The organism is Exiguobacterium sp. s150, assembly GCF_018618435.1.
Lineage (GTDB): Bacteria > Bacillota > Bacilli > Exiguobacteriales > Exiguobacteriaceae > Exiguobacterium > Exiguobacterium alkaliphilum.
In genome coordinates, this window is the sequence record NZ_JACSMC010000001.1 from 1 (window position 1) to 56,507 (window position 56,507).

General features: G+C 53.0%; 61 protein-coding genes and 1 pseudogene (1 of these 62 running past the window's edge). 12 read left to right on the forward strand and 50 right to left on the reverse strand.

The features are described from left to right. Positions 1–184: 184 nt before the first annotated feature. Positions 185–871: a GNAT family N-acetyltransferase gene (locus KNP76_RS00005; protein ID WP_214841919.1), complete on the reverse strand. Its 687-nt coding sequence runs from the start codon at positions 869–871 to the stop codon at positions 185–187. Beyond that, positions 871–1,983: a mandelate racemase/muconate lactonizing enzyme family protein gene (locus KNP76_RS00010; RefSeq protein WP_214841922.1), complete on the reverse strand. Its 1,113-nt coding sequence runs from the start codon at positions 1,981–1,983 to the stop codon at positions 871–873. Before KNP76_RS00010 ends, KNP76_RS00005 begins: the two co-directional genes overlap by 1 nt. A 78-nt stretch (positions 1,984–2,061) precedes the next feature. Here KNP76_RS00010 and KNP76_RS00015 point away from each other — a divergent pair, with 78 nt between their 5' ends. Then, positions 2,062–3,246, forward strand: a complete 1,185-nt coding sequence (locus tag KNP76_RS00015) for a hypothetical protein (RefSeq protein ID WP_214841925.1) — start codon at positions 2,062–2,064, stop codon at positions 3,244–3,246. Between the two features lie 27 nt (positions 3,247–3,273). Here the strand turns inward: KNP76_RS00015 and nhaC are convergent, their stop codons facing one another. The 14 genes from nhaC to KNP76_RS00085 all read right to left on the reverse strand — a co-directional run bounded on the left by nhaC (position 3,274) and on the right by KNP76_RS00085 (position 19,754). Further along, entirely contained in the window at positions 3,274–4,674 is a 1,401-nt protein-coding gene (nhaC, locus tag KNP76_RS00020; RefSeq protein WP_371816127.1) for a Na+/H+ antiporter NhaC, read from the reverse strand. Between the two features lie 146 nt (positions 4,675–4,820). Continuing rightward, a complete protein-coding gene (locus KNP76_RS00025; protein ID WP_214841931.1) occupies positions 4,821–5,918 on the reverse strand; it encodes an amidohydrolase in 1,098 nt (365 codons plus the stop codon). Between the two features lie 21 nt (positions 5,919–5,939). Beyond that, on the reverse strand, positions 5,940–6,284 hold the full coding sequence (locus KNP76_RS00030; protein WP_081852651.1) for a DoxX family protein: 345 nt from the start codon (positions 6,282–6,284) through the stop codon (positions 5,940–5,942). A 56-nt stretch (positions 6,285–6,340) separates the two neighbouring features. Beyond that, on the reverse strand, positions 6,341–7,594 hold the full coding sequence (locus KNP76_RS00035; RefSeq protein ID WP_081852650.1) for a S1C family serine protease: 1,254 nt from the start codon (positions 7,592–7,594) through the stop codon (positions 6,341–6,343). A gap of 120 nt (positions 7,595–7,714) precedes the next feature. After that, positions 7,715–8,533, reverse strand: a complete 819-nt coding sequence (locus KNP76_RS00040) for a fumarylacetoacetate hydrolase family protein (protein ID WP_034815288.1) — start codon at positions 8,531–8,533, stop codon at positions 7,715–7,717. Positions 8,534–8,586: 53 nt separating this feature from the next. Then, positions 8,587–9,042, reverse strand: a complete 456-nt coding sequence (gene nrdG / locus KNP76_RS00045) for an anaerobic ribonucleoside-triphosphate reductase activating protein (RefSeq protein ID WP_211780952.1) — start codon at positions 9,040–9,042, stop codon at positions 8,587–8,589. Next, the gene (locus KNP76_RS00050) at positions 9,020–10,870 is read right to left on the reverse strand and encodes an anaerobic ribonucleoside triphosphate reductase (protein ID WP_081852649.1); all 1,851 of its coding nucleotides are present in this window, start codon (positions 10,868–10,870) and stop codon (positions 9,020–9,022) included. Before KNP76_RS00050 ends, nrdG begins: the two co-directional genes overlap by 23 nt. Positions 10,871–11,056: 186 nt before the next feature. Beyond that, positions 11,057–11,890: a formate/nitrite transporter family protein gene (locus tag KNP76_RS00055; RefSeq protein ID WP_034815488.1), complete on the reverse strand. Its 834-nt coding sequence runs from the start codon at positions 11,888–11,890 to the stop codon at positions 11,057–11,059. Between the two features lie 208 nt (positions 11,891–12,098). Further along, on the reverse strand, positions 12,099–12,767 hold the full coding sequence (locus KNP76_RS00060; RefSeq protein WP_214841934.1) for a 50S ribosomal protein L25/general stress protein Ctc: 669 nt from the start codon (positions 12,765–12,767) through the stop codon (positions 12,099–12,101). A 162-nt stretch (positions 12,768–12,929) separates the two neighbouring features. Beyond that, the gene (gene mutL, locus KNP76_RS00065; protein ID WP_214841937.1) at positions 12,930–14,735 is read right to left on the reverse strand and encodes a DNA mismatch repair endonuclease MutL; all 1,806 of its coding nucleotides are present in this window, start codon (positions 14,733–14,735) and stop codon (positions 12,930–12,932) included. A 4-nt stretch (positions 14,736–14,739) separates the two neighbouring features. After that, entirely contained in the window at positions 14,740–17,268 is a 2,529-nt protein-coding gene (mutS, locus tag KNP76_RS00070) for a DNA mismatch repair protein MutS (protein ID WP_034815280.1), read from the reverse strand. Between the two features lie 49 nt (positions 17,269–17,317). Further along, positions 17,318–17,746: a YlbF/YmcA family competence regulator gene (locus KNP76_RS00075; protein ID WP_034815278.1), complete on the reverse strand. Its 429-nt coding sequence runs from the start codon at positions 17,744–17,746 to the stop codon at positions 17,318–17,320. A gap of 107 nt (positions 17,747–17,853) precedes the next feature. Next, positions 17,854–18,276, reverse strand: coding sequence for a GNAT family N-acetyltransferase (locus KNP76_RS00080; protein WP_214841940.1), 423 nt, complete (start codon positions 18,274–18,276; stop codon positions 17,854–17,856). Between the two features lie 14 nt (positions 18,277–18,290). Beyond that, entirely contained in the window at positions 18,291–19,754 is a 1,464-nt protein-coding gene (locus KNP76_RS00085; RefSeq protein ID WP_214841943.1) for a phytoene desaturase family protein, read from the reverse strand. A gap of 140 nt (positions 19,755–19,894) precedes the next feature. On the opposite strand from KNP76_RS00085, the gene KNP76_RS00090 reads away from it, so the two are divergent. The 6 genes from KNP76_RS00090 to KNP76_RS00115 all read left to right on the forward strand — a co-directional run bounded on the left by KNP76_RS00090 (position 19,895) and on the right by KNP76_RS00115 (position 23,620). Further along, a complete protein-coding gene (locus KNP76_RS00090) occupies positions 19,895–20,395 on the forward strand; it encodes a hypothetical protein (RefSeq protein WP_214841946.1) in 501 nt (166 codons plus the stop codon). A 46-nt stretch (positions 20,396–20,441) separates the two neighbouring features. Then, positions 20,442–20,741: a P-loop NTPase family protein gene (locus KNP76_RS00095; RefSeq protein WP_214841949.1), complete on the forward strand. Its 300-nt coding sequence runs from the start codon at positions 20,442–20,444 to the stop codon at positions 20,739–20,741. Beyond that, positions 20,738–21,088, forward strand: coding sequence for a VOC family protein (locus KNP76_RS00100; protein WP_214841951.1), 351 nt, complete (start codon positions 20,738–20,740; stop codon positions 21,086–21,088). The genes KNP76_RS00095 and KNP76_RS00100 overlap by 4 nt, the downstream gene beginning before the upstream one ends. A 131-nt stretch (positions 21,089–21,219) precedes the next feature. Further along, a complete protein-coding gene (locus tag KNP76_RS00105) occupies positions 21,220–21,732 on the forward strand; it encodes a P-loop nucleotide/nucleoside kinase family protein (protein ID WP_371816121.1) in 513 nt (170 codons plus the stop codon). Between the two features lie 125 nt (positions 21,733–21,857). Continuing rightward, positions 21,858–22,619, forward strand: coding sequence for a transporter substrate-binding domain-containing protein (locus KNP76_RS00110; RefSeq protein ID WP_214841954.1), 762 nt, complete (start codon positions 21,858–21,860; stop codon positions 22,617–22,619). Then, positions 22,616–23,620, forward strand: a complete 1,005-nt coding sequence (locus tag KNP76_RS00115) for a pyridoxal phosphate-dependent aminotransferase (protein WP_214841957.1) — start codon at positions 22,616–22,618, stop codon at positions 23,618–23,620. The genes KNP76_RS00110 and KNP76_RS00115 overlap by 4 nt, the downstream gene beginning before the upstream one ends. A 61-nt stretch (positions 23,621–23,681) precedes the next feature. Here KNP76_RS00115 and KNP76_RS00120 read toward each other — a convergent pair whose 3' ends face one another. Then, the gene (locus KNP76_RS00120; RefSeq protein ID WP_251137266.1) at positions 23,682–24,251 is read right to left on the reverse strand and encodes a maltose acetyltransferase domain-containing protein; all 570 of its coding nucleotides are present in this window, start codon (positions 24,249–24,251) and stop codon (positions 23,682–23,684) included. A 72-nt stretch (positions 24,252–24,323) separates the two neighbouring features. On the opposite strand from KNP76_RS00120, the gene KNP76_RS00125 reads away from it, so the two are divergent. Further along, entirely contained in the window at positions 24,324–25,247 is a 924-nt protein-coding gene (locus KNP76_RS00125) for a DUF7916 family protein (RefSeq protein WP_034815259.1), read from the forward strand. Between the two features lie 39 nt (positions 25,248–25,286). On the opposite strand, the gene hisE is transcribed toward KNP76_RS00125, so the two are convergent. The 10 genes from hisE to KNP76_RS00175 are packed head-to-tail and all read right to left on the reverse strand — an operon-like array spanning position 25,287 to position 32,150. Beyond that, positions 25,287–25,595 (reverse strand): phosphoribosyl-ATP diphosphatase, encoded by a 309-nt coding sequence (gene hisE / locus KNP76_RS16000; RefSeq protein ID WP_029335255.1) that lies wholly within the window; start codon positions 25,593–25,595, stop codon positions 25,287–25,289. Beyond that, positions 25,592–25,924, reverse strand: coding sequence for a phosphoribosyl-AMP cyclohydrolase (gene hisI, locus KNP76_RS16005; RefSeq protein ID WP_214841966.1), 333 nt, complete (start codon positions 25,922–25,924; stop codon positions 25,592–25,594). Before hisI ends, hisE begins: the two co-directional genes overlap by 4 nt. Next, positions 25,873–26,640, reverse strand: coding sequence for an imidazole glycerol phosphate synthase subunit HisF (gene hisF / locus KNP76_RS00140; RefSeq protein ID WP_034804865.1), 768 nt, complete (start codon positions 26,638–26,640; stop codon positions 25,873–25,875). The genes hisI and hisF overlap by 52 nt, the downstream gene beginning before the upstream one ends. After that, the gene (locus KNP76_RS00145; protein ID WP_034815256.1) at positions 26,633–27,346 is read right to left on the reverse strand and encodes a 1-(5-phosphoribosyl)-5-[(5-phosphoribosylamino)methylideneamino]imidazole-4-carboxamide isomerase; all 714 of its coding nucleotides are present in this window, start codon (positions 27,344–27,346) and stop codon (positions 26,633–26,635) included. Before KNP76_RS00145 ends, hisF begins: the two co-directional genes overlap by 8 nt. Further along, positions 27,324–27,911: an imidazole glycerol phosphate synthase subunit HisH gene (gene hisH, locus KNP76_RS00150; protein WP_211779587.1), complete on the reverse strand. Its 588-nt coding sequence runs from the start codon at positions 27,909–27,911 to the stop codon at positions 27,324–27,326. The genes KNP76_RS00145 and hisH overlap by 23 nt, the downstream gene beginning before the upstream one ends. Then, positions 27,908–28,495, reverse strand: a complete 588-nt coding sequence (gene hisB, locus KNP76_RS00155) for an imidazoleglycerol-phosphate dehydratase HisB (RefSeq protein ID WP_034804875.1) — start codon at positions 28,493–28,495, stop codon at positions 27,908–27,910. The genes hisH and hisB overlap by 4 nt, the downstream gene beginning before the upstream one ends. Beyond that, positions 28,482–29,498 (reverse strand): pyridoxal phosphate-dependent aminotransferase, encoded by a 1,017-nt coding sequence (locus KNP76_RS00160; RefSeq protein WP_214841969.1) that lies wholly within the window; start codon positions 29,496–29,498, stop codon positions 28,482–28,484. Before KNP76_RS00160 ends, hisB begins: the two co-directional genes overlap by 14 nt. Next, positions 29,495–30,709, reverse strand: a complete 1,215-nt coding sequence (gene hisD / locus KNP76_RS00165) for a histidinol dehydrogenase (protein ID WP_034804882.1) — start codon at positions 30,707–30,709, stop codon at positions 29,495–29,497. The genes KNP76_RS00160 and hisD overlap by 4 nt, the downstream gene beginning before the upstream one ends. Beyond that, entirely contained in the window at positions 30,706–31,314 is a 609-nt protein-coding gene (gene hisG / locus KNP76_RS00170) for an ATP phosphoribosyltransferase (RefSeq protein WP_214841972.1), read from the reverse strand. The genes hisD and hisG overlap by 4 nt, the downstream gene beginning before the upstream one ends. Continuing rightward, positions 31,311–32,150 carry an ATP phosphoribosyltransferase regulatory subunit gene (locus KNP76_RS00175; RefSeq protein ID WP_251137267.1) on the reverse strand — a complete coding sequence of 280 codons (840 nt, stop codon included), beginning with the start codon at positions 32,148–32,150 and terminating at the stop codon, positions 31,311–31,313. Before KNP76_RS00175 ends, hisG begins: the two co-directional genes overlap by 4 nt. A 194-nt stretch (positions 32,151–32,344) precedes the next feature. Between KNP76_RS00175 and hisJ the strand changes: the two genes are divergently transcribed. Then, entirely contained in the window at positions 32,345–33,160 is an 816-nt protein-coding gene (gene hisJ, locus KNP76_RS00180) for a histidinol-phosphatase HisJ (RefSeq protein WP_214841974.1), read from the forward strand. Between the two features lie 154 nt (positions 33,161–33,314). On the opposite strand, the gene KNP76_RS00185 is transcribed toward hisJ, so the two are convergent. The 14 genes and pseudogenes from KNP76_RS00185 to KNP76_RS00245 all read right to left on the reverse strand — a co-directional run bounded on the left by KNP76_RS00185 (position 33,315) and on the right by KNP76_RS00245 (position 44,723). Continuing rightward, on the reverse strand, positions 33,315–33,671 hold the full coding sequence (locus KNP76_RS00185; RefSeq protein WP_214841976.1) for a hypothetical protein: 357 nt from the start codon (positions 33,669–33,671) through the stop codon (positions 33,315–33,317). 212 nt (positions 33,672–33,883) lie between these two features. Then, entirely contained in the window at positions 33,884–34,459 is a 576-nt protein-coding gene (locus tag KNP76_RS00190; protein ID WP_211779590.1) for a deoxycytidylate deaminase, read from the reverse strand. A 51-nt stretch (positions 34,460–34,510) separates the two neighbouring features. Next, positions 34,511–35,740, reverse strand: a complete 1,230-nt coding sequence (locus KNP76_RS00195) for a toxic anion resistance protein (protein ID WP_034815239.1) — start codon at positions 35,738–35,740, stop codon at positions 34,511–34,513. Further along, complete coding sequence (locus KNP76_RS00200) at positions 35,724–36,440, reverse strand: 5-bromo-4-chloroindolyl phosphate hydrolysis family protein (protein ID WP_214839128.1); 717 nt, start codon at positions 36,438–36,440, stop codon at positions 35,724–35,726. Before KNP76_RS00200 ends, KNP76_RS00195 begins: the two co-directional genes overlap by 17 nt. A gap of 144 nt (positions 36,441–36,584) precedes the next feature. Next, the gene (locus KNP76_RS00205; protein ID WP_214841979.1) at positions 36,585–37,937 is read right to left on the reverse strand and encodes a sodium-dependent transporter; all 1,353 of its coding nucleotides are present in this window, start codon (positions 37,935–37,937) and stop codon (positions 36,585–36,587) included. Positions 37,938–38,053: 116 nt separating this feature from the next. Beyond that, entirely contained in the window at positions 38,054–38,719 is a 666-nt protein-coding gene (locus tag KNP76_RS00210; RefSeq protein ID WP_251137268.1) for a diacylglycerol/lipid kinase family protein, read from the reverse strand. Further along, positions 38,709–38,921, reverse strand: a complete 213-nt coding sequence (locus tag KNP76_RS15755; protein ID WP_251137269.1) for a diacylglycerol kinase family protein — start codon at positions 38,919–38,921, stop codon at positions 38,709–38,711. Before KNP76_RS15755 ends, KNP76_RS00210 begins: the two co-directional genes overlap by 11 nt. Further along, positions 38,918–40,423 carry an ABC transporter permease/substrate-binding protein gene (locus KNP76_RS00215; protein WP_214841982.1) on the reverse strand — a complete coding sequence of 502 codons (1,506 nt, stop codon included), beginning with the start codon at positions 40,421–40,423 and terminating at the stop codon, positions 38,918–38,920. Before KNP76_RS00215 ends, KNP76_RS15755 begins: the two co-directional genes overlap by 4 nt. 13 nt (positions 40,424–40,436) lie before the next feature. Beyond that, a pseudogene (locus tag KNP76_RS00220) lies at positions 40,437–41,150 on the reverse strand (ABC transporter ATP-binding protein); the annotation flags it as partial. A gap of 116 nt (positions 41,151–41,266) precedes the next feature. Further along, positions 41,267–41,971 carry a 3D domain-containing protein gene (locus KNP76_RS00225; protein ID WP_156028769.1) on the reverse strand — a complete coding sequence of 235 codons (705 nt, stop codon included), beginning with the start codon at positions 41,969–41,971 and terminating at the stop codon, positions 41,267–41,269. A gap of 226 nt (positions 41,972–42,197) precedes the next feature. After that, the gene (locus KNP76_RS00230) at positions 42,198–42,656 is read right to left on the reverse strand and encodes a GDYXXLXY domain-containing protein (RefSeq protein WP_034804911.1); all 459 of its coding nucleotides are present in this window, start codon (positions 42,654–42,656) and stop codon (positions 42,198–42,200) included. Next, the gene (locus KNP76_RS00235) at positions 42,653–43,837 is read right to left on the reverse strand and encodes a DUF2157 domain-containing protein (protein WP_214841985.1); all 1,185 of its coding nucleotides are present in this window, start codon (positions 43,835–43,837) and stop codon (positions 42,653–42,655) included. Before KNP76_RS00235 ends, KNP76_RS00230 begins: the two co-directional genes overlap by 4 nt. A 17-nt stretch (positions 43,838–43,854) precedes the next feature. Then, positions 43,855–44,031 (reverse strand): YkvS family protein, encoded by a 177-nt coding sequence (locus KNP76_RS00240; protein WP_260577307.1) that lies wholly within the window; start codon positions 44,029–44,031, stop codon positions 43,855–43,857. 65 nt (positions 44,032–44,096) lie between these two features. Further along, a complete protein-coding gene (locus KNP76_RS00245) occupies positions 44,097–44,723 on the reverse strand; it encodes an NUDIX hydrolase (protein WP_214841988.1) in 627 nt (208 codons plus the stop codon). 97 nt (positions 44,724–44,820) lie between these two features. On the opposite strand from KNP76_RS00245, the gene KNP76_RS00250 reads away from it, so the two are divergent. Then, complete coding sequence (locus KNP76_RS00250; RefSeq protein ID WP_214841991.1) at positions 44,821–46,362, forward strand: FAD-dependent monooxygenase; 1,542 nt, start codon at positions 44,821–44,823, stop codon at positions 46,360–46,362. A gap of 18 nt (positions 46,363–46,380) precedes the next feature. On the opposite strand, the gene KNP76_RS00255 is transcribed toward KNP76_RS00250, so the two are convergent. After that, positions 46,381–46,644: a hypothetical protein gene (locus KNP76_RS00255; RefSeq protein WP_034804921.1), complete on the reverse strand. Its 264-nt coding sequence runs from the start codon at positions 46,642–46,644 to the stop codon at positions 46,381–46,383. Between the two features lie 127 nt (positions 46,645–46,771). Here KNP76_RS00255 and KNP76_RS00260 point away from each other — a divergent pair, with 127 nt between their 5' ends. Beyond that, on the forward strand, positions 46,772–47,047 hold the full coding sequence (locus KNP76_RS00260) for a hypothetical protein (protein WP_214841994.1): 276 nt from the start codon (positions 46,772–46,774) through the stop codon (positions 47,045–47,047). Between the two features lie 50 nt (positions 47,048–47,097). Here KNP76_RS00260 and KNP76_RS00265 read toward each other — a convergent pair whose 3' ends face one another. From KNP76_RS00265 to recU, 8 genes are all read right to left on the reverse strand, one after another. Further along, positions 47,098–47,673 carry an NERD domain-containing protein gene (locus KNP76_RS00265; protein ID WP_214841997.1) on the reverse strand — a complete coding sequence of 192 codons (576 nt, stop codon included), beginning with the start codon at positions 47,671–47,673 and terminating at the stop codon, positions 47,098–47,100. 18 nt (positions 47,674–47,691) lie between these two features. Next, positions 47,692–47,988 carry a cell division regulator GpsB gene (gpsB, locus tag KNP76_RS00270; RefSeq protein WP_235193373.1) on the reverse strand — a complete coding sequence of 99 codons (297 nt, stop codon included), beginning with the start codon at positions 47,986–47,988 and terminating at the stop codon, positions 47,692–47,694. Between the two features lie 5 nt (positions 47,989–47,993). Next, complete coding sequence (locus tag KNP76_RS00275) at positions 47,994–48,539, reverse strand: SLOG family protein (RefSeq protein ID WP_034815216.1); 546 nt, start codon at positions 48,537–48,539, stop codon at positions 47,994–47,996. After that, complete coding sequence (locus KNP76_RS00280; protein ID WP_034804930.1) at positions 48,536–49,693, reverse strand: ribonuclease H-like domain-containing protein; 1,158 nt, start codon at positions 49,691–49,693, stop codon at positions 48,536–48,538. The genes KNP76_RS00275 and KNP76_RS00280 overlap by 4 nt, the downstream gene beginning before the upstream one ends. Beyond that, the gene (locus KNP76_RS00285; RefSeq protein ID WP_214842000.1) at positions 49,690–51,939 is read right to left on the reverse strand and encodes a DEAD/DEAH box helicase; all 2,250 of its coding nucleotides are present in this window, start codon (positions 51,937–51,939) and stop codon (positions 49,690–49,692) included. The genes KNP76_RS00280 and KNP76_RS00285 overlap by 4 nt, the downstream gene beginning before the upstream one ends. A 17-nt stretch (positions 51,940–51,956) precedes the next feature. After that, entirely contained in the window at positions 51,957–52,490 is a 534-nt protein-coding gene (locus KNP76_RS00290; RefSeq protein WP_034815479.1) for a hypothetical protein, read from the reverse strand. Positions 52,491–52,597: 107 nt separating this feature from the next. Beyond that, entirely contained in the window at positions 52,598–55,228 is a 2,631-nt protein-coding gene (locus KNP76_RS00295) for a transglycosylase domain-containing protein (protein WP_214842003.1), read from the reverse strand. 21 nt (positions 55,229–55,249) lie between these two features. After that, positions 55,250–55,840, reverse strand: coding sequence for a Holliday junction resolvase RecU (recU, locus tag KNP76_RS00300; protein ID WP_034815212.1), 591 nt, complete (start codon positions 55,838–55,840; stop codon positions 55,250–55,252). Positions 55,841–56,160: 320 nt separating this feature from the next. Between recU and KNP76_RS00305 the strand changes: the two genes are divergently transcribed. After that, positions 56,161–56,507: the 5' portion of a DUF3800 domain-containing protein gene (locus KNP76_RS00305; RefSeq protein WP_034815209.1), read on the forward strand. It continues 505 nt past the right edge of the window; the window shows 347 of its 852 coding nt (coding positions 1–347); the start codon lies at positions 56,161–56,163; the stop codon falls past the right edge of the window.

The window sequence follows — 56,507 nt, forward strand, 5'->3', positions numbered from 1 at the left end:
GTTCATGGTATACTCTTTGTACATAGGGGCACCTCCAAAGTTATGGTTTGGTCACTTTAACTTTATCAGAGGTCGCCCCTATCTGTTTAGTCCGAAATGCGTGCACGAACCCATAAAAATGACAAGAGGCCACCTGGAGCGAACAAGTCGCTCCAGGTGGCCTCTTTGTTATAAATCTACTGAGTTATGTCCCAGCCTCTTGTTTTTCGTAGTCGATATACCATGTCCCATCTATTTCACGCATACCCGTCCCATACCAGCCGTCCTGTAACAGACGCACTTGTCGCGCCGTGTCAGCCATCTCGACGGATGTGACGAGTCCATCCCCATGCCAACCGGTGTGTAGCTCTCTCATGAAGATGTAGCGCCATTTCCCCCCATATTTCGGCTTCAGCGCGCCAATCCGAAGTCCAAGGGCGAACTTATCTTTCAAGCTCGGAATATTGAACGGGGCGACCGTCGCACAGACGAGGTCGAATCGGACGTCTTGGCTAAACGCCTCCATCAAGAGGTGGCCGAGATGTTGTTGCAGGCGATAACCCCGAAACGACGGATGGACGTTCGTCACTTCCTGATAGATGATGCGCTCGAGTGAGTGTTCTGGGTACCCGATGTCCCGGCCGAGATGCTCTGCATCGATTGGCGGGATGAGGAGCGCGCGAAACGCGATTAAATCTTCGTCCCGATATGCCCCGATGATGGTTCGGTCTGCCAATAGTTTTTGAAACTCGCCAGTCGTGAGCGCTTGATAGTGAGCGGACTCGGTCAATTCGTCAATGACTGCTCGTTGGACGGACTCGATGGCGGGCAAATCCTGTTCCGTCAAATGGCGAACGTGTAACGTGAGACCGTTCCAAACCCCAGACCACATCAGCCCGTCACCTCATACTGCGCCGTCGCCAACTGCTCGAGGACGGCCTCATCGACTTCGATCCCGAGTCCGGGCTGTTCGTTCAAGCGGATGAACGGCAAATCGTACTGCAAGTTCCCGACATCTTGTGCGAACCGGAGCGGGCCCGTCAATTCGACGGAACGTACGATTTTACTTGAGAAGGCGACATGGAAGCCCGCACTCGAGGCGATGGACGACTCGACCATCGACCCGATTTGACACTCGATTCCTGACATTTCCGCGATATGGACGAGCTTTTTCGCCGGATAGATCCCACCGCACTTCATCAGTTTGATGTTCACTTTGTGTGCCGCCTGCATGAGCGTCAACCGGCGCATCTCAGGCATGCCGCGCACTCCTTCATCAATCATGATCGGGACGACACTCTTCGCTTTCACTTCGGCCATCCCCTCGAAATCGTCGGCCCGAACCGGCTGTTCGATCCAGTCGAGCGCATACGGGATGAGCTGCTGCATCGACTGTAGCGTCTTCCCGGCATTCTCCCAGCCTTGGTTCACGTCGACGCGAATCGGGACGTCCGGTCCGACCGCGCGTCGGACCGCGGCGACGCGCGCGACGTCAGAGGCGACGTCGACCCCGACTTTCATCTTGATGGACGTGTAACCGGCATCGAGTTGCTGCTTCGCTTCCTCGGCCATCGCATCCGGGTCACCGATACTGAGGACATGCGTCACGGGGAAGGCGTCATGATAACGCCCACCGATCAAGTCGTATACCGGAAGACCAAGCTTCTTCCCGACGAGGTCGTGGCACGCGATGTCGAGTGCCGCTTTCGCGGCGGGCACGTCCCGGATGGACCGGTCCATCACATCGTGAATCCGTTCCATATGCATCGGGTTCTCCCCAATCAACTGTGGTCCGAGCAAGCGATGGATGATTGAAATCGTGCTCTCTAGCGACTCACCGGTAACATGCTCATCGGCGACCGCTTCGCCGTATCCGACACGACCGCAAGCACTCGTCAATTTGACGATGACGGACGGCATATCCTCATAGCGGTGATAGCTGACGACGAATGGGACTTTTAGTGGGAAACGGACGGCAAACACTTCAATCTTCTCAATTTTCATACATAAGCTCCTTTACTTCTGTCGTATCGTTAGTTATATTGTCGTTAAATAGTCGTTAAATTGCAAGGAGGAGTTTTCATGGCCATCCATCTCGCGCTCGTCGGGTCCGACACGTTCGTCTCGACCCTCATGCGCGCCGTCTCGTTCGATGACGTCCGGTTCAGTCCGTTCATCTATCACCATCCGAAAGAAGCGGCCACCATCGCACAACAGCTCGGATCGTTCGACGCCGTCTTCTTCTCCGGTTCGTTCCCGTATGCATACGCCCTTCCCTATTTGAAGGAAACACTCGCGCATCACGTCGTCCAAGACGAGACGGTGCTTTTGACGACACTTTTACATGCGAGCGTTACGCAGCACGTCCCGCTCGATCGCTTGACGATGGATGTGAACGATCCGGAACGATTGGCGTCAATCTTCGCCTCTTTACCGGACATGGCTCGACCGAACGTCATGAAAATCGATCCCGACGTCTCCTTTACGGACGTGTTCACGTTTCATGCGTCGAAGCAACCTCATGACGCCTCGCTTGCCGTGACGAGCATCGAGCGCGTCCATCACGAGTTGCTTGATGCCGGATATAACAGCCAGCTCATGATCGAACCGACACGTACGATTGTCGTTCACGTTGAAAAGCTGATCGAGCGGGTCCGGCACGCCCAGGCCGATGCGGCCCAATTCGCCGTTGTGCTCTATGCCTCGACGACGCCTGGGCTTCAAACCTACCTTGCCGCGTTGCCACATCACGGGCATGTCGAGGTCCATTCCGACACGACCTCACTCCTCACCACAAAAGGTGTGATTGAACGGGCGTTACAAATCGAGACACTCGCCCCTTCCGATGAGGAGACAAAAATCGGAATCGGGTATGGGCCTGACTATCAGACGGCCCATGATCACGCGACAATCGCCATCTCAGCCTCGACGCATCACCCGATCCGAATCATCGACGCGTCGAAAAAGTTGTCGTTCCCCGGAACAGACGAAACAATCGCGTACCGCGTGACAGAAGACCGGGCGTTCGACTTGATGAAACGACTCGGAATCAGTCCGGCGAACGTGAGTAAAATTATCGGCTTCGCCAAACAGACACATGAGTTTACCGCCAAAGAGATGACCGCTTACCTTCACGTGTCGCGCCGGACGACGGAACGGCTCATCAAAAAGCTGTTTGATGCCGGCTACGTCGAGGTGATTGGCGAAGAGATGAGTTATGCGCAAGGAAGGCCTCGTTCCGTTTATAAATTCAAGCTACCAACGTAAAGGACGCGTCAGACGACGCGTCCTTGTTTATTGCGCTTGTCGCTGATCATCCGGTGGGACAGTCTGTAACACATGGAGCTTCGCGATTGTGAAGCCAGTAAACGCATAGATGACCGAGATGACTGGGACGATGAAGTTCAACACAGCGTATGGCGCGTATTCGAACGCCCCGACGCCGAGCGTTCCGAGGATGAACACGCCACATGTGTTCCATGGGATAAAGACGGACGTGAGCGTCCCCCCGTCCTCGAGCGCACGCGACAAGTTCTTCGATTGAAGCCCCATCTTCTCATAAGCACCGGCGAACATGCGAGCCGGTACGACAATCGATATGTATTGCTCGGAACATGTGGCATTCGTCGCGAACCCTGCCAAAATCGTCGACGCAATCATCGAACCGGCCGTCTTCGCAAGCTTCACGATTTGATTCATAATCGACTGGAGCATACCCGAATATTCCAAGATTCCGCCGAACGTCATCGCGACAATCGTCATCGACACGGTATACATCATCGCGTCTAACCCGCCTCGACTGAACAAGTTGTCGACGAGTTCGTTCCCCGTATTGATGACGTATCCGCTCTGCAACGCCCCGACACTGTCCGCGAGCGTCCCGCCTTGAATGACATATTGAGCGAGAAACCCGAGCGCGATCCCGACGACGAGGGCCGGAATCGCCGGCACTTTTTTCGCAACGAGTACAATGACCGCGAGCGGGATCAACAAGAGCCATGGTGAAATGAAGAAGCTGTCTTGCAAGATCGCGAGCGTCTGAGTGATGTCTGATGAATCGGTCCCCGACTCGCTAAACCGTCTGCCGAGCCAAAAGTAGACACCGAGCGCGATTAAAAGGCCCGGAACCGTCGTATAGAGCATATGACGGATGTGTTCGAACAAGTTTGTATGCGTCAAGCCGGCAGCCAAGTTCGTCGTATCCGACAGCGGTGACATTTTATCCCCGAAATAGGCACCGGAAATGACCGCCCCCGCGACCATCGCTGCCGGAATCCCCATGCTGAGTCCAATCCCCATGCCAGCGACACCAATCGTCCCCATCGTCGACCATGAGCTTCCAATCGATAATGCGACGACCGCACAAATCAAACAGATCGTGACGAGAAAATAAGCCGGCGAGATAATCGTCAAGCCGTAATAAATCATCGTCGCGACGATGCCACCCCCAATCCATGCCCCAATCGTCAAACCGACGAGAATGATGATGACGACCGCCGGCAAGGCGAGCCGGATCCCTTTGTACATCATCTCTTCAATCTCTTTCCACTTAAAGCCATGCTTGTAGGCGACCATCGATGCCACCGCCGTCCCGATGATGAGCGGGATATGTGGTCCTTGCTCGAGCAATACAATCGCCACGAGCATGACCCCGATCATGACAAGTAGCGGCAAGAGCGCCCATCCGAGTTTCATTTCTTGCTTGTTCCCCTGTTCCATCCAATTTCCTCCCCGTTAGCGAATAATTCAGAATTGTCGTTATATTGTCGCTAATAGGATTATGATAACGCTTACATTAGACGTTGGCAATAACAAAAAGACGAAAGCGATTCGCTTCCGTCTCATTTTTCCGTGGCAGCCCGGCGCAACGTATCCGCCAACAAGACTGCCCCTTCCTGTAAAACCGACCGATCGAACGTCATGTGCGGATGATGCAACCCCGGCGTCAAGTTGGCGCCGATGCCAATCATCGTTGCGTCGAGTTCCGTTTTTTTCACCGTATAAAAATGAAAATCATCACTCCCGGACGTCACGATCCGTTCGACGAGCGCCTCTTTTCCGTACCGACTCGTGATCGCATCCGTCGCATGCCGGCTCGAGCGTTTGCCGACGACGGCTCCAGGTGTGAAGTCTTGCCACTCCCACTCGAGCGTCACCCCGTGAAGCGATTCAATCTGATGCAGCATTGTCTCGACCCGGTCACGCAAGGCGAGCAATTCCTCGTTCGATTGGGCCCGTACGTCAATCGAGAACGTGGCGTTCCCAGGGATGATGTTCACGTTGTCGCTGCCGGCCTGCACCCCGGTCAACTTCACAGAATGAGGTTCGAACGGCGACAGATAGATGTTTTTCAACTGTTGATGAATCGTGAACATGACGTCGAGCGCGTTTTGTCCTTGGTGCGGACGTGCCCCGTGCGCGTCGTCGCCGATGACCTTGCCTCTTAAAAAGATGGCGGCCCCGTGTTGAATCGTCGCCGCGAACTGACCGAGCGCGAGCTCCTCGATTGGACGCAGATGGATTCCGTATAGTTCCGTCACATCGATCAAGGCGCCTTTCTCAATCATCGCGAGCGACCCGTTGCCTTGCTCTTCTGCCGGTTGGAAGATAAAGCGGATCCGTTTTTGTAACGGCTCATCTTTCAAAAGATCGAGCGCGCCGAGCACCATGCTCATATTCGCGTCGTGACCACACGAATGGTTTGCCTGAAACGTCCCATCGACTTGTTGCCATAACGCATCGATATCGGCCCGGACGGCGATGACGTCTTCGCCGTCCCCAATCTCTGCCAACACGCCCGTGACGTCATCGAACGTGTCGTGCGATACGCCGAGCGAGGTCAAGATCGTTGCAATCGTCTTCGTCGTCTCGACTTCTTTCCAGCTCACTTCCGGATGCGTGTGAAAGTGGTCGAACCACGTCAATACGTTCGTAGCCATGACTTTCCCCCTCCGTATGTACTAAATTTTTTTAATTCCTTTAATGAGCACCCATTGCAGCGGTAAACGGAGCCACGTTACCCAGTTCGGGATCGTCTTTCCGCCGATTCGCGACGGTTTCAGCGCCATGTTGATGTTCGCCGGGAAGACGGCGAGCAAGAAGGCCGGTCCCGTCCGCTTGACGAACCGTGTGCCCCGATTCAGCAGCAGCAACGTCCCGTACACAATCTCGATCACGCCGCTCACTTGGACCATGAACCGTTTGAACGGCCAAGCCTTCGGGATGATGGACATGAAGGCACGCTCGTTGACGAAATGCATGACGCCGGCGCCTAAAAATAATATGCCATAGAAGATACGAAGCAAATGAATCCCTCCTTTTTTCTAAGCATATCAAAAAAGGCGGGCAAGATGCCCACCTTTTAGAGTGCTGAACCGTTCGCATTTTGAATCTCGACGTCCACCGTCTCGGTCTGACCGTCACGAATGTACTCGATTGACACCGTCCCGTCCGTATCGCGAACGAGTTCGCTCCGGAGGTCGATGAACGACGAGACGTCCTGGTCGTTGATTTTGACGATGACGTCACGGGCTTGAAGTCCGGCTCGTGCTGCTGAACTGTTCGCCTGCACATCGATGATAATCGTCCCGTTCGTCACCGATTCCGGTAAGTTGATCTGTTCGGTCAAGTATCCAGGCGGAAACTCCGACACGTCGCGGAGCGAGACCCCGAGCGACGGATGGTTCACCTCGCCCGTCTGCTCGATTTGGTTGATGAGCGGCAAGGCGATATCGATTGGAATCGAGAAGCCGACCCCTTCCACGGCATCTGTCGCGATTTTCATCGAGTTGATGCCAATCAATTGACCCGCCTCATTGATGAGGGCGCCGCCTGAGTTACCAGGGTTGATGGCCGCATCGGTCTGAATGACCTCGGCGTTGAAATCGGCTTGTCCGTTCTCATCCGTGTCGACCGGTACAAGTCGGGACGTCGACGAGACGACACCACGCGTCACCGAGTTTTCGAACTGACCGAGTGGGTTGCCGATGGCGATGACGGTCTGTCCTGGCTTCAACTCGCCGGACTTACCGATATTGATGACGGCTGGCACGTCGGCCGCATCGACTTTCAAGACGGCCAAGTCATACGTCGCATCACTGCCCATAAGTGTCGCATCCGCCGTCTTCCCATCGTTAAACGTGACCGTCAATCGGTCAGCCCCGTTGACGACGTGATGGTTCGTGACGATATATGCAGCGTCGCCTTCTTTTTTATAGATGACCCCAGAGCCGACACCGGCCTCGACCGACTGGCTCGAGAAACCTTGCGTCGCGAAATTGTTCACGGTCACGACGGCCGGTTGCGCGGCAGCGACGGCATCCGTCACCGACGTGTCCCCGACGTTCGAGGACGTCTGAAGCGGTGTCCCTTCCGAGGTGACGGCCGTATCGTTCACGTTCGACACCGGTTGGTCGAGAAACGGGAACGCGACCGCCCCGGTCACGAGCGCCCCGATGACCCCTCCGACAAATCCCGGGAACATCCGTCCGAGGAAGGACGGTCTCGCCGGCCGTTCCACTCGCGGTGGTTCGGGCGAACGTGTCGATGACCCGATTTCCGTGTCGAGCCATTCGTCGCGTCGTTTATCTTCAGGTGTGTGATCATTTCGTTCCATATTGATTCATCTCCTCAATGATGTTTCCTCTAATCTCTATGTTGATTATAATCGGAACCGATCCGCTCATCGAGAATTGACGGAGCGTTTACAAGATTCTTCACAATTTGCGTCAATGTGTTAGACGATGATATTTCGTAGCGAACCAATCCCCGAGATGGATACCTCGACCGTGTCGCCTGTCTGTAAATAGACAGGTGGTTTCATCCCATGGCCGACACCAGCAGGCGTTCCGGTCGCGATGATGTCCCCGGCTTCGAGCGTCATTCCTTTTGACAGCGTCCGAATCAATTCTTCAATCGGCCGAATCATGTCGGCGGTCGTGCCGGCTTGTCGAAGTTCCCCGTTCACGGTCGTCTCGATCGTGAGCGGGAATGAGAGCTCGTCCGGTGTGACGACGTAAGGGCCAATCGGACAGAACGTATCAAACGACTTGCCGCGGAAGAATTGGACGTGTTGTTTTTGCACGTCTCGCGCCGTAATGTCGTTTAAGACCGTGTAGCCGAAGATGTGTTCCTCGACGTGTTCGATATCGCGGCCCGACTTGCCGATAATGACGGCAAGCTCCCCTTCATAATCGAGCTGGTCGGTCAGCTCCGGATGTCGTTCGACGACTGCGTCTGGACCGACGACCGATGTCGGCGCCTTCGTGAAGATGACGAGCTTCCCGGCCCCTGCCGTGTCCATCTCTTTCACGTGTTCTTCGTAATTCTTTCCGATACAGATGACGTTTTTGAGCGGACGGTACGGTGCGAGCAGTTTGACCGATTCGAGCGGATAGCGCGGTGCGACGTCTAGGTCGACGTCTGGCTCGAACTCACGGGCGATGACTTCTAACAATGCGTTCGTATGTAATTGATTACTGACGTCATACACGTTCGTCCCTTCGACGATCCCAATCGCTACTTCCCCGTCACGTTCATATGTACACCATTTCATGTAAATTCCCCCTTTTTTATGAGTATACAAAAAATCGAGGCGATTCGCCCCGATCACACTTTGTTCAAAAAAATGATGCGCTGATTGCTCGAACCTCGAAACCGGAGCGATCGGTCCTTTAGGGACTCGATGAATTTCCCGTCGACGAGCACGTCGGCTTGATTGAGCACGTCCGTCACGTGTTCGTCATTCATCTGTTCAAGTAACTCAAGCGTATACCCGGTATAAACCCAAACGTTTTTTGCCAATCGCTTGCAGCCCCGAACGAGAGCCGCCAACTCTTTCGGTTGCATAAACGGTTCACCGCCTGAAACGGTAACCCCGTCCCACCCAGACACTTGGATCTGTTCTAGAAGTGTCTCAACTGACACCTCTTCCCCGCCGGCTGGATTCCATGACTCCGGGTTGTGACAGCCTCGGCAGTGATGCGGGCAGCCCGCTGTAAAGACGACGGTACGGATTCCCGGCCCGTCGACGACCGAATCTTCAATGACGGATAGGACGCGCATCATGTTTCACCCTCGCTCGTTCTTCTTCCCGTTTTGCCGAGTTCCATCGATCCATTGTGCCGACCAAATATCCTGTGATACGGCGAATACGCTCAATTTGCTCGGACTCCCCGCAAGTCGGGCATGCTTCATCAATGATGCCTTCAAGTCCGCAATTCCCACAACGATCGACCGGGTGATTGATCGACCCATAGCCAATGTCATGTTTACGCATCAGTCTAACGATTGCCTCGACGGCTTCCGAATTATGGGCAAGGGAACCATCGACTTCGACATACGTGATATGGCCAGCGTCACAAAGGGCATGGTAAGGCGCCTCAATTCTAATTTTTTCACGAATCGAGACATCTTTATAGACTGGCACGTGGAACGAGTTCGTGTAGAACGCGCGGTCAGTCACGCCTTCAATCATCCCGAACGCTTCCTGATCTTTCACGACGAACTTGCCGGACAACCCTTCCGCCGGGGTCGCAAGGAGCGAGAAGTTTAGATCATATCGGTCGGCCGCTTCTTTCACCCGCTCGGCTAGATGCGTCACGATCTCTAGGCCAAGTCGTTCAGCTTCTCGCGACTCGGCATGGGTCGACCCCAATAGAACCTGTAACGTCTCGGCCAGCCCGATAAAACCGACCGAGAGTGTACCTTGCTTCAATACGTCGCGGACCTCGTCATCCGGAGCGAGCGTCTCGCCGCCACGCCAAACATGTTGTGCGTAAAGGAAACGGAATTCATCGGCTCGGCGTTTGCACTGGTATTCGAACCGGTCGCGTAATTGCTCGATTGCGATGTCGAAATAGTCGTTGAGCATACGATAGAACGCTTTGATGTCAGATGAAACGAGGGCCATCTTTACCAAGTTCAGTGTCGAGAACGACAAGTTTCCCCGTCCGATCGACGTCTCAGCGCCGTGCCGATTGCCCATCACGCGTGTCCGGCAACCCATATAGGCGACCTCGGACTCCGGCGTACCGTCATTGTATTGCGCGTTGAACGGGGCGTCGATGAAGGAAAAGTTCGGGAACAGCCGCTTCCCTGTCACTCGACAAGCGAGTTTGAACAAGTCGATGTTTGGGTCTCCCTCATGGAAGTTGACGCCTTCTTTTACTTTAAAAATTTGAATCGGGAAGATCGGTGTCTCGCCATTCCCGAGACCGCGTTCGGTCGCGCGTAACAGTTCCCGAATAAAAATTCGGCCCCATCGTGACGTATCCGTCCCATAGTTGATGGAAACGAACGGAACTTGCCCACCGCCACGGGAATGCATCGAGTTGGCGTTGTGGATGAACGCCTCGCACGCTTGATACGTCGCCGTAATCGTCTCTTCTTCCGCAATCGTACGCATCTCGGTGTCCGTCAACTCGACCGGGAGATGACGGAGTCGTTCGAGGTGACGTTCATACGTCTTCTCCACATAGGGAGCTAAATCAACGTCAAACATTGGGAACGCCTGTCCTCCGTGCTGCATGTTCTGGTTCGCCTGAAGGATAATCGAGGCGAGTGCCATCGCCGACCGGATGTCTTTCGGGGGCCGAATCGTCCCATGTCCGGTGTGAAAGCCGTTCATTAGCAAGTCACCGAGCGGAATTTGGCAACACGTCGTTGAGCCCGTCACGTAATAGTCTGCATCGTGAATGTATAAAAAATTATCGGCGACCGCACGTCGCGAGCGTTCGGACAACAAGTACGTCGTCGCGAGTTCTTTTGACACTTCCGAGGACAAGCGAGCCAGCTTCCCGAGCGGCGACTTGCCGTCCACGTTCGCGTTTTCTTGGACCAAATCCTGGTCAGGGAGGACACAGACATCTTCATACAATCGAATTAAATTCACCCTGCAACACCTCACTATATATTGAATCCATTCGCTGTAAACAGCGAACTAATCATCTATATATAGATTATGTCACGTTCGCAGGCATTTATGCGGGACGACTTTGTGACATCTTTATAGGGCAAACATGACAAAAAACAGCCGAACCCTAGGCAGGGACTCGACTGTTACGATTCGTGATATAAGTCATACTTCTTTAGCAGGTTTGACGATCGTCAACTCGACTTCTTCTGACTCTTGGGCTTCCCGCAATCCTTTCGCGTTCAACCACGTATAGATGGCCCCCATGAACAAGGCACCTCCGATGATGTTTCCGAACGTCGCCGGAACCAAGTTGTGAATCGCCCCGGCGAAACTGATTGTCTCTGGGTGCGGGACGACGAGCGTGAGCGCGAACAAAACGAAATTCGCGATGACATGATCGAATCCTGAAGCGAAGAAGACCGCGACTAGGAAGATCATCGAGAAGATTTGCGCAAATTCATTTTTCATTTGTTTCGGCAAGAAAATCGCCAGGCAAACCATCCAGTTACAGAAGATGGCACGGAAGAAAATCTCGACCGTCGTATGGTGCATCTTGCTCTCGACGACGGCGAACAACCAGTTGTTCATCCCAAGTTCTTGAATGATTCCGGTCGGGGCAAGCAATATGGCGAACAAAATTCCGCCGACTGCATTCCCAACAAAGCACAATAACCAGACGAGCATCGTATCACTGAGCGTCGTATATCCGCGCAACGTCGACGTCGTGAAGTACATCGTATTCCCCGTGAACAGCTCAGCTCCCCCATAAATGATCATGACGAGTGCGATCCCGAACGAAAAGCCGCCAATGAGCGTCGTGAACGGCGAATCAAGCAGATACATGCCATTGACGACTTTTAGTGTGAAGATGGCGGCGAACCCGATAAAGATCCCGGCGAGCATCGCCCGTAAAAAGTATTCCATTGGCCGATAATGAATCATGTGCGATGACGCCTGGGCTTTCTTCCGTAATGATTCAAGTGCATGGATTTCCATTGATGCCATGTCACAAACCCTTCTTTCTGTTTGAATGAACCTTTATAATAAGAACGAACATGTGAAATCATTAACAATATAAGCCCGAATCCAATAAATTGCAATCGACCTTAGACCATGTTGACACATTTTTCACATCGTAATCGTTTACATATGTCGGATTTGTGACGAAAAAAACGACCCTTCGCAAAGGGTCGTTCGATCGAGCTTATTCTTTGTCTTCAGACTTCTCTTCAGACTCTTCCGAAGATGCTTCAGCCGACACTTCTTCAGTCGCTTCAGTTTCACCTTCTTGCGTAGTATCTGTGTCTGCTTCAAGCTCTTCAAGTGATACCGGCTCATTAACCGATGCGATTTGAAGTTCGCCATCCGAGACAACCTCGTAGTCTTTGTTTTCTGGAATGTCCGCTACCGTCACCGAGTCACCGATGCCAAGTTCAGATACATCGAGTTCGATGCGCTCTGGAATGTTGGCAGGTGTGGCCGATACCGTGACTTTATAGAGCGTTTGTGCCAAGAAGCCGCCTTCTTTGACACCTTTCGCGTCGCCGACGAGCGTGACGTCCGCTTCGACTTCTGTTGCTTCGTCCATCTTCACGGCCATGAACTCGACGTGCTTATACTCGTTCGTGAACGGGTCAACTTCTGTCCCGTGAACGAGCGTGTTCACTTTCTTGCCGTCGATGTTGAGTTCGATCAAGGCGTTATCACCATGCTCACGAAGGATTTTACGAAGTGCCATCTCTTCAAACGCGACTGGTGTGCTCTCGACTTTGTAGCCGTAAACGACACCTAGCACTTTTCCTTCTTTGCGTAAGTTTGCACGGACCGATCGTGGTCGTAACTCTCGTTTCGTTACATTAAGCTTGTCTGCCATAATCTTTTCCCCCTACTGGTTAATGGATCATGTCTACATCTTGAGGGTGAGGCAGTGAAAGAGCCACCTCTCAACCTCGATGCGTTGAGCGACATGTGTATAATGTTCCCACGTCACGCATCGGGTAAACGTTACAGACCGTTAAAAAAGATTACAACGTTGTCACATGACACGCTTAAACAGTTTCTCAAGTTCGTACGTACTCCATTTAACAAGGATTGGGCGACCGTGCGGACACGTGTAAGGCGACGCTGTCTCCGACAAGTCGTGAATCAGTTGGCGCATCATCTCGACGTTCAACGGATGGTTCGCTTTAATCGAACGTTTGCATGCCATCAAAATGGACGCCTCCTCGCGATATTTGGCAAGGTCAATCGAACGATCGCGAATCGCCATCTCGACTAAATCCCGAACCGTTCCTTCAAGGTCGTGTTGCGGATACCACGTCGGAATCTCTCGGACGAGGAACGTGTTCCCCCCGAACGGCTCGAGTTGAATCCCGGCCTCTTCTAAGAGCGGCAGCACTTCTTCGATGGCGAGCGCTTCTTGCTGGGTGAATTCGAGCGTGAGCGGTAACAAGAGTAGCTGGTACTCTTTCCCCGGATTCCCGAGTTGTTCATAGAACAGTTCATACTTGATCCGTTCTTGCGCGGCGTGCTGGTCGATGACGTACATGCCGTCCTCGCCGCCACAGACGATATAACTCGCGTGTAATTGCCCGATGACGTCGAGCTCGGGGAGCCGCTCCTTCTTCTGTTTCATCGGGGTGGCCTCCGAATCAGGCTCGTGCCTCGGCGAGACTTCCTTGTTCAAAGGCGTTGGTGCCCACTGGCTCGGCGACGTGATCGGTTCACGTGGTATCGGGTAGTTCCATGCCGGCTCTTCTTTCACTTCAGGCGAGCGCTCGACGGTAAAGTCGAGTCGCGCTTGTTCCGTCTGGGCGCGTTCCACTTTCGGTTTCGGTTGGACCGTCGGGATGAGGCGTTGCTCACGAAGCGTCAGTTGGACCGTGTCTCGAATCAATTGACATAACTCTTTTTCTTTTGAGAGCCGGACTTCGCGCTTCGTCGGGTGAACGTTGACATCGATCAACATCGGGTCCATGTTCACTTCGAGCACAGCGATGGGGTAACGGCCGATCGGGAGTAGCGTGTGATAGCCTTCGAGGACGCTTTGGGTGAGGGCGAAGTTTTTGATGCTGCGTCCGTTCAAGATGAGCGTCACGTATTGTTTATTCGAACGGGTCACTTCCGGACGGACGAGATACGCGCTCAAACTATAGTCGTTCGTCTTGCTCGACGCCGTCACGATTTGAGAGGCGACTTGGCGTCCATAGATGGCGAGCATCACTTGTTTAAGGTCACCGTTTCCGTTCGTCCGCAACAACTCCTTGTCTTCATGATAGGCTGCAAGACGAACCTCCGGATGAGACAGGGCGATACGATTCAACGTATCCGTGATGCTCGCGAGTTCGGTCGCCGATGTCTTCAAATATTTCAACCGGGCCGGCGTATTGTAAAACAGCTGGCTGACCGTGATCTCCGTTCCGACGTTCATTGCCGCAGGCTTCGTCTCGGTCAAGACCCCTCCCTCGAGCGTCATCTCAAATCCGACCTCTTCAGCGCGGCGTGACTTGAGCGTAACGTGGCTAACCGAGGCAATCGACGCGAGGGCCTCGCCTCGGAAACCGAGCGTTCGGATGCGGAACAAGTCATGCTCGTCGCGAATCTTGCTCGTCGCGTGACGGAGAAAAGCGCGCGGTGCGTCATCTTCATAAAATCCGTGTCCGTTATCCCGGACTTTGATGAGCCGAATCCCGGCCTCGACGAGCTCGACCTCAATCTTCGTCGCGCCGGCGTCAATCGCATTCTCAACGAGTTCTTTGACGACCGAGGCGGGTCGCTCGACCACCTCGCCCGCCGCGATTCGGTTGGCTAACTGTTCAGGGAGTTCTTGAATGATTCCCATCGTCTCATCCTTTCTTCGCAGCTTGTTGTAGCGCATAGAGCGCCTGCATCGCCTCAATCGGATTCATGGCGAGTAAATCGAGCGCGAGCAGTTCGTCTGTTAAACTGTCCGATTTCTCGAACAAGGACAGCTGGGCCACATCCGTCTCACTTGTCGGGCGTGTTTCTCGCTTCGCTTCATCCGGCGCCGGTTCGGCTTCGAGGTGCTCTAAAATGGACCGGGCCCGGTCAATCAAATCTGCCGGCAAGTCGGCCAACTCGGCGACGTGAATCCCATACGATTTATCCGCCTTGCCTGGGTGGACCTCGTGCAAGAAGACGACGCGACCATCACGTTCGACTGCGCGGACGTGCACGTTCTCTAGCGTCGAGATCGTCTGTTCCAACACGGTCAACTCGTGATAGTGGGTCGAGAAGAGCGTCTTCGCGCCGATCGTGGCCGCGATATATTCCACGATCGCTTGCGCGAGCGCCATCCCGTCATACGTCGACGTCCCGCGTCCAATCTCATCGAGCAAGATGAGGCTATGTTCCGTCGCTTCCGTGACGGCTTGACGTGTCTCGGTCATCTCGACCATGAACGTCGACTGGCCGCTGACTAAATCGTCGGCTGCCCCGATTCGCGTGAAGATACGGTCGAACAATGGGAGCTCGGCCGCTTCGGCCGGGACGAACGAACCGATCTGATGCATGATGGCGATGAGTGCGAATTGACGCATGTACGTCGACTTACCGGACATGTTCGGTCCCGTGATGAGGAGCATCCGCCGCGAGTCGTCAAGCGTCAAGTCGTTCGCGACGTACTCGCCGCGCCCGAGCACCGTCTCGATGACAGGATGGCGGCCGCGGTCGATTTGAACATGTTTCGCCGTCGTCGGGCGAACGTAATCCCGTTTTTCGGCGACGATGGCGAGACTGAGCAAGACGTCGAGTTCACTGAGCGAACGGGCAAGCCGCTGCAACGGTTTCGTCTCGCGCTTGACCTCGTCTCGAAGTGCCACGAACAAGTCATACTCGAGCGTGCAACTCTTCTCTTCGGCCCCAAGAATGAGCGCCTCTTTTTCTTTTAATTCCGGTGTGACGTAACGCTCGGCGTTCGTTAGGGTCTGTTTCCGTTCATACCGCCCTTCCTCGAGCAGCTTCGCGTTCGCTTTCGTGACTTCAAGATAGTAACCGAACACACGGTTATAACCGATTTTGAGCGACTTGATTCCGGTCGCAAGACGCTCTTGTTGTTCAAGGTTGGCAATCCACGTCTTCCCGTTCGCTTTCGCTTCGAGCAGTTCGTCGAGCTCGCTCGAATACCCTTCTCGAATCATGCCGCCTTCCTTCGTCGAGATGGGCGGTGCGTCGACGAGCGCTCGGTGAAGCAATTCCGCTAATTCCTCAAACGAATCGAGTTCCGCATCAATTTGACGAAGCCTTGACGCCGTCACCGCTTGTAACAGGGCGCGCACGTCCGGGATGCGGGATAACGTATCGCGCAACTGCACGAGGTCGCGGGCGTTTGCCGTCCCGTATCCGACCTTGGCGACGAGACGCTCGATATCGTATACGTACTTCAACTGCTCGCGGAGTTGGTCACGTAACATGAAGTCGTCTAACAAGTTTTCGACCGCATCGAGTCGCGCTTCTATCGCCCCTTCCGTATAGAGCGGTTGTTCGAGCCAACGTTTTAATAGTCGCCCTCCCATCGCGGTCGTCGTCTCATCTAACAGGGCGAGGAGCGACCCTTTCCGTTCCCCGGAACGGGCCGAGCGGAACAATTCCAAGTTTCGGGCCGTGTTGGCGTCAAGCTGCATGTGCTGCTCGACTTCATAGGCAACGGCAGGTTGCAAGTGGTCGAGCGAACGTTTTTGTGTTCGTGTCAAATATGCGTATAGCAAGGCGAACGCGTCTCGTTGCGCCTCGTCTCTAGCGTCAACGGCCAAGTCGCTATCGATCCGGTCGGTTTGAACCGAGAGTGGGATCCCGAGCGGTGCCAACACGTCCTTCAAACGTTCGTCCGAGACGAGCACCTCGTTCGGGAGTAGCCCTTCCATCTCACGACGTACGGCTTCACGTGTCGGGAGAGTCGTGAGCCAAGATTCACCTGTCGTCACATCGCCGCGTGCCACCCCGTAGCCGAGTGGATGGTTCGTCACCGCGACAAGATAGCGGTTCTCCTTGTCACCGAGGGCGGCCATATACGTCCCAGGTGTGATCACTTGGATGACTTCCCGTTTGACGAGCCCTTTCGTTGCTTTTGGATCTTCCATCTGTTCGCAGATGGCGACGTTAAAACCTTTCTCAATCAATTGCTCAATGTAGATAGCGGCCGAGTGATGAGGAACCCCACACATTGGAATAGGATGTTCCGCGTTCTTCCCGTTCTTCGATGTGAGCGTCAATTCGAGTTCTTTCGCTACGATTTGCGCGTCTTCAAAGAACAGCTCATAAAAATCGCCAAGTCGATAGAACAAAAAGGCGTCTGGATGGTCCGCCTTGATTGAGAAGTATTGTTTCATCATCGGGGTTTGATGTATGATTTCCATTTTTTTCACCTCTAGAAATTAGAACAGCTGACCAGAGGCCAGCTGTTTGTTAGTATCCGCAGCCGCCGCGTGATTTCTCGGCCGCCATGCCACTTCCTGTTTTACCAGCGAGTACGTCGCCGTCTGTCGATTCGATGATGCGGTCGGTCACTGAGTTCGCAAGCGTCACCGTCACGTATTGAAGCAGGTCGTTCACCTCAACTTGCGTCTCTTGGAACGCTTGGACGACCGGGATCGCGTCAAGCTCGTCCATTGCTTTGTCGATTTTCTGTTCGACTTTCGCGAGGGCCTCTGTCTTCCCGTAGTGTTGACAGTTGACCGCTTCTTTTTGCAAGAACTTGATGCGTTTGATGAGCGTTTGCACGCGTTCGCTTTCGTTCACTTTCGTCTCTGCTTCTTTGAAACGCGCCACTTCTGGCGTCTTCGCGAGAAGTTCGGCCAATTCTTTTGCTTTTTCAATCACTTGTTGGTCAGTCACGTTCGTAAACCCCTTTGCTGTCTATAATGTGATCGCACGAAACGTGCGCGAGTGTTCTCCATCATTCTACCATGAACGAATTCGGAAAGGTACATCATGGATTCAGTTCAAGCGTTGCTTTTTCGTACCATGTCGACGTGGGGAATCCCGTCCTCATCGTATTCATCGCTCGTCCGCTCGAACCCGAAACTCGCATAAAACGGTTCGACATACGTCTGCGCTTGTAAGTAGAGGGTTTCTCCCCCGTAATCGTTGACCGCGGCCTGCATCAATTGACGCGAATAGCCGTTGCCCCGATGCCCCGGTCTCGTCACGACCCGGCCGATCGCAATGGGTGAAGCGTGAATTAAAACACGCAAGGCCGCGACGACTTCGCCCCCTTCTTCCACCCAATAATGGACGGCATCGAGGTCTTTCCCGTCAACCTCCTGATATGCACATTCTTGTTCAACGACGAACACTTCCGTCCGTAGGGCAAGGAGCGCGTACAGCTCACGCGTCGTCAGTTCATCAAATCGCTTTTTCATCATCTTCCATCGTCTCCTTATAACGTCACGCCGAGCGCCCGGGCCACGTGCAACCCGCTCGTCATCGCGCCAATCGTCCCTGCGCCTGGAAACACCGTGTCCCCGCAGACAAAAAAGTCCGGAAGATTCGTCCGATAACTCGCGGCATGAAACAATGATTGACGCGGCGTCTGTGCATAGCCGCCGACGGCACCGTTCGGGCGTTTCGTATACTTCACCCAGGCGCCCGGTCCTCCTGGAAGCATGAGATTCGTGTGCCCCGACCAACCTGGGAATCCGATGCGCACAGCCTCAATCAAACGCTCGGTCCATTCATGTTCCAGTTTCTCATAGACGGCGCGCTGTTTCCAATCCTTCCATTCCGAAAGGTCGACGTGGGTCGACACCGTCACCGTCCGCTCGGGCTTGTCGGTACGCAACACGTCGCCGCCTGCTGACATCGACAAAAACGCATGGCCGCTCGGTAAATGCTCCGTATACACTTGTTGGAACAATGGCCGGTTCAAACAGACGTGTTCTGGGAGCGTAATATATAGACTAAACGTGCCCCACTGCGAACGGCTCAAGTGACGCCGATATTGGCGCTTGAACGATTTCGCGTCCTTCCCGGTCAGTAGTTGACTCGTCGCCTCGAGCGGGATGGCCGATACGACCGTATCGACGATGTCGAGCCGACCGCGCCGATCCGTCAGCAACCAACCGTCACTCACCGGTTCGATCGAGGTGATGTGACGACCAAGTAGTGCTGTCCCGCCGTCTCGACGAAGTGCGCGTTCGAGCGCGTCGGCAAGTTGATACAGTCCCCCCTCGACGTAAAACGCGCCTTCGTGGTAAATCGACAAGGCGACCGCGGCGAGCAGATGGCTCGCGTCTTTCGCCCCTGTCTGCAGACTGTCGAGCAAGATCCCATCAATAAACTGTTCGAACACCGTCCCGCTCAGCTGATGACGGGCAAGCGTCTTTTGCAACGGACGATAGAGTTTCGGCGCGACGGCGACAAGCTGTGGATTTAGTCCCTCCACCGCGACGAAGACGTCTTGTCGACTACGAAACGGCAAGGCCGGCAACCGTTCAAACAATGGACGGAGCGTCTCAAAGTCTCGCCACATCTCTTTCATGAACGCGCGGACATGGTTCGCCTCACTCGGAAACTTATTTTCGAGTTCACGTAAGAAACGATCGCGGTCCTGATCATAGACGACGGTTCGGTCGAGCAAGTGAACCGCCATGACTTCCTGTAACGGCCGAACCGGGACCGTCTCTTCTAAATGGCGCAATACGCGGTCATGGAGCCCGCCCGGCTCAAACCCCATACCGAGCGTCGCCCCGGCCGGAAACAAGTAGTCGCCTCGCTCGAACTTGCCGGCGCAGCCGCCCCATTCCCGTGACGCCTCATAAACCGTCACCTCATGTCCGTGCCGTTGTGCGAGGGCGGCAGCCGTCAACCCGGCAATCCCACCTCCAATGACTCCGATACGCATATCCATCCCCTCCTACGTCCATCATACATGGCAGACGTTCAATCGTGATGATTCGACGTGTCGGCTCGATGTTTTTCGGGCTAAAGGCAGGGTTCTTTCGATTGATGGCGAAAAAATCGATAAAGGACAGGTGAAGGCATATGCGAAGTCGGGTCATCATTTACTTATTGATTCCCATCTTGATTTTTATCGGTATTCTCATCACACCGGCATCGGAAGAATCACAAAAAGTCGCCACGATGACGGCCGTCAACATTCAAGAGATGATCCCTTATGAACGCGAGTATACGGCGCAACAAGTGTTACTGGAGAAAACGAATGACGGACGTGAAGCGAAGATTGAAGAATGGCGGCTCGAACGAGGGGCTCGTACGACGTATAGTTACGTGCTGAGACTACAGGGGTTTGAGACGGTCATTCAAGTCGATGCCGGGGCAGCCAATACGCGCTCGGACGGCTATTACGCCATGCAGGCGCATAGCCCTGTCTTCGAGGCGGACGAGCCGCTGTCGACCGGTTATCCGATCATCCTATTCGCAACGGAGCAACGGCTCGTGTTGAATCAAATGGAAGTGCGGGTCTTATACGAAGTGGACGGTGTCATTGAAAAATGGCGTATCCTAGAATCAGAAGAATCATGATATTCAACATGCGAGAGGTAATTTCTAATGCAAAGAAGATTCCTCATTGCGCCTTCCCGCTGCCGACACGATTATATTTCTCGACTTGCCGAGGACCGTTTGGACGTATCGCGTCTTGAAGCGCATGCTGTCCGATCACGGCCAGACACGTCCGGACATGGGCTCCGGTTGTGAGGAACGGTTCGACCCGAAGTTCTTGAAGTCGGTGTGGGATTATCCGAAGTCGCAGCGACCAGCGATTCGACAGCATTTACACAAACTTGAATCCGAAAAAGACATCATGATTCTGCGTTCACGGGCCGAAGTCCGTCGTTTCGTAGCGAATCAACTGGAGGCGAATCCATGAATCCAATTCTCCCAGAAATCGGGACCGTCTTTATTCCCGTCCGCGACGTTGCGACGTCCCGGGACTGGTATTGTCAGCTGTTTGATTTAGCGACAGATGGAGACATCCTGTTCGGACATCTTTATGTCGTCCCGTTAAACGGACCAAATCTCGTACTCGATAGTAAGATTTTTTCTGAAGCGAACGTCATCCAGACCCCACTTTTCCATTTGAACACGCCGGATATCCACCAAGCATACGCGCATATGGTGCAACGACAAATTGACATTTTAACCCCGATTGAACACGACCATTGGTTTCATTTCAAAGACCCGAATGGAAACGTCCTGATGATGTGCCAATGCTGACGGGGGCGTAGGAGCATACGAACGAATCCGACGCACTCATCCGTTACGTCGATGAGACGCTCTCCCCGTTCGGCGGATTCACCATCGGGAAATCAAACGAAACGTGAGGATACCCTATGTTTTTTCTTCAAATGTCCGGTTTCCCCGGGTCAGGCAAATCGACGCTGTCTCGCGAAATCGCCAGACGACTGGATGCGGTCATCGTCGATCACGATGTCACGAAGACGGCACTGCTCGAATCAACCGCACAACACTCGCTCGACCCCGGGCTGGCCGGAAAAATCGCTTATGATCTCGATTGGGCGCTCGTCGAGTTCCATTTGTCTTTAGGGCGAAACGTCATTTTGGATAGCCCTTGTCTATATGACGTGATGATTGAGCGCGGCCTAGCGATTACAGAAAATAGCGGAGCCACTTATCGATACGTCGAGTGTCTCGTCGATGACATCGATGAAATCAATCGCCGGCTGCGGGAACGAAACCGGAAGCTCAGTCAAATCAGAAGCGTGTCACCAGAAGATTTTCATCGGACTGTCGCAGGTAGTAAAAAACCAGCGCATATGCATACGCTTACAATCGACACGAATCGCCCGCTCGAGACATATTTTTCTGACATTATCGCCTATCTTCAAGCGATTGATTGAACACCTGATGCATCCTGTGCCTTCAGATTGGATGCATTTTTTTAATTGTTTTTGTATTTTTATACTTTACAATTAATAATCATACATATACACTTAGTCTCATATCGTGAAGGAGGAATTATTATATGAAGAAATGGTTGTTAACAGGAGCACTCGTCGTGAGTGCCATCGCACTTGGAGCTTGCAGTCAAGAGACGACGGGCGAAGAGAAAAAGACACTCGTCATGGGGACGAGCGCCGATTACTTCCCATATGAATTCGTCGACACGGCCAACGGGGACGCCATCGTCGGATTTGATATCGAGATTGCCGAAACAATCTCGGAACGTCTCGGGTATGAATTAAAAATTGAGGACATGGACTTCGGGAGTCTACTCGGTGCACTTAACGCCGGTCGGGTCGACTTTGTCATGGCCGGCATGACGCCGACCGAAGAGCGGAAGCAAAACGCCGCCTTCTCAGACATCTATCTATCCGCGACGAACTTGATTATGTCAAAAGACGAATCGCTCCAGTCGATTGAAGCGCTCGCCGGCAAAAAGATTGGCGTCCAAACGGCTTCGATTCAAGAAAACATCGCTAAAGAACAAGCACCAGACGCAGAGCTCGTCTCATTGAACAAGATTCCTGAAATCGTACAAGAACTGAACACAGGTCGAATCGATGCGATGGTCATCGAAGACACGGTCGCCCAGAAATACTTAGACCAAGATCAAGGATTCTACACATTCGCGTTGAAAGAAGATGGCGAGAAAGGGTCAGCGGCCGCCTTCAAGTTAGAGGATGACTTGCGTGACCAGTTTAATGACGAATTGAAGAAGATGATGGAGTCAGGTGAAATCGATGAATTGACGAAGAAATGGTTCTCAATGGAGCCAACGGAATGAGACCTGTCTCACTGCCAATCTATCCAATTACCTATCCAACCGGTTTTCGCTTGAATCAAAACGAAAGCCAATTCCCGGTCCCGGACCGCATCAAGCAGCAACTGTCTTCCATATCGTTCGATGACTTACACGAGTATCCGGTTCAGCCGATTGATGAGCTATTTACGCGTTACGCCGCCTATGCCGGGGTCGAACCGAATCAGCTGCTCGTCGGATGTGGTAGTGACGAGATGATTCATGTCGTCACGCAGGCGCTCTTGTCGCCTGAAGACGTCGTCTTGTCTCCAAGTCCGGATTTCGCCCTCTATCCGATTTTTACAACGATTGCGCACGGACGCCACCTTCAAACGAACGATTTGTCATTCGACGGTCTCATCGCATCGGTGACGGAGCATGAACCAAAGCTACTGTTGCTGTCAAACCCGAACAATCCGACCGGAAAACGATGGACCGTTGCCGAGCTGAGCGAACTCGCTAGTCGCGTGCCGTATCTTGTCGTCGACGAGGCGTATATCGATTTCACGCCGGACGCGAGCATGGTTTCACGTCTCGATGCTTTCCCGAACGTGATCGTGCTTCGGACGTTATCGAAGGCGTTCGGTCTCGCCAACATCCGTCTTGGTTTCATGGTGACAAACAGCGACCTGGCGAGTTACTTCCGGCAGTTCGTGCCACCATTCAACGTGAGTGGCTTTAGCGCGAAAATCGCGAACCTGTTTCTAGCGGACGCTTCATACGTGCAAGAGGCAATCGCGTGGCATCACCACCTACGCGAGCAATGGTTTGAATTGCTCTCGAAAGTGGGCGACGTCTATCCGTCTGAGGCGAACTTCCTCTATGTGACGGTCGACGAGCCTGAAGCGTTGTGGCAACATCTCGCTTCACATGGGATTCACGTCTCGCGCCAAGCGACCGGGATTCGGGTCACACTCGGTAACAGTGGTGCACTCGAGGCGACTCGAGGAGCATTGACGAAATGGAACGTCATCATTCCTTCATAAAAACACGCCCAGAACCGTCGGAATCCAATCGACGCGTTCGGGCGTGTTTTGTTGTGGTGTCTTAAGATATCGTCTTGATGACGCGTGCCGGATTGCCACCGACGACCGCTTTAGCCGGAACATCTTTCGTGACGACCGAGCCGGATGCGATGACCGCGTCGTCGCCGACCGTCACACCTGGATTGAGGATGGCGCCTCCACCAATCCAGACCCGATGCCCGACTGTCACCGGTTTCCCGAACTCGACGCCGGAAATGCGCTCGGTCGGGTCGAGTGGATGGGTCGCCGTGTACACGTGCACACCCGGTCCGAGCATACAATCATCGCCGAAACGAATCGGACAAATATCTAAAAAGACGCAGTCAAAATTCGCAAAAAAGCGCTCCCCGAGATGAATGTTGTAGCCGTAGTCACATTTAAACGTCGGTTCGACATAATACGATTCCCCCGTCGTACCGAGCAATTCTTTCAGTGCGGCTTTACGTGTCTCCAATTCGTCAATCCCGGCCGCATTGAAGCGTTCTGTCAGGCGTCTCGCGTGTTTCCGGTCCGCCACGAGTTCCTTGTCGCCTGCTATGTATCGTTCGCCACGAATCATCTTCTCTTTTTCCGTCAATATGATCTCCCCCATTTCCATTCTAGTATAGAGGAATTTATGAAGAAACGGGGAATAGAGTGATGACGACATAGAGGAGGAAGCTACATGAAACGGATTCTTGATTGCAAAGCCAGTGATTTTTTAACGTTCAACCGTCACGACTTACTTGCCTCGATTCAAAAAGCAGAAGGACGGACCGTCCTCGCCGAGGTCATCCCAACGGTCCAACCGCTCTACCCGGAAGTGACAAACGCGGAACTCGCCCGGGCGTTCGGTGCCGACATGATTCTGTTGAACATGCTCGACGTGTTCCACCCGTATATTAAAGGACTAGAAAGTCACGCCTTATTCGGGAACGTTCCCGGGGAGTCGATGTCCGACAATCCGATTCTCGAATTGAAACGGCTCGTCGGCCTACCGATCGGTGTCAATTTGGAGCCGGTCGACTTTTCTGAGAAGTCGACGGATATGTATGATGTGAAACAAGGACGGCTCGCGACACGGGAAGCGTTCGCGAAAGCGTCTGAACTTGGCATCGACTTCATCTGCCTGACCGGCAATCCGAACACCGGTGTGACGAACGAGGCCATTGAACAAGCCATCATCAGTGCCCGGCAAGAGTTCGCTGGCGTCATCATCGCCGGAAAGATGCATCAAGCCGGGGTCGGTCGGGTCCTTGACCGTGAAGCCTATACGCGCTTCGCCGAGGCTGGAGCGGACATCATCCTCATTCCAGCACCAGGAACCGTGCCTGGTGTTCGTGAGGACGAGTTTTTCGAAGTCACCCGCGATATTCAAGCGCTCAATAAGCTCGTCGTCGCCGCCATCGGGACTTCGCAAGAAGGGGCCGACGAGGCGACGGTTCGGGAAATCGCCTTATCCTCGAAACGTGGCGGGACGGACGTGTTTCACATCGGGGACGCCGGACTGTCTGGCATCGCCACGCCGGAAAATATTCAAGCGTTATCGATTGCCATCCGTGGCCGACGTCATACGTACATCCGTATGGCCGCCTCGGTCAATCGCTAAAAAAGGAACGGAGCCTCGTGGCTTCGTTCCTTTTCGTTTTTACCAGTCTTCGACGTCCCGACGTGGTTTCGCTGGTGTCGTCGTGCCGTGCCGCTCACTGAGGAGCGTCTCGACGTCTTCAAGCGAGACGCCTTTCGCTGCGAGCAAGACGAGCAAGTGATAGATCACGTCGGCCGCCTCTTCGACGACGTTCTCGTCCTGTAATGCTGCAATCACGACCTCGAACGACTCCTCACCGAACTTCTTGGCGATTTTGTCGACGCCTGACTCGAACAAATACGTCGTATACGATCCGTCTTTCGGTGTCGTCTTCCGTTCTTGAATCAACTTCTCTAGTTCATGAATCATCCTTCCACCTCCGTGAAAAAGCAACTTCGATTGCCCGTATGACACGTCGGCCCATTGGCCCGGGCGCGGACGAGGAGCGCGTCTTGGTCGCAGTCGACGTGAATGCTCTCCAGTTCGAGCATATTCCCGCTCGACTCGCCTTTCATCCAAAGTCGGCCTTTCGAGCGCGACCAGAATGTGACCGTGTTCGTCTCAAGCGTCTGTTGAATCGCCTCATCGTTCATATAGCCAAGCATGAGCACGGCGTTGTCTTCCGTCGAGACGATGATCGCTGGAATCAGTCCGTTGTCATCGTAACGAACCGCATCGGCAAGTTGTGATCGCTGCATACGTGCTTCACCTCTTCCACTGTCGTTTTTCGGTCATGTAGAATCGAAGCGAGTAGCGCCGCATCGACACGTTCGAGCGCGTCGACGACGTGATTTGCGTTACCGGCCCCGCCTGACGCGATGATCGGAATATCGACCGCATGGCGCAGAAGCTCGAGAATCGCTAAATCATATCCGCTCTGCTTCCCGTCTTGGTTCATCGACGTGACGAGCAGTTCCCCTGCCCCGAGTTCGGCGACTCGTTTCGCCCAATCAATCGCGCGCAGTTCCGTCTTCTGTTTGCCGCCATACGTGTAGACGAAGTACTCCCCGTCCTCGAAGCGAACGTCGATGGCGACGACGATACATTGTGACCCGAAACGTTCGGCCGCCTGTTTAATCAAATCCGGTGACTCGACGGCGAGCGTATTGAGCGACACTTTGTCCGCCCCTGCTTTTAAAAGCGAAGAGATGTCTTCAAGCGAACGGATGCCGCCGCCGACCGTGAGAGGGATGAATACTTTCCGGGCGACGGCACTGACGACATCGAGCATCGTCTGGCGGCGCTCGGTGCTCGCCGTGATATCCAAAAAGACGAGTTCGTCGGCACCAGACGCATCATAATATTTCGCGATTTCGACAGGATCGCCGATGTCACGTAGCGCCACGAATTCGACGCCTTTGACGACACGGCCTTCTTTTACATCGAGACATGGGATGATTCGTCGTTTAAGCATGACGCGCCTCCCACTCAATTAATTGGTCGAGACTGACTTTCCCTGAAAGCAACGCCTTTCCGACGACGGCCTCGTCAATCTGTGCGTCGCTTAGTGCCTGGACGTCTGCCTCTGTCGTCACGCCGCCTGAAGCGATGAGTGTGACCGAGACGGCTGCACGGAGCGCACGCATCCGCTCGAGGTTCGGGCCGTTTAACTTTCCGTCCGACCCGATATCTGTGTAGAGAATCGTCTTCACGCCACGAGCGACCAAATCGTTCGCGGCATCGATATCGCGTAACGTCGTCGCCTCTTGCCAGCCGTTGACGGCGACCATCCCGTCGTACGCGTCAAGCGCGACGGCGATGCGGTCACCGTATTTGACGAGCGCCGCATCCAAGAAATCTGGATCCGTGAACGCCTTCGTCCCGAGCAGGACGCGGTCGGCCCCGGTCTCCATGACAGCATCGAGTGCTTCGACTGAACGGATGCCCCCGCCCGTCTGGACGAAAAAGCCACATTCTTTCGCGAAACGGACGACGTCAAGGTGTCTCGGCTCGCCCGCTTTCGCTCCCTCGAGATCGATCAAGTGGAGCATCGGGACGCGCCCTCGCCATTCCTTCAACTTTTCATAAGGGTCCCCGTACTGTTCTTCCGTATTGAAATCCCCTTCTGTCAGGCGGACGATTTTACCATCGATTAAATCAATTGCCGGTAGTAATCTCACGTTCGACCGACTCCTTCCATTCTTGTAATAAACGTAATCCGAACGTCCCGCTCTTCTCCGGGTGAAACTGCATCCCCGTGACGAGACCGTCTTGGACGATGGCCGGGACGCGCTCGCCCATATAGTCGGCTGACGCAACGATATTCGCCTCATCCGTCACGACGTGATACGAATGGACGAAATACACGTCCTCATCGCGTAAAATCGAGTTCCATCCGACGTGTGGCAACCGCTTCGCCCGCATCCGTTCGACCCGTCCTTCGATGAGCCCGAGTCCTTCAGTCAACATGCCTTCCGTACTCGAGTCGAACAATAACTGCATCCCGAGGCAAATGCCGAGGAACGGTTTCTCCGTCGCCATCTGTTTCAGCAATGGCACGAGCCCCGTCGCATGGAGCGATGCCATCGCTTGTGGGAAAGCACCGACACCTGGTAGCAAGATGGCATCCGCCGCCTCAATCTCAATTGGATCGTTCGTAATGACAACGTGACAACCGATCGCCTTTAATGCCCGCTCGACATTGAAGACGTTCCCCATCCCATAATCAATGACCGCGACGTTCATCCTTCGATCCGTCCTTTCGTTGAAGGCAGACGGTTCGACCCGTCTTGTCCAATCGCCTCGGCGAGTGAGCGACCGAACGCCTTGAATAATCCTTCGACCATATGGTGCGAGTTCGAACCGTAGAGCACCTCAAGATGGAGCGTCAAACGGGCGTTCATCGCGACCGCGCGGAAAAACTCTTCGGCAAGCTCTGTATCAAAGTCGCCAAGCTTTGGATTTTTGATGTCGGCGTTAAACACGAGGAACGGCCGGCCCGACACGTCGACGACACTGCGTGCGAGCGTCTCATCCATCGGGAGGTAGCTCGTACCGTAACGGCGAATCCCGACTTTGTCACCGAGCGCCTCTAAAATCATCTGGCCGAGGGCGATCCCGACGTCTTCGACCGTATGATGGGCATCGACCCACGTATCCCCTTCGACTTGGACCGATAAATCGACTTGGCTATGGAAGGCGAACAACGTCAGCATATGGTCGAAGAACCCGACACCCGTTTGAATATCGCTCTGTCCCGTCCCGTTCAAATCTAGTTTCAGTTCAATCTTTGTCTCGTTCGTCTCACGCTTCGTTTCAGCTGTTCTCAAGTGAACTCACCTCTTCTATCGTTTGTTGAATCAATCGATACGCCTCATCCGTCCCCGCACTGACTCGGATGCCGTCGGAGAAGGCCCGGACGTGGACCCCGTGTTGGAGGAATCGCTCCGCCCACATCTCACTGTCCGGTGTTTGGACGTATAGGAAATTGGCGCGGCTCGGAAGGATTGTCCCGACCGGTCGTAAGAGCCGTACCAACTTTTCACGTTGCTCGTTATGGAACGCCACGGCGTCTCGGATGTATGCCGAGTCCTCTAACACGACGGCGGCGACGGCGGCACTCAAGCCGCTCACGTTGAACGGCGAACGGAAGCGATCGATGTTCGCGATTAACGTCTCGTCTGCGATCATGAATCCGATTCGTAAGTTCGCCAAACCGAACGCTTTCGAGAGCGTCCGCAGGATGATGACGTTCGGATATGTCTCGAGTTTTGATGTGAAGGCATCCATCATCGTGAAGTCGATATACGCCTCATCGACGACGAGATACGGCACGCGCGACGCGAGCGTCTCGAGCTCGTCATGCGTCCACATTTTCCCGGTCGGATTGTTCGGGTTCGAGACGAGGACAAGCTTCGGCTCGTTCGCCTCGATCGTCCGGATGAGCGAGTCAAACGACAATCCGTCTTCATCCGGTTGAACGAACTGCCCCCGGGCGATTTGTGTGTAAATGCCATACATCGAGAAGTCCGGGAGCGGTGCGACGACGAGGTCTTCGACGTCGAGGAGTGCTTGGCAAAGGATGGCGAGCAACTCATCGCTGCCGCTACCGACCATCAGTTGCTTCACGTCGACACCCGCATACTCGGCATAACGTTGTTTCAGGCGAATCAACTCGTCGACCGGGTAACGGCTTAAACCGGTCAAGTCGATTGAACGAATCTTGTCTTGGATTCGCTCGGGAAGTTCGTATTGGCTCTCGTTTTGATTTAACGCATGTCCCTTGACCGCATGTGGGACGTAACGCGGAATCGTTTCGTATCGTTGTCTCATACGTCCTCCAATCGGGCCGCCATCGCTCGAGCGTGCCCTTCTAACTGTTCTTGTTTGGCGATTCGGATGGCAGCCCGTGTCACCGTCTCGTCGAGTTCCGTCATTTGCAGGAACGTCTGACGCCGATAGAAGTCATCGACCGACAGCCCGCTCGAGAATCGAGCCGTCCCGCTCGTCGGCAAGACATGGTTCGGTCCAGCGATATAGTCACCGAACGCTTCGGCCGCCTCGTGACCAAGGAAGAATGAACCACCGTGACGAATTTGTTTCATATAATCGTCCGGGTTCTCGACGGCGAGTTGGACGTGTTCAGCCGCCATCTCATTCGCCTGGCGAATCGCCTCATCTTTTGACTTCACGACCACACCACCGCGTTCGAGCGCCTCGATGGCGATGTCTCGTCGGGGGAGGTCGCTCAGTTGACGTGCGAGCTCTTCCTTGACGGCGCGAGCCATCCGGTCCGTCGAGACGAGCGCGAGCGCCGTCGCCTCGACGTCGTGCTCGGCTTGGGCGAGGAGATCGGCCGCGACCCATTTCGGATTGGCCGTCTCGTCGGCGATGATGAGCACTTCGGAAGGTCCTGCCACCGAATCGATGCCGACGATGTGAGAGACGAGCGCTTTCGCGGTGGCGACGTAGGCGTTCCCCGGGCCGACGATTTTATCGACCGGCCGAATCGTCTCCGTGCCGAACGCGAGCGCCGCGACCGCTTGGGCGCCACCGACGAGATAGCATTCATCGGCCCCGGCGATTTTAGCGGCAATCAATAAGGAGACGTCAATCCCGTCCGGTTTTGGCGGTGTCACCATGACGACACGTTTCACGCCGGCCACTTTTGCCGGGATGACGTTCATGAGGACGCTAGACGGATAGACGGCCGTCCCGCCCGGAACGTACACACCGACCGAGTCGAGCGGCATGTAACGGCGGCCCAGTCGGAACATCTCGTCTTCGAAGACGTCGTCGTCTCGGCGTTGGCGTTCGTGAAACGCACGGATCCGCTCTGCGGCGAGCGTCAGCGCGTCCGTCAGCTCGTCATAAGCCGGCGGTGGTGTGAACGTAGTCAAATCGACAGCTTCGATTTGGTTGACGCCATCAAACTTAACCGTGTATTCGAGGAGTGCCTCGTCTCCTCTCGTCTCGATGGCCTCAAGAATCGGTTTGACCGCTTCAGCCCAAGTTTCACGTCGTGTCCGGTTTTGTGAGCTCATGCGCCTTCCTCCTTGCTAAGACGACGAATCCATGCCTTCAATTCGTCCGGATCGTTCGCGAGCGCCGTCTCACTCGTGATGAACTTGGCGTTAATATCAAAAATCGTCTCGTATTCTTCAAGGTCGTTCGCCCGAAGCGTCGCCCCCGTCTCGACGATGTCGACGATGCAGTCGGCAAGGCCGGTTAAGGGTGCCAGTTCGACCGACCCGTTCAAGGCGATCACTTCGACGTTTTGCCGTTTCGATGCGAAATGCGAGATGGCGATGTTCGGATATTTGCTCGCGACTTTCAACTTCTTCGTCCCGTTCTTTCTCTCTTTCGGGCCACACACCGCCATCCGACAGCGGCCGAATGGCAAGTCGACGACTTCGAGGACGCCAGGTGTCTTCTCACGTAAAATATCGCCGCCGACGACGCCGACGTCTGCCGCGCCGTGCATGACATATTTATAGACATCATCGCCTTTGACGAAGATGAACTCGTGCCCGTCGACTTCGACCGTCAACTCACGGCCTCGTTTCTCCGGCCAGACGGTCAGTCCGACTTGTTCGAAATAGTCTCGTGCCGCTTTTTCGATGCGACCTTTCGCGATTGCCACTTTCATGAGATCACCTCACCTAACTGTTCTAAATCAAGTGATAATCCGAACGCTCGACGCGATTGGCCAAAGTGACCGTAAAGCGAGTCATAGCGTCCGCCAGACAAGACACGACGACCGTCCATCGTTCCGGTGACGGTCAGTCCCGAATAGTAATCGAAGTCGCCCGTCTGTCCGAAATCGTAGGAAGCGTTCAAACCGATGGCCCGTAAATGCTCGACGGCACGCTCGACGTCTTCAATGTTACCCGTCAGGCTCGAATCGGCTTCTTGTTTCAATTCCTCAACGGCCGAGTCGCCAATTAAAAATGGCAACTTGGCGATGAGTGGATAGTCGTATGTCACGGCAAGCTCGCGGAGCGACTCGAGGTTTCGGAGCGCCAAATACTGTCTGAGCGTCCGTTCCGGTATGCCGGCCGCCTCGGCGATTGATGCGACAAGTGCGGCCGAACCGACTTGAATGCGCAATCCTCGGCGAGGCATGATGTCTTTTGTCATCGACAAGAACGATTCAATCAATTCCGTGTCGGCCGCCTCACCGTCAATCCATTCGAGCCCGAGTTGTTGCCGTTCGTGCGGCTGGCCCGAATGTTTCGGGGTCCGGCGGTATACGGCACCGGCATAGGCGACGCGCATCGGTTCGTTCCCATCTGCCAGTTTCCGTGCGATTTGAAGCGTATAGTCTGGTCGCATGACGAGCAACTCCCCATCGTTGCCGAACAACCGATAATAGGCCGATTCATCGAATAAGGCGAGATCTTGGTAATGCGAATAGTACTCGACGAGCGGCGGCTCGATGACGCGATATCCGTTCGTCGTCGCTTGTTCGAGGAAAGAGAGCATCCATTATTTCGGACGTACGACGTCCACGTCTTCTAATTCATGCCATCCTTCCGGGATGGAACCTTTCGTATTGAACCAAATCATCTGTATCACCCTTTATCTTATTATCACTTTACCAAACTAAAGTAGTGTGTTAAATTTATCAAACGAAGCCGGTGCTGTCAACCGGTGAAATGGAAAGGATTTGTTACTCGATGATTGACTTTACCTATGATGGCCACATCCATACCCCATTTTGTCCGCACGGTTCGACGGATGCGTTAGAGGCATATGTAAAAGCCGCCCGCACGCGTGGTCTAAAGACGATCACGTTCACGGAGCACGCGCCGCTCCCGGCCGGATTTGTCGACCCGACGCCGGACCAAGACTCGGCGATGTCGCTCGAGACGCTCCCCGAATATCTGGATCAGGTCGCGCGGTTGAAACAAGCTTATGCCGACGTCCTGGATATCCGAGTCGGTTTAGAGATTGACTACCTGCCTGGTTTCGCGGAAGAGACGATCGCCTTACTCGAGCCGTTCGCAAACCGGCTGGATGAGACGATTCTGTCCCAGCACTTTCTGTTAGATGACGGCGACTATTTACCGGTCGACTTCTCGCTCGAGACGTTTGATGTGCTCGTGAAACGTCTCGGCTCGTTCGAGGCGGTCGTACGCGCTTATTACGAATCGCTAGAGGCCGGGCTTAGATTTGAATGGGAACGATTGAACGTGCGACGAATCGGACACTTGGATTTGCCGATCAAATACGAAAAACAATATGATTGGGAACGTGAACATGTCAAAGACATCGAGACGCGTCTGTTACGGACGATTCAAGTCCGCGGATTCGGTCTCGATTTGAACACAGCCGGTCTTCGGAAAGTGGATTGTGGGAAAGTCTATGCGGAAGCCGTCGCCGTCGACGCGATTGCGCTCGGCATTCCATTCGTCCTCGGTTCTGACGCCCACGTCGCGATGGATGTCGGCCGTGATTTTGAAGATATACAAAAAAAAGCCACGTTCCGTTGAACGTGGCTTCTTTAACAGCGATCTAGCTATCTAGATCCCCATGTTTGGTTGTCGATAACGATATGGCGTTCCATTTCTTCATCTATTGATAATAGTAACATACTGAATTCGTGATGCAAGTAAAAAATAAAAAAAGATGGCACAGAGGCCATCTTTATACTATCATCGCCGCATACAAGCCTTTCAACTCTTCCGTTGCCACCTCGTCCATCTGCAACGCCACAAGTTCGACGAATTGTAAGGCCGGGTCTGTGTCGCCTGACATGCGTACGATTTCGGCTGCCGCATCGTCAAGTGCGAGCAAGATGCCCGATACACCGAGTGTCGGATAGTAACGGAGTAGCGCGCGGACGTGCTTCATCTCCGAGATGTCGTTCCCGTTAATTTTGAGCGCCTTGACCGCCAATTCCTTATGCGTCCCGATCGCGAATTTATCTTCCCACACTTCTTCGAGTGTGATTAACGCTTCCACTTCATAGGCACCATCTGTGAAACGAACTAGTTTTTCCATGTTCCATATCCCCTCTCGTTAATCTACTTTCATTATAAAAGATGATGTCAGGAATAGATTGTGAAATATTGAACATTATGTGTAAACTTAGTCTCACTTGACGGACACAAATGGCTACAGGCCAAAAAAAGGCCCCTCCGAGGAGGGGCGAATAATGGAAGAGTAAAACACCATTGGCAGTACATTAATAATATAACACCGAATGTAAACGTTTACAATGTGTTTTTATAACTTTTTTCAAGCGGAAGATGAACGACCTCGATCCCGCTCTCTCGCATTAAATCGAGCCCGTCCCCATGCTCGTATCCAACGGCGTAGACGACACGGGCGACGCGGGCCGCAATCAAGGCGAGCGAACAGGCATGGCAGGGCGAGTGTGTGACGTATGCCGTCGCCCCGAACGCGTTCGTCGAATCGGCAGCGAGTTTTCCGATCGCATTGATCTCGGCATGAATCTCATGTTGCTTCGACCAATTGTGGTGCTCATATGGGTCCGCGCATTTAACAAATGTCACACCGTCATGTACGAGCTGGATTGCCGGCTCCATCAAATCGACGGCATCGTCATGTACATACTCCGCTCGCTTGTAAAAACCGTCCGCTCGTTTTAAAAAGATCTCGTTGCAGTTCGTGTGACCAGGCGGTGTCCCGTTCAACCCAATCGAAATCGGCTTCTCCGCCTTCACGATGACACAGGCGACACTTTTAGAGGCACATTTTGAATGCCTTTCAGCCATCATGTCAGCAAACTGTAACCACGTCTCATCCCACAATCGTTGTTTCTCCATATGTATCCTCCTTAAGGAAAAGGAAAGTCCGATTGCTCAGACTTTCCCGGGTCAATATCCTGTGTCTTTCGGTAACTCTTTGTTTTTCGCGGCAATCTCGATGACTTTCTCTTTCAACTCATGTTCCATCCGATCGAGTTCACGCTCGGCGTCACGACGCTTCTGCTTTCCTTCTTGCTGGATGCGGAGCGTCTCGTCAAGTGTCGACAAGAGGTTCTCGTGGGCCACTTTAAGCGACTCAACGGAGACGATCCCCTTCTCGTTCTCTTGAGCGATTTCAATCGAAGAATCTTTTAACATCTTCGAGTTCTGTTCGAGCAACTGGTTCGTCGTCTTCGTCACATCTTGTTGCATCCGGAGCGCCGTCTTCTGACGCGTCAAGCTGAGCGCGAGGACGACTTGGTTCTTCCAGAGCGGAATCGTGTTGACGACGGCCGACTCGATTTTTTCAGCTAAGATTTGGTTGTTTTGTTGAATGACACGGATTTGCGGCGCCATCTGTAGACTGATCGTACGGCTCAGTTTCAAGTCGTGTAGTTTCTTCTCGAAACGGTCGGCGAGTTGAATCATGTCGTTCAACTGTTGCAACTTCACTTGATCTTTCGACACTTCGACTTCATGACGGAGCGGTGCGATTTCATACTCACGGACGTGATCGAGTTTCGTCTCCCCTGCCGCGATGTAGACGTTCAGTTCTTCGAAGTATCGCTTGTTCTTATCGTACATCTGATCGAGCATCGTGATATCTTTCATCAACCCAAATTTGGCGCGGTCCAAGTTATGGATGACTTCTTCGAGATAGACGTTCATCTTCTCGAACTGGAGCTTATAGTTCTCCGCTTTCTTCTTGGCACGACCGATGAGCGGCAAGTTGTCGACAAAGCTCTTTTTCTCAGGTTGAAGCATATCCGGGTCCATCTTGCGTACGTTTTGCATCAAGTCAGACAATAACTTTCCAGCATCGCCACCGTCTTTCATACGAACCTCTGTCAAAATTTGATCTGAAAATTGCGAGAGTTCACGTTGGACGTTCGAACCGAACAACATGACGGAATCCGTCTTCTTTATATCAATCGATTCAGCGAGGCGGGTAATCCGCTCACGGTGCTGATCCGGCACGTCCGGTTTCGCTTGGATGGCAGGCACCTCGTGTTTGGCGGTCATTGCCGACCAGTCCATCGATGGGTCAGAAAATGATTCTGTCTCGGTCTTTGTTTTTGTCTCTGACGTGAGTTCTTCTTCTGGCCATGACTGCCAGTTCGTTTCATTCGATGAAGTCATGCTTTTTTCTCCCTTCAGGTTGATCGGCCAACACGCGTTCCATCATAATCAACTCGCGTTCAAAATCAACGGCGTCATCTTCTAACAGACGGCCTCGTTGTTCTTGAAACTTGTCGACAATCAGACGCATATTCGTGATCAGTTGCTCTCGTGTCTCTTCTTGAATGACGACACGTTTTCCTTCTAGCTCTTTAAACTTTAAGACGACAGACACGAGCGAGTCCAAATAGAACGTGAACAAGTCACGCACATGTTTGGCGTCTTGTGGGTTTTCGAATAGCTCGGCAAAGAGCTCATGCGCTTCTTTCGAGACCGCCTTCATTTCACGACGCACCTCGAGGTCTTTTATGTCTGGGAGCACGCGGTCGATTTGTTGCAACTTCTCGTAGCCTTGTTCGATGGTGCGCTGTAAGAACTGTAACTCTAAGTCGTCCGTCGCTTCGAATTGACGGACTGGTGCTGGCTCTTCGATCGGCTTTAAAATACGTGATCCGACGAATGTCTCTTCTTCGTCAAGTAGTAGTTTCTTTTTCGCTCGTTTGGCTATCGGCGCTGGATTTCGGTTCCGTCGCTTATTCGTCGACCATACTTCGTTCAAAACGAGCGCTCCGACAATGATGAATAGCCAAGAAAAATCGAATACACTGATGGCAAAATATAAAACTGCCCCGGTCAGGGCCCATTTCATCCATGTCTTCATTCGTTTCACCTCATCTCGTGATACTTCTATTGTACCTTACGTCACCATTCAAAAAAAGTTTCGTCATCTTTATAAGCTTACCATAATACACTTTTCACCTTCCTCGGTCGCAAGGACGAAAAAAAGCAAGGGAAATCCCCTTGCTTACATGTTAAACCACGTCGACACCATGACGATGGCGACCGTGACTGGAATGACATAACGAATCAAGAAACGCCATACCGGATAGAGTTTTTTGCCTGTGTCTGACGTTTGAATCTCTTCTTGTAAAATGCGTTGGTCGACGATATAACCAACGAAAATGGATGTGAGTAACGCACCTGTTGGCATTAAAATGTAGCTGACAACGTAATCCATCACATCGAAGAACGTCATTCCATCAAAGAATTGTAACTCGCTCATCACACCGAACGAGAGTGCAGATGGAATACCGACGGCGAAGACGCTGGCTGCAGCTAAAAGCGTCACTTTTCGTTTCGAAATAATCTCTTTCTTCTCATTCAGGCGGTCCGTCACCCCTGCGACGACGACTTCGAGCATCGCAATCGACGACGTGATCGAAGCAAACGTGAACAAGAGGAAGAACAAGACCATGAAGAATCCGCCGAGCGGCACTTGATTGAAGACGGCCGGCAAGACGACGAACAACAACGCTGGGCCTTCAGCCGGATCAAGTCCTGATGCGAACACCGCTGGGAAGATAGCAAGACCAGCAAGCAACGAGACCATAATATTCAACAGGACGATCATATTAGCCGAGCGATTAAGTGTGCCTTTCGTCTGGATGTAAGAGGCATACGTCAACATCGCCGCCACACCGAGCGAGAGCGAGAAGAACGCTTGACCGAGGGCAAACAATACCGAATCTCCTGTCAGGGCCGAGAAGTCCGGCTGCAAGAAGAAGCGGACCCCTTCCATCGCCCCGTCAAGCGTCAACGAACGGATGACGAGCACGATAAAGCTGACGAAGAGAAGCGGCATCAAAATCTTGCTCATGCGCTCGATTCCAGCTTCGACACCTTTTAAGACGATTAACAGCGTGATGAATAAGAATAAAAATTGTCCGAAGACCGCAATGCCTGGTGATGAGACGACGTCCCCGAAGACGGCACCAAACTCGTCAGGCGAACGACCGTTGAGCGTTCCACTTAAGCCGAGACCGACATAAATCAGTACCCAGCCGCCGATGACACTGTAGAATGAGAGCAGTAAGAAACATGCGATGACACCTAAGTAACCGATCAACGTCCAACGGCCGTGACCAAGTTTTTTGAAGGCGAGCAACGCCGTACGTTGTGTCGAGCGTCCGACGATGAATTCGCCGATTAATAGTGGTAGTCCGAGCAAGAGCGTAAATGCCAAAAACATGAGCAAAAAGGCGCCGCCTCCACTTGTTCCGGTTACGTATGGAAATTTCCAAATCGCTCCGAGACCGATTGCCGACCCTGCGGCCGCTAAGATGAATCCAATTTTTGAGGCGAACGAGTTTTGCGCCATTCCTATCCCTACTTCCTGTTTTCATTTCATTTTCATAATAATATTGAAATACTAACATGGTTCCCATATGAGAACAACAAAAAAAGAGAAAAGTCTGAATTCTTTTCTCTTTCCGTCTATGCTTCGCCTGCGACAAGAAACGTCAATTCTCTCGGGAGGACAGCGATCTGCAGTTCATTCGCCTCAAAATGTTCCCCATCCACATCGATGATTTGTGTATCCCGTAATCGCACGATCAAGTTATTCATTTGAAGGTGTACCCATTCATCCGATGCCTGTTCGAGACCGAACTGTTGCGCCAATAACTGTCGAATCATCGGAAAACCGATGGCAGAACTATGGACGACCTCGACGAAGCCGTCATTGAACGACTGCGTCTGTAACTTCGTCGGTACGGTCCCGAGGTAGGCGCCGTTGCCGATGTAGAGAAAACTGACCGGTCCGTCATGGACGATGGTGCCGTCCTGTTCGATTTGAACATCAAACGGGTCGGCTTCCCGAAACTGACGGATCGTCGCTAAAAAGTAGCCGATTGACCCGAGTGATTCTTTTTGCAACGGATCGATTTGACGTGACGTATCGGCGATAAGGCCGACACCGATAAAATTCAGCCCATATCGGTCATTGACGCGCATGACGTCGACCGGCTCGGCGTGACTCATCTTCAAAATCCGTGCGGCTTCGACGGGTTCGACCGGTAAATCGAGGGCACGTGCGAAATCGTTGCACGTGCCTCCCGGTATCAACCCGATTTTAGGCCGGTTTTTCCTATCAAGCTGCATCTTCATGAAGCGTCCCGTCCCCACCGATGACGAGCAAATGGTCGTAACTCCCGCTCGCCTCGGCGAAGCGACGCGCGTCCCCTTCTGCGTTCGTCTTCAAAATATGAATTTCAGCGTAGAGCGACTCCACCGCGGCGATGACTTCACCGAGCATCGTCTCATGCGTACCGGATGTCGGATTTGAGATGACGAGAACCTTCATAAGAGCCCCGCTTGTTCTAAGAAATCTTTGGCGACATCGTAAGCTCGTTCATTGCCGTAGGCGACGCGTCGGTTCAGTTCAGACATCTCCTCATCCGAGATGAGCCCAGCGAGCTGATTGAGTGCATCTTCGATTTCAGGGTGCTCTTCAAGTGTCTCTGCTTTCAATAACGGTGCTCCTTGATACGGCGGGAAGAACTGCTGATCGTCTTCGAGGACGACGAGGTCGTTCTCGGCGATGTCCGGGTCGGTCGCATACGCATCGACTAAATTGACGTCACCGCGCGAAATCGCCCGGTAGCGCAATTTTTGTTCCATCGATGTGACCGATGGGAAGTCAAGACCGTACGCCTGTTGTAATCCTGGATAGCCGTCTTCCCGGTCCGTGAATTCGAGGGTGAAACCGGCACGGATGTCATTTTGGACGTTACGCAAATCTGAAATCGTATTGATGCTTTCCGACTCTGCATAGTCACGAGGAATCGCGATGGCATACGTATTGTTGAACTGCATCGGTTCGAGTAACACGTACCCGTCATCGGCGAGGGCGTCGCGTGCCTGCTCATACACTTCTTGTGCATCGTTCGAGTTCGGCGTCTCATCGACGAGGCTTGCCAATACCGTACCCGTAAATTCAGGATAAATATCGACATCACCACTCCGAAGCGCTCCCCATACGAACGTCGTCTCGCCAAAGTTTGGACGGACCGAGACGCTGAGGTCCGTCTCTTCCTCAATGAGCAACTTGTACATATTCATCAAAATCTCCGGCTCAGGGCCTAGCTTCCCAGCCACGACGAGGTCGGTCTGCTGGGTGCGTCCGAACGCGAGCGGTGCCGCGATGATGAGGACGAGGACTGTTGAGACGGCAATTAGTTTCGTCCGATTGCGTGCCGCCGTCGCGCCTTCCATCTGACGTAGTAAGAAATCAAACAAGAGCGCGAGGATTGCAGCTGGGATTGCCCCGAGCAAAATCAAGTAATTATCATTTCGGTTTATCCCGAGCAAGATGAGTGTCCCGAGCCCACCCGCCCCGACGAGCGCCGCGAGTGTGGCCGTCCCGACGATGAGGACCATCGCCGTCCGAATCCCGGCCATGATGACGGGGAGGGCGAGCGGGAGTTCCACTTTCATCAAACTTTGGTTCGGCTTCATCCCGCAGGCGCGGGCCGCCTCGAGGAGGGATTTATCCACTTCATTCAACCCGGTGAACGTATTGCGAAGAATCGGCAGTAGCGCATACAACACGAGGGCGATCGTGGCTGGTAACGCCCCGATGCCGACGAGTGGAATCATGAGACCGAGTAACGCCAAGGATGGAATCGTCTGGATGACGGCTGTGACGCCGATTGCCGTCTCCGCGACTTTTTTGCGCCGCGTCAGCCAAATCCCGAGTGGAACAGCAATCAAAACAGCAATCAAAAGCGAGACGACCGATAGTTGTAAATGCTCGACGAGCGCTTCAATCAGTTCTCCACGTCGATTTTGAAACGTTTCAAGCATCGACCTCACCTCTTCTTCGTTGAGTAAATTCAAGCACGAACGGGTCGTCGCTAGCACGAATCTCAGCCGGTGTTCCGACGACGACGAGTTGTCCGTCCCGCATGAGCGCGATCCGGTCACCGAGTTTCATCGCTTCTTCGATGTCGTGGGTGACGAACAAGATCGTCTTTCCGAGTTCATCGTTCAACCGTTTGACGTCATCTTGAAGCTGCCCCCGACTGATCGGGTCAAGCGCCGAGAACGGCTCATCCATGAGAATGACTTCAGGGTCAGCCGCAAGCGCCCGCAGTACACCGACACGTTGTTGTTGACCACCGGACAGTTCGGTCGGTTTTTTCTCACGGAGCACCGGGTCGAGTCCGGCGATATTCATCAGTTCCGTGACGCGATCTTTCGTTTTTTGTTTCGGCCATTTCAATAAGTCGGGAACGACCGAGATGTTTTCTTCTACCGTTAAATGAGGGAATAAAGCAATCTGCTGGAGCACATAGCCAATATTGCGACGCAGTTCGTAAATATCGAATTGATAAATCTCTTTCCCGTCAATCAGGATTTTACCATCCGTATGATCGATGAGACGATTCACCATCTTCATCGTCGTCGTCTTGCCACATCCTGACGGCCCGATCAATACGAAGATCTCCCCTTTTTGTACCGTCAAATCCAAGTCTTTCACGGCCAATGTCCCATCGTCGTAACGCTTGGAAACATTTTGAAATTCTATCAACACAATCCCTCCTCGGCTCATTCCTGTTATGGAAAGTCAAATATTAGTTTGCCCGAATAACGGCTCTTTTAAACAACAAAAGGTTCTCCCGGATGGAAGAACCTGACTTGGTCGATTTAGTTGATGGTGACTTGGATATGACGACGCCCCCATTGGATGGCTTCATCTTTCGTATCGACGAGCAAATCGACAATGTTTCCTTTGATTCGACCGCCCGTATCGAGTGCGATCGCATCCCCGATTCCCTCAAGGTGTACGACTGAGCCAAGTGGGATGACCGAAGGGTCGACAGCGATGATCCGCATACCGTTGTAGTAAATCGAGTCGGTCACGTCATGGCCCGTTGCCGTCAAGACACGGCCGTTGTATGAACCGTTATCAGCAGCATCGTTCGTGTAGGCGGTCGATTCGACTTGCAGGACGTTCGTTGCGACTTTCATCGAGACCGGCCGCGCGCTTGGAGCCGCCTCCGCTTTTGCTTCTTCTTTCTCTGCACGTGCAGCTTCAGCTTCTTTCGCCGCTTTTTCTGCAGCCTGTTTCGCCTCACGCTCAGCTTCCTCTTCAGCTACTCGCTTCGCTCGTTCAGCCTCACGTTTCGCTTGCTCCGCTGCGCGTCGTTTCTCTTCTGCGAGCTGCGCTTCACGCTGACGCTTTTGTTCCGCTTCACGTTCCATCGCTTGGCGTTCTAGTTCCAGCGGATTTTGGACAATCTTTTGTTCCGTGCCGATTCCGATTTGCGCGGCTTCAGTTGCGGACGCGACGGCGAATACGCCTGTCATGGAGATGAAAAGGACGATCATATATTTAATGAATTGGTTCATGGTTGATTAGCACCTTTCGCATTATGTAACGAACAGATGTTAATTTACCATGATTGGTCGCACACGTGTACGATTCATACCGAAGTGAAATATTCCTGACATATGACTTTTAAAATCGTTACAGATTGTAATATTTATATAAAACGGTGTCGCGAAGCCATGCTTTAAAAAAATACAGAACCGTTACAACAAGGCGTGTAACGAATCTGTAATCTGTTTGCAAAACTTATTCGGCTTCGATTGGCCGCAACTCATGAGCTCGGACCATCCCCCAAGGAGCGATATCGACGTCGACTTCGAACGTTTTCGCGCCTCGGATCAAGTCGGCTTCATCGTCCGTCACTCGATAAGAGCTCAAATCGTCGACATAAACTCGGCGATCGAAATAGTTCGCTCGAATCCCGCCGAAGAACGGTCTCGAACTGACGCGGTCAACCGTCGCATATCCGTCCTCTCCGGCTTTGAACGTCACATAGACGGTACCAGATTCGACGTCTTGACGTCCTTCGAACGCGTCATACTCTAAATAAATCGAGTCCCCGAAAAACGGGTCATACGGCTCATAAGAAGTCGCCTTGAACGTATACGTCTGACCGAACCACGAGACCGCATAGACGAGCAAGACGAATCCGACGGCGATGAGCACTTGTATAATCGGTAAGAGCCAAGGTGTCATGCGTTTCATGTCCGTACATCCCCTCTCGTCCGGTTACGCCACCACAGAGCGAGCGACAATCCGAATACGATGAGCGCCCCAATCAAGAAGAAGAGCGAGATGTCGAGACGATCCCACACGTAAATGAAGTAAATCGTCATTTGAACGATTAAAAAATAGATGAAAGCGAGCACAATCGGTTTACGTTGATGGTCTTGCCAGACGAGGTAACCGAGCGCGACGACTTCGAGTAGGACGGCGAGCAGAATACCTGAATCGTTGAATAATGAGAACGGGATGACAGCAAGCAGACTCACCCACATCAGCTCAGGACGCCGGTGCAATAAATAAATCCCGACGAGAGCGGCCGATATGACCGTAGCTTCAATGACGGACGGTGGACGCTGGGACAGCCATCCTTCCGTCGCATTGATGAGATAGCCAATCGAGAGGATTGCTGCGACGAACAAGTACAAATAGTTCCATTGCGCACGTTCACGATAGATGAGAAACAGCACATGCATGATGACGAGTGCCCATAACGGCCAAAAGCGACCCTCATAGTTCGCGTATTGTCCGATTATGATGAGAAGGCCGTAGAAACCAAACCACGCGAAGATGCGGTCAAGCTCATGATTGGTGTAGTGGAACCAAACCCACGTGATGATGAGACCGAGCAAGATGAGCGTCAAGCCGATGCCTTGAAAGCTGTTCGTAATCGCCATAAACCCTCCGAGTGCCGCGATGAACGTGAAAATCGGATGTTGATAGATGAGCCGATGCAACACGGCGATACCGAACATGAGCCAAAACAAGAGCGGGAGTTGCGAGGACAAGTTATACGTCGTGAAGATGACGATCATTGTCGCAACGAAGAAGACGATGCCGAGGACACGGAACAATGTCACAAAGCGCTGTGCCCGTGTCTTCACTTGTTCGGCCGTCACATACATGCCGACCATGATGACGAGAAAAATCGCCACTTTTAGAAGGTCCGGGATGGCCTGCCAATTCGCAGCGACAAAACTGAACAGACTGAGCGCAAGTAAAATCGAACCGATGATCACGAGGATTGGAGGGTTGTGTTCTCGCTTGTCACGTACCGCCAATCGTTCATGTTCATAATCGACGAGCCGTTGCCCCGTCGCTTCATCCAACAACCCAGCCTCTTTCCATTCACGTACTTTTTTGTCAATGGACACCGGAATCATCCCTTTCGGATCAAAGGTCAGCTAGCGCGTTCAATCAATTCCAATTCTGATTTGAGTAAAACTTGTTTTTCAAATTCAAGTCCTAACTGTTGAAATTCTTCCATGATGGAAACGTCCCCGATGACTGTATTGGTCAGTACGGCAGTCACTTCCGCGACCCATCCTTCACGCGTTGATTTTACGATATCACCCACAACGAATTCTACAGACACACCCATTCACTTCCAATCTTAAATTTGTTTCTATCATTATAACGAAATTATATCCGTTTGAATATGTTTTCTTTTATGTGTTTAATGAATTGTGACAATATTTTTCCAGTAAGTCCCCAAATAATGTAGTCCTCATGTTCATAAAAAGGTTCTCTCATTTTAATTACCCGTTTTTCGTACGCTTTAGCATTCGCCATCCGGTCAAACGGAATATTTTGATCCGGATTCATCGTCCACTCCATCTCGCCGTGGAACGGGTCGATGTAAAGCAACGTTTCGACCGGGACCGTGAAGAGATGGTCGACTTCATCTGTCAGCTTGACGTCCGGCACGACAGGGATGATCCCGACGAACGGATAAATCAATTGACGATGCGGCGTCGCAAGCGGTTGCAGACGGCCGATGACTTCGATGTCTGCCTGCGGGAGCGTCAACTCTTCGCTCGTTTCACGGATGGCGGCTTCAAGCGGCGTCTCCCCTTGGTCCAACCGCCCGCCTGGGAACGCGATTTCTCCTGGTTGTCGCCGCATCGTATGAGCACGGACTTCAAAGACGACGTGCCACACCCCATCGACTTCGGTTAACGGAATTAAGACCGCCGCCGTCTGTTCATAATTCTCTTCCATTGAGAAGCTGTCACGCAGCTGAGTTTCATTGATTGACGAATCCTTCATTCCGAGTCACCTCACTCCTTATGTTTTCTACACTTCCACCGTTGTCTCCTCGTTTAAACGTGCCCAATGTCGGAAATATCAATATTAACGATAGGAGATGGTAGATGTGGACCAACAAGTAGACGTTTTGATTGTCGGTGCGGGCCCGACCGGCCTTACCCTCGCCTTAACCCTTGCTCGTTATGGGATCTCGTTCGAGATTATCGACCGCAAGACGACCCCGTCGAACAATTCGCGGGCAATCGGGATTCAACCGCGGACGATTGAGGTGTTCTCACGGCTCGACGTCGCTAAAGAGGTGCTCGATCGCGCTCGCACGATCGAGAAAGGAAACCTTTACTTTTCCGGGCAGTGGACAGCCAAGCTAGAGTTTTCAAGGCTTGTCACCCCTTACCCGTTCGTGACGCTGCTTCGTCAGAATGAGACGGAAGCGATTCTTGAACAAGCGCTCAATCGTCACGGCCACTTCGTGCGAAGAGGTGAGTCGCTCATCTCGCTCACCCATTATCCGTCACGTGTACTCGCCCATCTCGAGGGCGACACCCCGCGGACGATTGAAGCGAAGTACGTCGTCGCGGCCGACGGTGCGAACAGCTCGATTCGTCGGATGCTCGCCTTGCCGTTCAGCGGCAAATCGTTCAAAGAGTCTTGGGTGCTCGCGGACATGAAGGCGAGATGGAATATCTCACGTGAGGAAGTGCATATCTTCTTTTCAAACCGTGGGGTGCTCGAAGTGTTCCCGTTGACAGACGATACGATTCGAATCACCGGGAACCTCGCAAACGACGAATCGTTCGACGAGTCAAAATTACGTGAATTGGTCGAACAACGGAGCCATATGCCCGTCGAAATCGATGAAGTCGAATGGTTCTCCTTGTTCCGGGTTCACAACCGGATGGTGGACGCGTTCATTCATAACCGGGTCATCTTGATGGGGGATGCGGCACACATCAACTCACCTGTCGGCGGGCAAGGGATGAACACCGGGATTGCCGACTCGTTCAACCTCGGTTGGAAACTATGGCTCCACCTGAAGGCCGGTGCCTCTTTTGGTGTCGTTTCGACGTATCGGGACGAACGGGAACACGTCGCGCGGAACGTCCTGCAGACGACGAACGTCGCGACCGAAGTGTTGCAGACGACGTTACCGATGCTTTTGCCGTTTCAAGCGCTCGGTGCGGACGTCTTCACCCGCGTCAACTTAATCAACCAAAAGATCACGGAACGAATTGCCCAGCTCCATCTCTCGTATCCGTCCCACTCCCGAATCCCGTTTCAACGAGTCGCGGAAGGGAAAATCTTCCCTGAAATCGAAATGATTCGAACGGATGACGGGATGCGCCAGAAGATTTCAGAAGTCGCGGACGGACGGTTCCAAGTACTCGTCCTCGATGATGGGTCCCGCGATTCGACAGCACTGTACGACTATTTGAATGAGCATCAATCCTTTTTCCAAATCATCACGCTGTCGAAGACGAGCCGTCCCTTCTTCGACCAGGGCAACGAACTCGCCAAGTCGTTCTTCATGCGACGAGGCGTCCTTGTCATCCGCCCGGACGGCTATCTCCTCCATAAGCAACGGCATTTACGCCTCGCTCCGCTCCAAGAGAAGATGAGCGACTGGCTCCCGTTCGCATGACGCAGAAACGCTCGACTCTCAATTGGAGTCGAGCGTTTCTTTGTTGTAATACAAGATGCCCGGGGCAGAGAGCGTCAAATCATAAAACGCCTCGAACGCCTCGATGTCTTCAAGTTTTCGGAAATCGACCTTATTCGTCTCGCTGTTTGGGATGGCGACGATAATCCCTTCCGCCGTCGACTTGATCATCCCGGTCTGACCGTTATGGATTCGGATATAGAGCACATGTTCCTTCTCGAGCAGTTGAACCGCCTCGCGGCGTGATTGAATAGACGTTTTCACAAAATCCCCCTCTTCTTCTTTGAGTATACCGGGGAAAGTCGGTTGCTTTCAACCGTCGACCTCGATAAACTATTGTAAAGAAGGGGTGGAAGCTGTGGATATGGTTTGGACTGATGTTAGGACTTTAATGATTATCGTGCTCGGTACGTTATTTGTCATTCTCGTAGCGGTTCGCACGATTCGGAACGTACGTTGGGTCCGTTTTGGCGAGGCGTTCGGGAAGCAAGGCGAGGCTTTGCTCGAGGATTATGCGTACTTGACCGAGAAAGGCATCGAGTGTCGGGTCGAACAAGGCTTGCCGACGGGACGGTTGTTTCGACCGCTCGCTAAAAACTTAGACGACCGGGTCGCGCTTTTCGTACATCGAAAAGATGAGGCCGCGGCGCGGAAATTGCTCAAATAAAACAACACCCTATCGCAGCGGGCTCAAAAGGCCCGATTGCGATAAGGTGTTTATTTATGTACTTGTCGCTCTGAACAATAGTACGCGATTTGTTTGATGGTCGGCTCCGTCAACAGTTCGAGCTTCGTCTTAGAGATGACGTCGTCGACGATTTCGAACGACGATGCGCAGTTCGCGCGAAGTCGTTCGACCTTCAGTCGGCTCGTCTCGGGGAAAATCAGGAACGACGTGACCGGCACGGCTTGTCCGCACTGTCTTTTCAAGCGACCACGGATTTGTTTCGTGAGGCCATCGAGCTCTTGAATCGGATGTGGGTGGATGGTCTTCCAACCGAGCGACGTTTCGTGACGGCATTCCCGATTCGACATGTGAACGGCCGAAGTCGTCCGATTGACTTGAATCAAAAACACACCTTTTGGCCCGACGAGGACGTAGTCGAACAACGTTGCATCCATCTCGACATGCTCAATCATCATCCAATCAAACCGGCACGTTTGCCGTAAAATCTCGACAAGCTCCTCAGTGTATGATTTAGCCGGTTCAATCACTTCCACTTTCGTGCGGAACAATCCTTTCGTCTGTCGTTTTTCCGGTTCTTTCGGTGCGGCCGTCAACACTTGCAACATCGCATCCACCTCCTCTCCTTATTCGCTCGGTCCGACTTGCTTGCCGAAGACGGCTTTTTCCAAGTTTGAAATACGTCGCAGCATATCATAGTTCGAGGCGACCGGTTGTGACGCTTTCACCGGTTCTGCTTGATCGCTCGATCCGCGGCGGAGCGACTCATTCTCTTGACGTAAGCGTTCGATTTCTTTCGCCATCTTCTCATAGTCACGGATGACGACGTCGAGAAATTGGTCGACCTCTTCTTGCGAATACCCACGGAGGGCTGTCTTGAACTCTTGTTTATAAATCGCTTCTGCTGTTAATTCCGTTTGCATCGTCTTCACTCCCATTGTTGTTCCCATTGTTTTTCTTCTTCAATGACCCTTAAGTCCTCAGGTGTAATCAAGAATAGCTCCATATGCTGTTTCCGTTTTGCCCCTTCGACGAGAAATCGAGGGCTTCCCCCCGTCTCTTCGTCAAACAAGCTGATGAGTCCTGCTGCTTTATCCAAAAAGAATGCAGTTTTTGCCCGAAGTTGGCTCGGGTCCTCATACGGACGTTGGGTCAACGGCTCAAAGAAATCCGCTTCGAGCTGAAGTTGGATGAACAGCTCCTGCTCATACGGCTTATACCGTTCCTCCATTTCCAAAAATGGAGGAAATACGGCAATCTTGATTGGATACGTTTCCCTTAACTCTAACAATACTTGTCCAGCCCACAATTCACAACCGTTTGTCCCACTAAAGATGAACCATTCCCCACCGAGCTCAATCGCCTCTACGATTTTGCGGCGATACGCCTCCTGAATGATTTCGATCCCTGGATGGTCGGCTTTGAAGATTCCTAGCTCATGCGGGCGATAACCGGTAATCGCGACGACTTTCATAAGCGCTTCCTTTCTAACCGGGCGAGCCGGTGTTGTAATTCACGTTGGGCACGGAATGCCGTCTGCTTCAACACCGTCCGCCTTGCTTCGACGAGTTCGAGGGCACGATTCGTATAGACGATGGCGCGGTCGATGTCTTTTGTCTGATGCTCAGCATGCTTGGCGAGTTCCGTTAGCGATTCGATGGAACCGACTTGTTCAAACAACGGCAACGCCTCGTCGATTTTACCGGTGCGCTTTAAAAGCATCGCCTGACGCATTTTCGCCAGTTTCGACGGGTTATCGAGTTGCGCGTACGTCTTCAAGGCCGCATCCTCATTCCCGAGGTCGCTCAACCAGTGCGCCCGCTCTTCCCCGAACATTAATCCATCGCCTTCGACGAGATGCGTGAGGCGGGTGTAGAGCGAAACGAGGCTCAAACAGTCGGCATGATGGTGTTCGATGACCGGACGTAAAATGTCCGGTTCTCGTTCTTTCACGTATTGGAAATAATGCATCGGGGCCAAAAAGCCCGGTAAGTCGTCAACGCGTTCATGCCCGAAGTGGGCTTCGACCGCCTTCAACGAAACAGATTCGAGCGTCGGTTTTAACAGCCGTCTCGATGCGTGCAACAAATCGACGTGTCCGACTGCTGGGAGTTCCTTCACTTTCGACTTCACGAACGTATGGCGTGTCTTGATTTGCGGCCAGTCAAACGACTTTCCGTTATAGGTGACGAAGCGGACCTCATCACCGATATCGTTCAAGAAATGATAATAAAACGCCGTCTCAAACGCCGGGTGGGGCAACACATACTGCACCATCTCGAGATGCCCTTCATGGATGCGGGCAAACCCGATTAAAAAGATGGACGTCCCCGACCCTCGTAGCCCGGTCGTCTCCGTATCCATGAACAGCACGCGATCGGTCGGGACGTCCACCGCAAAAAACGGATGCGTCGCCTCACGGACGGCTCGTCGGGCTTCTCCATATGTGAAGTCGTGATACATCGACTCGAGCGGATACATCTCTTTCAAGCGGACGCACCATTCTTTTTCGAACGTCAAAATCTCCCCACCGAGCGCCTTCCATTTCGCTTGTTCGACATCATCAGGCGTTTCGATTTGTTGTTTCGGTTCTGTCGTTTTAATCAAACGTGCTAATTTTGCTTTCATATCGTTCCTTTCAAGGCATGCAACTGATTGACGACCTGCAGTTTGAAGTCCCCGTAGCCGACCATCCCGACACAACTCGGACAGCCGCTCGCACAAGGGCAATCCTCGACGGTGCGCACTGCCGCCTCAAGGACAGCGTCGGCGTCACGATAGAGCGCCTCGCTCAACCCGATTCCGCCCGGATAACGGTCATACAGGAAGACGGTCGGTTTCGACGTATGGGTCGCCTTCATTTGAAGCGTCGTGAACAAGTCATGGCTGTCACACATGAGATATAACGGGGCGAGACGGCGTAACAAGTCACTCACCGCCTCGAGCTGGTCTTCCATATCAGCTTCCGAGTATGCGTAGCGCTCATCGAGCGTGAACCAAGTCGCCGTCGTGTGTAGCTCGCGTTCCGGCAGATGAATCGGGCCAGATCCGATATTCTCATGCGTCCCGAACTTGATTTTTTTGAACAACGTGGCCATCGCGATGACCGAAACCTCGCCAAACGTCTTCACTCCGTCCGATTTGTTCTCTTCTAGCACTTTCAGTTCGACGGCCAAGTTCGCGTCGGTGTAATAATCGACATCGACTTGCCGCACGTACGCCTTCTTCTCTTCGAAGTCGAGCTTTTCGACTTGATATTGTTCGGCACCATGCAAATAAATGGCTTCGTCATGCAACAACGTCATCGCGCTGAACGTATCCATCTCGCCGATGACGGCGTGTTTGGCCGTCTGGTCGACGATGACGACGTTTTCCTGATCCGACGTACGGAGTGAAATCTCGTGGGCCGGGAACGAATCCGTCATCCAGTAGTACTTATCGGCCCGCTCATGGAGGACTTGGGCGTCCGTCAAGAAATCGAGGATGTCTTCCGTGTCGACCGTCCCGAACCGTTCTCCTTTATGGAACGGCAACTCGAACGCCGCACACTTCAAATGATCGACGAGGATGATGAGATTGTTCGGGTCGAGTCGCGCCGCCTCCGGTGAACGATCCAAAATCAAATCGGGTTGCTCGACGACGAGCTGGTCGAGCGAGGACGACGAGGCGACGAAGATGACGAGCGACTCCGAATGCCGTCGGCCGGCCCGTCCGGCTTGTTGCCAAAGCGAGGCGACGGTACCGGGATACCCGTTCAAGACACACGCTTCCAATTGCCCGATATCGACGCCGAGTTCGAGCGCGTTCGTCGAGACGACCGCTCGAATCTCCCCGTCGCGGAGCCGGCGTTCGATTTCACGGCGTTCGGACGGCAAATAGCCGCCGCGATATCCGACAATCGACTTCGGTCCGAGCTCACGCCGTGTCAACTCTTGGAGATACGTCAACAGCACCTCGACGCGGACGCGGGAGCGGGCGAAAACGATCGTTTGAATGTCGGCCTCGACGAGCTTTGACGCGATCCGCTTCGTCTCGAGCGTGGCGCTACGGCGGATGCCGAGCGCCTCATTGACGACAGGCGGGTTATAGAAAATTAAATGCTTCTTTCCTTGTGGCGCACCGTTTTGGTCGACGAGGACGACATCTTCCTCGGTCAACCGTTCGGCCAACTCGACCGGGTTCGCAATCGTCGCCGACGTCATGATCCACTTCGGATGGCTCCCGTAATAGGCGCAAATCCGCTTCAGCCGTCGGAAGACGTTCGCGACGTGACTGCCGAATACGCCGCGGTACGTATGAAGCTCATCGACGACGATATACTCCAAGTTCTCGAACAAGCGAATCCACTTCGTATGGTGCGGCAAGATTCCCGAATGGAGCATGTCTGGATTTGTGATGACAATGTTACCGGCATCACGTACTTTCGTCCGAGCTGCCGGTGCCGTATCCCCGTCATAGGTGAAGCAGCGCAAGTCGCCTTCGAGCGCCTCGACCATCGACATGAGGTCGGTGTTTTGATCTTGAGCGAGCGCTTTGGTCGGATATAAGTAAAGCGCCCGGGCCGTCGGCTTCTCAATCATTTTTGAGAGCACCGGCAAGTTGTAACAGAGCGTTTTCCCCGAAGCGGTCGGGGTGACGACGACCGTGGAATGGCCGCGTGCCGTCTGTTTAATCGCTTCGGCTTGGTGTGTGTACAACTTGTCGATGCCGCGCTCGTTCAAGACGCGCACGAGGTCGCGTGGAACGCTTGCCGGAATGTCCGCGAACTTTGCGGGACGGGCGTCGACCGTATGCCAGTTCGTGACATGACTATTGAAGCCTGGGTCGGTCTTGAGCGTTTCAATCATCTCTTCGACGGAACGCTTCTTTCGCATAAACTCACCTTCTCCTATCAAGAATTCGAAGGTGCAAGACGCTCCACGATGTCTTTCACTTGCCCGATCCGCTCGTCGCGAACGAGGCGATGAACGGCCGGCAACCGGAGCACTTCCATCGTGTTGAATGCGGCCGCCACATGTTCGTTCTCTTCCTCGAGGCGCTTGATCGCATCGTCATATAACAGATGCGTCGATCGGCCGAACAGGACGATGGTATGTAGCTTCGTGCATTTCGAATGGACCGCCTGTAAATGTTTCGTGTAGCGTTGCACCGCTTTATAGTAGTCATCGTGCGCCACGAGCGCACGACGTTTTCCGCGCAATAGTTCAGGATAAAATCGTTCGTCACCGAGAAACATCGTCTCGATCCCGATTCGTTTTAAATGCGAATGGCCCGCCGCGAGCGCGACGTCTCGATCATACAACAAACGTCCAAACGGGATGGACTCCCCGAGGAGGAGGCGTCCCATCTTCAAACCGTTGACACCGTGAAGCGGGAGACCTTCGTCATCCTCTTGCAGTCGATCGATTACAAATAACACTTTCATCTTACGTTTAAGAGAGAGTTGTACCATTTGTCACCATCCTATTCGCTTTCTTTTCATTATAGCAAACGGAACAGAAAAACAGGGCGATTTCAATCGCCCTGTGCGTGTTATTCATTGTTGCGGTCACTGTTTCCGTTCTCACGTCCACCGTTCCCATTGCCGCGGTTCTCGTTTGAGTCAGACGATTCTGAGTTGGACTGCCGTTCAAGGTCTGTTCCCGACTCTTCTTCCGCTGGAGGTTCTTCCTCCGTTGCCGGTTCTTCCGTCGTCTCTCCCGAGTCGCTGTTGTTGCCGTTATTGCCATTGTTGCCGTTATTATTGCCGTTGTTACCGTTCCCGTTATTGTCGTTCGACTGTTCCTCTTCGGTCGGCTCTTCAGCCGGCTGTTCCGTTTCCGGTTCCTCTTCTTCTTCAGCCGGTTCTTGATTACGTTGAACCGTATACTGGGTTTGAAGCGGGCTCGACTGTTGCTCGCCGACGAGCGGATTCGTCGCCGTCGCGACAATCGTAAACGTGGTCGTCCCGTTCGTCAGACCAGAGATGTCGACACTCGTGTCTGACGTCGTGGCGACGACGCGCTCACTTCCGTCCGGTCGTTTCTCCGTCACGGTGAACGAAAGGTTTTGATACCCGTCCGCTTGCACCGCTTCCGTATTATACGACCATGTCAACGTGCCGCGGTCCGCCGGGATGTCGTAATTGATCGACGCGCCGGTCGGTGCCGGGAGCTTGTCCGGTTCGAGGTCTTTCGGCTTCGTCCCTTTGACGTACAGCTCGTTCCCGAGCGACAATACCGACTCCGGTTGCTGGAACGCTGCCGGACGACCGTTCGCGTTCGTCACTTCTTGCATCATATACTCGAAGTAGAACTGCGCGTAGTTCGGACTCATTACCCTTTCAGCCGTCTCGTTTGAACGACCGGTCCAGACGGAAATCGAGTAGTCGGTCGTATAGCCGGTGAACCATTTATCCATATCTTTGTTCGTCGTACCGGTCTTACCGGCGACGTCATACGGGAAGGCACCTGGTTGATACGTCCCGATTGAGGTGCTGACGACGTCACGGAGCATGTCTGTGAGCATGTACGCCGTATAGTCTTCCATCGCTTGTTTCGCTTTCACCGGCGAGTTGATCGTCGAGCCGTCATTGAACTCGATTTTTTGAATCAAGTGCGGCTTCGTATACATCCCGTTCGTCCCGAGTGCAGCGTAAGCGGCCGCCATCTGCGACGTGTTCGCCTCGGCTGTACCGAGCGCGTTCGAGGCGTTCATCTCGTCGCCAGACATCGACGGCTCGATACCGAGATTTTGGACGAATGACTGAATCGCGTCTTGGCCGAACTCGTCCCGTACTTCATAGAAGGCACGGACGGCCGGTGTGTTCGCTGATACGGTCAAGAAGTAGCGCATCGTATTCGAGCCACGATACCCTTCATAGTAGTTGATTGGATTGTAATCTTCGTCTTCGAACGGGGCGTCACGGAGTACTTTCCCCGTCGACCATTGGCCGTTCTCAATCCCAGGTCCGTAGTCGAAGAACGGCTTCGCCGTCGAACCGATTTGACGCTTCTCGCGTGAGAAGTCACGATAGTTCTTATCGCCTTGCTCCGCTTGTTGGCTGTCAATCAAGGCGACGATTTCACCCGTCTTCGTATTGAGGACGGTCGCCCCCATCCGTAGGTCTTCCGGGAAGACGTTTTCGACGTTCATGAAATCGACGTTGTTCGATTTGATGTCGTTGTTGAACTTCGTATGCAAGTCTTTATCGATTGACGTATACACTTTGAGCCCTGCGCCATAAATGTCTGCCTGTTCGAGGCCATAGTCTTCCTCGAGCTCGGCTTGGACGCGCGCATAAATCGCACGCGTGTACGACTCGCCGTCCGTCTGTGGTGCCGGCGAGATGACGTCCGCGATCTCGACGTTGAGCGCTTCATTGTATTGCTCTTCCGTGATATGACCGTCACGCTTCATCGCGGCGAGCACTTGCTCTTGACGATAACGCGTCAGTTCTTGGTCACCACTGATTGGGTCATATGCGCTCGGACGCTGTGGCAGACCGGCGAGGATTGCCGCTTCCTGATAGTTCACTTCCGATACAGGCTTGTTGAAGTAAGCCTTTGAAGCCGACTGTACCCCGTATCCGCCTGAACCGTAATAGTTGATGTTCAAGTACATTTCGAGAATCTGCTCTTTTGAATATTCACGTTCGAGTTTGATGGCGAGCCATTGCTCTTGAATCTTCCGCTTCATACTCTTCTCACTCGTGAGCATCGATTGTTTGATCAGCTGTTGCGTAATCGTCGAGCCACCCTCGGACCCGAACCCGCTCGTCAAGTTGGCGAGGACCGCCCCGCCGATTCGGCGGATGTCGATTCCGTTATGTTCGTAGAAACGACGGTCTTCAATCGAGACGACCGCTTGTTGCATCACTTCAGAGATATCATTGATTGACACGTATTCGCGAACTTGGCCGCTTTCGAGCGGTTCCCCGTTTGCTGAGATCAATTGAATCGGATACGTCTTCACCAACTTCTCTTCGTCGAGCGGTGGTGCGGTCGCGATTGCATAGGCGGAATACGCGCCCGCCGCGACAACGCCGATAATGAATAGTAATGTTGCGAGTAAAAGAATACGGCGCCAGATCGGCTTCTTCGTTTTCGGTTTTGACTGTTTCGTCGTCTGTTTACGTTTATTGGTCGTCGTGTCTTGCCGACGTGCCACCCGACTTCGTTCCATTCATGATTCACTCCTTCTATTTCAATCGAGCCATGCTTCTAGCGCCGCCAAATAATCGACGGCCGGCATCGCCCGGGTTGGAACTTCGATTGCATGTTGTTCAATGAAGCTGAGCGGGATTGATTTTCGTCCCGTCTCACGTTGTGCCCACCAGTCTAACAACTGGTCTGCTGACAGCACATATTGCGTATTATAGCGGCTAAACCGGATGATGACAAAGCAAATCCCTCCATGTTTCATACAATCACGCATGTGTGTGATTTGATGGTCATGAAAGTTACCGAGTGGGAACGACGTCTTATTGTTCGTCTCTTTCGCTTCGAAATCGATATATTTGCCGCGATACACCCCGTTATAGTCGGTCGTCGACGCTTGTTTGAAATACGCTTCCGTCACTTTCGCGGCGCTCCGTTTCGGATAATCGACTTTGACGATCTGTAGTGGCGTCGGTTTCTTATGGATGACCGCCTTGCCGTGGATTCGATAATACTCGTTCGTCTCGTTGAGCAGCGTCTCTAAGTTCATGCCTCGGTTCGCATACGTCGGACGCTCCGAGCGAATCGGTGCCCGACTGTCGGTTGATGCTTTCTTTCCGTTCGGATAGTGGAACATGTCGTCACCCCTACAACTCATTTTAGCAGGTTGGCCCACTCGTTCCTTCCGTCTAAGGTCTGATTGTCGAGTTCTGTCGCTCGACTGTCTCGTGGATTTTCCGCAATGCATATCGTACCAAACTCTTGTATGTTAAACTAGTACGTAGTGTATTGTGTAGTCAAATTGACACAAGCTTGTTATCATGCTACTAAATACTTTTCTACAATAAGTCTTCTACTAGTTAACCCTTTCATCAATCCGATAAACACGATTGATGAAACTTTTAAAAAATAGAGGCGCTTGAGATGAAAGAGATAAAGCTGTGTTGGAGGGGTACGATGGATAACGGAAAGAAGTACGTGATGTTTGTCGATGAGACGGGTACACCGAAGGGAAATACGCAATTTAATTTGACGGGTGTCCTCATGGAATACAAGTATGCGATTGACGCCGACGAGGCCGGAATGCCGTGCGAGCTGAAACGTCGTCTTCACGCGTTCAAGCGAGACGTGTTCAAAACGGAAAACATCCCGCTTCATCTGAAAGAGATTTTAAAGGCCGAGCATCCATATGGGAAAGAGGATGGAATCACGATCGATATGCTCCGTGACTTTTGGAACAAGTTACCGGACTTCCTACGTGACATCAATTGTACGATTATTAGCGTCGAGGTCGATAAACAGAA

Excerpts from the sequence above, each read along its gene's own strand:
- KNP76_RS00005 (WP_214841919.1), bottom strand. The coding sequence starts at position 871 with ATGTGGTCTGGGGTTTGGAACGGTCTCACGTTACACGTTCGCCATTTG.
- KNP76_RS00010 (WP_214841922.1), bottom strand. The coding sequence starts at position 1,983 with ATGAAAATTGAGAAGATTGAAGTGTTTGCCGTCCGTTTCCCACTAAAA.
- KNP76_RS00015 (WP_214841925.1), top strand. The coding sequence starts at position 2,062 with ATGGCCATCCATCTCGCGCTCGTCGGGTCCGACACGTTCGTCTCGACC.
- nhaC (WP_371816127.1), bottom strand. The coding sequence starts at position 4,674 with ATGAAACTCGGATGGGCGCTCTTGCCGCTACTTGTCATGATCGGGGTC.
- KNP76_RS00025 (WP_214841931.1), bottom strand. The coding sequence starts at position 5,918 with ATGGCTACGAACGTATTGACGTGGTTCGACCACTTTCACACGCATCCG.
- KNP76_RS00035 (WP_081852650.1), bottom strand. The coding sequence starts at position 7,594 with ATGGAACGAAATGATCACACACCTGAAGATAAACGACGCGACGAATGG.
- KNP76_RS00040 (WP_034815288.1), bottom strand. The coding sequence starts at position 8,533 with ATGAAATGGTGTACATATGAACGTGACGGGGAAGTAGCGATTGGGATC.
- nrdG (WP_211780952.1), bottom strand. The coding sequence starts at position 9,042 with ATGCGCGTCCTATCCGTCATTGAAGATTCGGTCGTCGACGGGCCGGGA.
- KNP76_RS00055 (WP_034815488.1), bottom strand. The coding sequence starts at position 11,890 with ATGGAAATCCATGCACTTGAATCATTACGGAAGAAAGCCCAGGCGTCA.
- KNP76_RS00060 (WP_214841934.1), bottom strand. The coding sequence starts at position 12,767 with ATGGCAGACAAGCTTAATGTAACGAAACGAGAGTTACGACCACGATCG.
- mutL (WP_214841937.1), bottom strand. The coding sequence starts at position 14,735 with ATGGGAATCATTCAAGAACTCCCTGAACAGTTAGCCAACCGAATCGCG.
- mutS (WP_034815280.1), bottom strand. The coding sequence starts at position 17,268 with ATGGAAATCATACATCAAACCCCGATGATGAAACAATACTTCTCAATC.
- KNP76_RS00080 (WP_214841940.1), bottom strand. The coding sequence starts at position 18,276 with ATGATGAAAAAGCGATTTGATGAACTGACGACGCGTGAGCTGTACGCG.
- KNP76_RS00085 (WP_214841943.1), bottom strand. The coding sequence starts at position 19,754 with ATGCGTATCGGAGTCATTGGAGGTGGGATTGCCGGGTTGACGGCTGCC.
- KNP76_RS00090 (WP_214841946.1), top strand. The coding sequence starts at position 19,895 with ATGCGAAGTCGGGTCATCATTTACTTATTGATTCCCATCTTGATTTTT.
- KNP76_RS00100 (WP_214841951.1), top strand. The coding sequence starts at position 20,738 with ATGAATCCAATTCTCCCAGAAATCGGGACCGTCTTTATTCCCGTCCGC.
- KNP76_RS00105 (WP_371816121.1), top strand. The coding sequence starts at position 21,220 with ATGTCCGGTTTCCCCGGGTCAGGCAAATCGACGCTGTCTCGCGAAATC.
- KNP76_RS00110 (WP_214841954.1), top strand. The coding sequence starts at position 21,858 with ATGAAGAAATGGTTGTTAACAGGAGCACTCGTCGTGAGTGCCATCGCA.
- KNP76_RS00115 (WP_214841957.1), top strand. The coding sequence starts at position 22,616 with ATGAGACCTGTCTCACTGCCAATCTATCCAATTACCTATCCAACCGGT.
- KNP76_RS00120 (WP_251137266.1), bottom strand. The coding sequence starts at position 24,251 with ATGGGGGAGATCATATTGACGGAAAAAGAGAAGATGATTCGTGGCGAA.
- KNP76_RS00125 (WP_034815259.1), top strand. The coding sequence starts at position 24,324 with ATGAAACGGATTCTTGATTGCAAAGCCAGTGATTTTTTAACGTTCAAC.
- hisE (WP_029335255.1), bottom strand. The coding sequence starts at position 25,595 with ATGATTCATGAACTAGAGAAGTTGATTCAAGAACGGAAGACGACACCG.
- hisI (WP_214841966.1), bottom strand. The coding sequence starts at position 25,924 with ATGCAGCGATCACAACTTGCCGATGCGGTTCGTTACGATGACAACGGA.
- hisF (WP_034804865.1), bottom strand. The coding sequence starts at position 26,640 with ATGCTTAAACGACGAATCATCCCATGTCTCGATGTAAAAGAAGGCCGT.
- hisH (WP_211779587.1), bottom strand. The coding sequence starts at position 27,911 with ATGAACGTCGCGGTCATTGATTATGGGATGGGGAACGTCTTCAATGTC.
- KNP76_RS00160 (WP_214841969.1), bottom strand. The coding sequence starts at position 29,498 with ATGAGACAACGATACGAAACGATTCCGCGTTACGTCCCACATGCGGTC.
- hisD (WP_034804882.1), bottom strand. The coding sequence starts at position 30,709 with ATGAGCTCACAAAACCGGACACGACGTGAAACTTGGGCTGAAGCGGTC.
- hisG (WP_214841972.1), bottom strand. The coding sequence starts at position 31,314 with ATGAAAGTGGCAATCGCGAAAGGTCGCATCGAAAAAGCGGCACGAGAC.
- KNP76_RS00175 (WP_251137267.1), bottom strand. The coding sequence starts at position 32,150 with ATGCTCTCTTTCCTCGAACAAGCGACGACGAACGGATATCGCGTCATC.
- hisJ (WP_214841974.1), top strand. The coding sequence starts at position 32,345 with ATGATTGACTTTACCTATGATGGCCACATCCATACCCCATTTTGTCCG.
- KNP76_RS00185 (WP_214841976.1), bottom strand. The coding sequence starts at position 33,671 with ATGGAAAAACTAGTTCGTTTCACAGATGGTGCCTATGAAGTGGAAGCG.
- KNP76_RS00190 (WP_211779590.1), bottom strand. The coding sequence starts at position 34,459 with ATGGAGAAACAACGATTGTGGGATGAGACGTGGTTACAGTTTGCTGAC.
- KNP76_RS00195 (WP_034815239.1), bottom strand. The coding sequence starts at position 35,740 with ATGACTTCATCGAATGAAACGAACTGGCAGTCATGGCCAGAAGAAGAA.
- KNP76_RS00200 (WP_214839128.1), bottom strand. The coding sequence starts at position 36,440 with ATGAAGACATGGATGAAATGGGCCCTGACCGGGGCAGTTTTATATTTT.
- KNP76_RS00205 (WP_214841979.1), bottom strand. The coding sequence starts at position 37,937 with ATGGCGCAAAACTCGTTCGCCTCAAAAATTGGATTCATCTTAGCGGCC.
- KNP76_RS00210 (WP_251137268.1), bottom strand. The coding sequence starts at position 38,719 with ATGCAGCTTGATAGGAAAAACCGGCCTAAAATCGGGTTGATACCGGGA.
- KNP76_RS15755 (WP_251137269.1), bottom strand. The coding sequence starts at position 38,921 with ATGAAGGTTCTCGTCATCTCAAATCCGACATCCGGTACGCATGAGACG.
- KNP76_RS00215 (WP_214841982.1), bottom strand. The coding sequence starts at position 40,423 with ATGCTTGAAACGTTTCAAAATCGACGTGGAGAACTGATTGAAGCGCTC.
- KNP76_RS00225 (WP_156028769.1), bottom strand. The coding sequence starts at position 41,971 with ATGAACCAATTCATTAAATATATGATCGTCCTTTTCATCTCCATGACA.
- KNP76_RS00230 (WP_034804911.1), bottom strand. The coding sequence starts at position 42,656 with ATGAAACGCATGACACCTTGGCTCTTACCGATTATACAAGTGCTCATC.
- KNP76_RS00235 (WP_214841985.1), bottom strand. The coding sequence starts at position 43,837 with ATGATTCCGGTGTCCATTGACAAAAAAGTACGTGAATGGAAAGAGGCT.
- KNP76_RS00245 (WP_214841988.1), bottom strand. The coding sequence starts at position 44,723 with ATGAAGGATTCGTCAATCAATGAAACTCAGCTGCGTGACAGCTTCTCA.
- KNP76_RS00250 (WP_214841991.1), top strand. The coding sequence starts at position 44,821 with ATGGTAGATGTGGACCAACAAGTAGACGTTTTGATTGTCGGTGCGGGC.
- KNP76_RS00260 (WP_214841994.1), top strand. The coding sequence starts at position 46,772 with ATGATTATCGTGCTCGGTACGTTATTTGTCATTCTCGTAGCGGTTCGC.
- KNP76_RS00265 (WP_214841997.1), bottom strand. The coding sequence starts at position 47,673 with ATGTTGCAAGTGTTGACGGCCGCACCGAAAGAACCGGAAAAACGACAG.
- gpsB (WP_235193373.1), bottom strand. The coding sequence starts at position 47,988 with ATGCAAACGGAATTAACAGCAGAAGCGATTTATAAACAAGAGTTCAAG.
- KNP76_RS00275 (WP_034815216.1), bottom strand. The coding sequence starts at position 48,539 with ATGAAAGTCGTCGCGATTACCGGTTATCGCCCGCATGAGCTAGGAATC.
- KNP76_RS00280 (WP_034804930.1), bottom strand. The coding sequence starts at position 49,693 with ATGAAAGCAAAATTAGCACGTTTGATTAAAACGACAGAACCGAAACAA.
- KNP76_RS00285 (WP_214842000.1), bottom strand. The coding sequence starts at position 51,939 with ATGCGAAAGAAGCGTTCCGTCGAAGAGATGATTGAAACGCTCAAGACC.
- KNP76_RS00290 (WP_034815479.1), bottom strand. The coding sequence starts at position 52,490 with ATGAAAGTGTTATTTGTAATCGATCGACTGCAAGAGGATGACGAAGGT.
- KNP76_RS00295 (WP_214842003.1), bottom strand. The coding sequence starts at position 55,228 with ATGGAACGAAGTCGGGTGGCACGTCGGCAAGACACGACGACCAATAAA.
- recU (WP_034815212.1), bottom strand. The coding sequence starts at position 55,840 with ATGTTCCACTATCCGAACGGAAAGAAAGCATCAACCGACAGTCGGGCA.